This window comes from Pseudomonas sp. MBLB4136 (assembly GCF_051904765.1).
Taxonomy (GTDB): Bacteria; Pseudomonadota; Gammaproteobacteria; order Pseudomonadales; family Pseudomonadaceae; genus Aquipseudomonas.
Genome location: NZ_CP196713.1, coordinates 1,456,626 through 1,512,384 on the forward strand (window position 1 = coordinate 1,456,626; position 55,759 = coordinate 1,512,384).

General features: G+C 66.2%; 52 protein-coding genes (2 of these 52 only partly in view). 30 read left to right on the forward strand and 22 right to left on the reverse strand.

Annotated features, from left to right (window positions below; translation table 11 throughout):
- Positions 1-1,012 carry the 5' portion of an SMP-30/gluconolactonase/LRE family protein gene (locus ACSX1D_RS06635; protein ID WP_439861507.1) on the reverse strand. Its footprint begins 50 nt before the window's first position, so only the first 1,012 of its 1,062 coding nucleotides appear in the window; the start codon lies at positions 1,010-1,012; its stop codon lies off the left edge, out of view.
- A gap of 149 nt (positions 1,013-1,161) precedes the next feature.
- On the opposite strand from ACSX1D_RS06635, the gene rnd reads away from it, so the two are divergent.
- From rnd to ACSX1D_RS06665, 6 genes are all read left to right on the forward strand, one after another.
- Positions 1,162-2,295 (forward strand): ribonuclease D, encoded by a 1,134-nt coding sequence (rnd, locus tag ACSX1D_RS06640; protein ID WP_439861508.1) that lies wholly within the window; start codon positions 1,162-1,164, stop codon positions 2,293-2,295.
- Positions 2,292-2,585 (forward strand): YcgL domain-containing protein, encoded by a 294-nt coding sequence (locus tag ACSX1D_RS06645; RefSeq protein ID WP_439861509.1) that lies wholly within the window; start codon positions 2,292-2,294, stop codon positions 2,583-2,585. Before rnd ends, ACSX1D_RS06645 begins: the two co-directional genes overlap by 4 nt.
- Positions 2,586-2,608: 23 nt before the next feature.
- Positions 2,609-3,541 (forward strand): D-2-hydroxyacid dehydrogenase, encoded by a 933-nt coding sequence (locus ACSX1D_RS06650; RefSeq protein WP_439861510.1) that lies wholly within the window; start codon positions 2,609-2,611, stop codon positions 3,539-3,541.
- Positions 3,542-3,628: 87 nt separating this feature from the next.
- A complete protein-coding gene (locus tag ACSX1D_RS06655) occupies positions 3,629-4,078 on the forward strand; it encodes a YcgN family cysteine cluster protein (protein WP_439861511.1) in 450 nt (149 codons plus the stop codon).
- A gap of 103 nt (positions 4,079-4,181) precedes the next feature.
- Complete coding sequence (locus ACSX1D_RS06660) at positions 4,182-5,408, forward strand: hypothetical protein (RefSeq protein WP_439861512.1); 1,227 nt, start codon at positions 4,182-4,184, stop codon at positions 5,406-5,408.
- A 36-nt stretch (positions 5,409-5,444) separates the two neighbouring features.
- On the forward strand, positions 5,445-6,077 hold the full coding sequence (locus ACSX1D_RS06665) for a LysE family translocator (RefSeq protein WP_439861513.1): 633 nt from the start codon (positions 5,445-5,447) through the stop codon (positions 6,075-6,077).
- Positions 6,078-6,083: 6 nt separating this feature from the next.
- Here the strand turns inward: ACSX1D_RS06665 and ACSX1D_RS06670 are convergent, their stop codons facing one another.
- Both ACSX1D_RS06670 and ACSX1D_RS06675 read right to left on the reverse strand, forming a co-directional pair.
- Positions 6,084-6,551 (reverse strand): RNA methyltransferase, encoded by a 468-nt coding sequence (locus tag ACSX1D_RS06670; RefSeq protein WP_208709093.1) that lies wholly within the window; start codon positions 6,549-6,551, stop codon positions 6,084-6,086.
- A 55-nt stretch (positions 6,552-6,606) separates the two neighbouring features.
- On the reverse strand, positions 6,607-6,981 hold the full coding sequence (locus tag ACSX1D_RS06675) for a YajD family HNH nuclease (RefSeq protein ID WP_255839136.1): 375 nt from the start codon (positions 6,979-6,981) through the stop codon (positions 6,607-6,609).
- 133 nt (positions 6,982-7,114) lie between these two features.
- Between ACSX1D_RS06675 and ACSX1D_RS06680 the strand changes: the two genes are divergently transcribed.
- Positions 7,115-7,417 (forward strand): hypothetical protein, encoded by a 303-nt coding sequence (locus ACSX1D_RS06680; protein WP_439861514.1) that lies wholly within the window; start codon positions 7,115-7,117, stop codon positions 7,415-7,417.
- 6 nt (positions 7,418-7,423) lie between these two features.
- On the opposite strand, the gene ACSX1D_RS06685 is transcribed toward ACSX1D_RS06680, so the two are convergent.
- A complete protein-coding gene (locus ACSX1D_RS06685; RefSeq protein WP_439861515.1) occupies positions 7,424-7,897 on the reverse strand; it encodes a cyclic nucleotide-binding domain-containing protein in 474 nt (157 codons plus the stop codon).
- 109 nt (positions 7,898-8,006) lie between these two features.
- The gene (locus tag ACSX1D_RS06690) at positions 8,007-10,049 is read right to left on the reverse strand and encodes a S9 family peptidase (protein WP_439861516.1); all 2,043 of its coding nucleotides are present in this window, start codon (positions 10,047-10,049) and stop codon (positions 8,007-8,009) included.
- Between the two features lie 111 nt (positions 10,050-10,160).
- Between ACSX1D_RS06690 and ACSX1D_RS06695 the strand changes: the two genes are divergently transcribed.
- The 3 genes from ACSX1D_RS06695 to ACSX1D_RS06705 all read left to right on the forward strand — a co-directional run bounded on the left by ACSX1D_RS06695 (position 10,161) and on the right by ACSX1D_RS06705 (position 12,195).
- Positions 10,161-10,640, forward strand: coding sequence for an MFS transporter (locus ACSX1D_RS06695; protein ID WP_439861517.1), 480 nt, complete (start codon positions 10,161-10,163; stop codon positions 10,638-10,640).
- A 226-nt stretch (positions 10,641-10,866) separates the two neighbouring features.
- Positions 10,867-11,640 carry a class II glutamine amidotransferase gene (locus ACSX1D_RS06700; protein WP_439861518.1) on the forward strand — a complete coding sequence of 258 codons (774 nt, stop codon included), beginning with the start codon at positions 10,867-10,869 and terminating at the stop codon, positions 11,638-11,640.
- 30 nt (positions 11,641-11,670) lie between these two features.
- Complete coding sequence (locus ACSX1D_RS06705; RefSeq protein WP_439861519.1) at positions 11,671-12,195, forward strand: DUF2937 family protein; 525 nt, start codon at positions 11,671-11,673, stop codon at positions 12,193-12,195.
- Positions 12,196-12,213: 18 nt separating this feature from the next.
- Here the strand turns inward: ACSX1D_RS06705 and ACSX1D_RS06710 are convergent, their stop codons facing one another.
- The 5 genes from ACSX1D_RS06710 to ACSX1D_RS06730 form a co-directional block, all read right to left on the reverse strand.
- Positions 12,214-13,545, reverse strand: coding sequence for a TolC family outer membrane protein (locus ACSX1D_RS06710; protein ID WP_439861520.1), 1,332 nt, complete (start codon positions 13,543-13,545; stop codon positions 12,214-12,216).
- A 1-nt stretch (position 13,546) separates the two neighbouring features.
- A complete protein-coding gene (locus ACSX1D_RS06715) occupies positions 13,547-14,860 on the reverse strand; it encodes an HlyD family type I secretion periplasmic adaptor subunit (protein WP_439862275.1) in 1,314 nt (437 codons plus the stop codon).
- Positions 14,861-14,899: 39 nt separating this feature from the next.
- Positions 14,900-16,633 (reverse strand): type I secretion system permease/ATPase, encoded by a 1,734-nt coding sequence (locus ACSX1D_RS06720; RefSeq protein ID WP_439861521.1) that lies wholly within the window; start codon positions 16,631-16,633, stop codon positions 14,900-14,902.
- A 509-nt stretch (positions 16,634-17,142) separates the two neighbouring features.
- On the reverse strand, positions 17,143-18,321 hold the full coding sequence (locus tag ACSX1D_RS06725) for a vWA domain-containing protein (RefSeq protein ID WP_439861522.1): 1,179 nt from the start codon (positions 18,319-18,321) through the stop codon (positions 17,143-17,145).
- 116 nt (positions 18,322-18,437) lie between these two features.
- On the reverse strand, positions 18,438-19,283 hold the full coding sequence (locus ACSX1D_RS06730) for an AAA family ATPase (RefSeq protein WP_439861523.1): 846 nt from the start codon (positions 19,281-19,283) through the stop codon (positions 18,438-18,440).
- 268 nt (positions 19,284-19,551) lie between these two features.
- On the opposite strand from ACSX1D_RS06730, the gene cysK reads away from it, so the two are divergent.
- Complete coding sequence (gene cysK / locus ACSX1D_RS06735; RefSeq protein ID WP_439861524.1) at positions 19,552-20,526, forward strand: cysteine synthase A; 975 nt, start codon at positions 19,552-19,554, stop codon at positions 20,524-20,526.
- Between the two features lie 108 nt (positions 20,527-20,634).
- On the opposite strand, the gene rpoS is transcribed toward cysK, so the two are convergent.
- Entirely contained in the window at positions 20,635-21,600 is a 966-nt protein-coding gene (rpoS, locus tag ACSX1D_RS06740; protein WP_439862276.1) for an RNA polymerase sigma factor RpoS, read from the reverse strand.
- Positions 21,601-21,947: 347 nt separating this feature from the next.
- Between rpoS and ACSX1D_RS06745 the strand changes: the two genes are divergently transcribed.
- Positions 21,948-22,661 carry a response regulator gene (locus tag ACSX1D_RS06745; RefSeq protein WP_439861525.1) on the forward strand — a complete coding sequence of 238 codons (714 nt, stop codon included), beginning with the start codon at positions 21,948-21,950 and terminating at the stop codon, positions 22,659-22,661.
- 9 nt (positions 22,662-22,670) lie between these two features.
- On the opposite strand, the gene ACSX1D_RS06750 is transcribed toward ACSX1D_RS06745, so the two are convergent.
- Entirely contained in the window at positions 22,671-24,173 is a 1,503-nt protein-coding gene (locus tag ACSX1D_RS06750) for a sensor histidine kinase (RefSeq protein ID WP_439861526.1), read from the reverse strand.
- A 282-nt stretch (positions 24,174-24,455) separates the two neighbouring features.
- A complete protein-coding gene (locus ACSX1D_RS06755) occupies positions 24,456-25,364 on the reverse strand; it encodes a DMT family transporter (protein ID WP_439861527.1) in 909 nt (302 codons plus the stop codon).
- A 217-nt stretch (positions 25,365-25,581) separates the two neighbouring features.
- On the opposite strand from ACSX1D_RS06755, the gene aceK reads away from it, so the two are divergent.
- Entirely contained in the window at positions 25,582-27,312 is a 1,731-nt protein-coding gene (aceK, locus tag ACSX1D_RS06760) for a bifunctional isocitrate dehydrogenase kinase/phosphatase (RefSeq protein WP_439861528.1), read from the forward strand.
- A gap of 205 nt (positions 27,313-27,517) precedes the next feature.
- Positions 27,518-27,649 (forward strand): PA1414 family protein, encoded by a 132-nt coding sequence (locus ACSX1D_RS06765; protein ID WP_256625616.1) that lies wholly within the window; start codon positions 27,518-27,520, stop codon positions 27,647-27,649.
- Between the two features lie 70 nt (positions 27,650-27,719).
- On the opposite strand, the gene ACSX1D_RS06770 is transcribed toward ACSX1D_RS06765, so the two are convergent.
- The 4 genes from ACSX1D_RS06770 to speB all read right to left on the reverse strand — a co-directional run bounded on the left by ACSX1D_RS06770 (position 27,720) and on the right by speB (position 32,624).
- On the reverse strand, positions 27,720-28,454 hold the full coding sequence (locus ACSX1D_RS06770; protein WP_439861529.1) for an MBL fold metallo-hydrolase: 735 nt from the start codon (positions 28,452-28,454) through the stop codon (positions 27,720-27,722).
- A gap of 80 nt (positions 28,455-28,534) precedes the next feature.
- Entirely contained in the window at positions 28,535-30,136 is a 1,602-nt protein-coding gene (locus tag ACSX1D_RS06775) for a 5-guanidino-2-oxopentanoate decarboxylase (protein ID WP_439861530.1), read from the reverse strand.
- 58 nt (positions 30,137-30,194) lie between these two features.
- Positions 30,195-31,589, reverse strand: a complete 1,395-nt coding sequence (locus tag ACSX1D_RS06780) for a YjiH family protein (RefSeq protein WP_439861531.1) — start codon at positions 31,587-31,589, stop codon at positions 30,195-30,197.
- A 75-nt stretch (positions 31,590-31,664) separates the two neighbouring features.
- Entirely contained in the window at positions 31,665-32,624 is a 960-nt protein-coding gene (gene speB / locus ACSX1D_RS06785) for an agmatinase (RefSeq protein WP_208709138.1), read from the reverse strand.
- A 288-nt stretch (positions 32,625-32,912) separates the two neighbouring features.
- On the opposite strand from speB, the gene ACSX1D_RS06790 reads away from it, so the two are divergent.
- The 10 genes from ACSX1D_RS06790 to ACSX1D_RS06835 all read left to right on the forward strand — a co-directional run bounded on the left by ACSX1D_RS06790 (position 32,913) and on the right by ACSX1D_RS06835 (position 43,530).
- The gene (locus ACSX1D_RS06790) at positions 32,913-33,806 is read left to right on the forward strand and encodes a LysR family transcriptional regulator (protein ID WP_439861532.1); all 894 of its coding nucleotides are present in this window, start codon (positions 32,913-32,915) and stop codon (positions 33,804-33,806) included.
- A gap of 247 nt (positions 33,807-34,053) precedes the next feature.
- Positions 34,054-34,437 (forward strand): hypothetical protein, encoded by a 384-nt coding sequence (locus ACSX1D_RS06795; RefSeq protein WP_208709142.1) that lies wholly within the window; start codon positions 34,054-34,056, stop codon positions 34,435-34,437.
- Between the two features lie 95 nt (positions 34,438-34,532).
- Complete coding sequence (locus ACSX1D_RS06800) at positions 34,533-35,288, forward strand: hypothetical protein (protein WP_439861533.1); 756 nt, start codon at positions 34,533-34,535, stop codon at positions 35,286-35,288.
- A gap of 600 nt (positions 35,289-35,888) precedes the next feature.
- Complete coding sequence (locus ACSX1D_RS06805) at positions 35,889-36,545, forward strand: OmpA family protein (protein WP_439861534.1); 657 nt, start codon at positions 35,889-35,891, stop codon at positions 36,543-36,545.
- A complete protein-coding gene (locus tag ACSX1D_RS06810; RefSeq protein WP_439861535.1) occupies positions 36,542-38,524 on the forward strand; it encodes a pilus assembly protein N-terminal domain-containing protein in 1,983 nt (660 codons plus the stop codon). Before ACSX1D_RS06805 ends, ACSX1D_RS06810 begins: the two co-directional genes overlap by 4 nt.
- 1 nt (position 38,525) lies before the next feature.
- Positions 38,526-39,263 carry a tetratricopeptide repeat protein gene (locus ACSX1D_RS06815; RefSeq protein ID WP_439861536.1) on the forward strand — a complete coding sequence of 246 codons (738 nt, stop codon included), beginning with the start codon at positions 38,526-38,528 and terminating at the stop codon, positions 39,261-39,263.
- 4 nt (positions 39,264-39,267) lie between these two features.
- Positions 39,268-40,611 (forward strand): CpaF family protein, encoded by a 1,344-nt coding sequence (locus ACSX1D_RS06820; protein ID WP_439861537.1) that lies wholly within the window; start codon positions 39,268-39,270, stop codon positions 40,609-40,611.
- The gene (locus ACSX1D_RS06825) at positions 40,604-41,476 is read left to right on the forward strand and encodes a type II secretion system F family protein (protein ID WP_439861538.1); all 873 of its coding nucleotides are present in this window, start codon (positions 40,604-40,606) and stop codon (positions 41,474-41,476) included. The genes ACSX1D_RS06820 and ACSX1D_RS06825 overlap by 8 nt, the downstream gene beginning before the upstream one ends.
- The gene (locus tag ACSX1D_RS06830) at positions 41,473-42,315 is read left to right on the forward strand and encodes a type II secretion system F family protein (RefSeq protein ID WP_439861539.1); all 843 of its coding nucleotides are present in this window, start codon (positions 41,473-41,475) and stop codon (positions 42,313-42,315) included. Before ACSX1D_RS06825 ends, ACSX1D_RS06830 begins: the two co-directional genes overlap by 4 nt.
- A gap of 42 nt (positions 42,316-42,357) precedes the next feature.
- Positions 42,358-43,530, forward strand: coding sequence for a hypothetical protein (locus tag ACSX1D_RS06835; RefSeq protein ID WP_439861540.1), 1,173 nt, complete (start codon positions 42,358-42,360; stop codon positions 43,528-43,530).
- A gap of 543 nt (positions 43,531-44,073) precedes the next feature.
- Here ACSX1D_RS06835 and ACSX1D_RS06840 read toward each other — a convergent pair.
- Complete coding sequence (locus ACSX1D_RS06840) at positions 44,074-46,182, reverse strand: putative bifunctional diguanylate cyclase/phosphodiesterase (protein ID WP_439861541.1); 2,109 nt, start codon at positions 46,180-46,182, stop codon at positions 44,074-44,076.
- 396 nt (positions 46,183-46,578) lie between these two features.
- Here ACSX1D_RS06840 and ACSX1D_RS06845 point away from each other — a divergent pair, with 396 nt between their 5' ends.
- The 4 genes from ACSX1D_RS06845 (at position 46,579) to ACSX1D_RS06860 (ending at position 51,883) form a co-directional block, all read left to right on the forward strand.
- The gene (locus ACSX1D_RS06845) at positions 46,579-46,941 is read left to right on the forward strand and encodes an Hpt domain-containing protein (protein WP_439861542.1); all 363 of its coding nucleotides are present in this window, start codon (positions 46,579-46,581) and stop codon (positions 46,939-46,941) included.
- Positions 46,942-46,953: 12 nt separating this feature from the next.
- Positions 46,954-48,399: a sigma-54-dependent transcriptional regulator gene (locus ACSX1D_RS06850; protein ID WP_439861543.1), complete on the forward strand. Its 1,446-nt coding sequence runs from the start codon at positions 46,954-46,956 to the stop codon at positions 48,397-48,399.
- Between the two features lie 274 nt (positions 48,400-48,673).
- Positions 48,674-51,172, forward strand: a complete 2,499-nt coding sequence (locus ACSX1D_RS06855) for a response regulator (RefSeq protein WP_439861544.1) — start codon at positions 48,674-48,676, stop codon at positions 51,170-51,172.
- Between the two features lie 108 nt (positions 51,173-51,280).
- On the forward strand, positions 51,281-51,883 hold the full coding sequence (locus ACSX1D_RS06860; RefSeq protein ID WP_439861545.1) for a tRNA-uridine aminocarboxypropyltransferase: 603 nt from the start codon (positions 51,281-51,283) through the stop codon (positions 51,881-51,883).
- A 75-nt stretch (positions 51,884-51,958) separates the two neighbouring features.
- Here ACSX1D_RS06860 and ACSX1D_RS06865 read toward each other — a convergent pair whose 3' ends face one another.
- The 4 genes from ACSX1D_RS06865 to ACSX1D_RS06880 all read right to left on the reverse strand — a co-directional run bounded on the left by ACSX1D_RS06865 (position 51,959) and on the right by ACSX1D_RS06880 (position 53,710).
- The gene (locus tag ACSX1D_RS06865) at positions 51,959-52,582 is read right to left on the reverse strand and encodes a c-type cytochrome domain-containing protein (protein WP_439861546.1); all 624 of its coding nucleotides are present in this window, start codon (positions 52,580-52,582) and stop codon (positions 51,959-51,961) included.
- An 80-nt stretch (positions 52,583-52,662) separates the two neighbouring features.
- Positions 52,663-53,001: a hypothetical protein gene (locus tag ACSX1D_RS06870; protein WP_208709172.1), complete on the reverse strand. Its 339-nt coding sequence runs from the start codon at positions 52,999-53,001 to the stop codon at positions 52,663-52,665.
- On the reverse strand, positions 52,998-53,381 hold the full coding sequence (locus ACSX1D_RS06875) for a phage holin family protein (protein ID WP_439861547.1): 384 nt from the start codon (positions 53,379-53,381) through the stop codon (positions 52,998-53,000). Before ACSX1D_RS06875 ends, ACSX1D_RS06870 begins: the two co-directional genes overlap by 4 nt.
- A gap of 11 nt (positions 53,382-53,392) precedes the next feature.
- Positions 53,393-53,710, reverse strand: a complete 318-nt coding sequence (locus ACSX1D_RS06880; RefSeq protein ID WP_208709176.1) for a DUF883 family protein — start codon at positions 53,708-53,710, stop codon at positions 53,393-53,395.
- Between the two features lie 379 nt (positions 53,711-54,089).
- Between ACSX1D_RS06880 and ACSX1D_RS06885 the strand changes: the two genes are divergently transcribed.
- Together ACSX1D_RS06885 and ACSX1D_RS06890 are read left to right on the forward strand one after the other, a co-directional pair.
- Complete coding sequence (locus tag ACSX1D_RS06885) at positions 54,090-55,298, forward strand: ammonium transporter (protein ID WP_439861548.1); 1,209 nt, start codon at positions 54,090-54,092, stop codon at positions 55,296-55,298.
- A 245-nt stretch (positions 55,299-55,543) separates the two neighbouring features.
- A protein-coding gene (locus tag ACSX1D_RS06890; protein ID WP_439861549.1) for a glutaredoxin family protein crosses the window boundary here: on the forward strand, positions 55,544-55,759 show its 5' portion. 21 nt of this gene lie beyond the right edge of the window; the window shows 216 of its 237 coding nt (coding positions 1-216); the start codon lies at positions 55,544-55,546; its stop codon lies beyond the right edge, outside the window.

Sequence of the window (55,759 nt, forward strand, 5' to 3'; positions counted from 1 at the left end):
ACAGGTAGTCGCCCACCGGCTTGGCCGAGGTGACCATGCGCAGGTGGCTGCCGCTGCTGTCGTGCAGGCTGCGGACGATCTCGCCCTGTTCGTTGAGGGCGATGACCAGGCCGTAGGGGATCGCCTTGGGCCACAGGGCGCGCGGCAGTTTGGCCAGCTGCGCCTTGAGCCAGGGGTGGCGATGGAGGAAGTCGGCATCGGTTTTGCGCGGGGTCGGCATCGCGACCCAGAAGGTGCCGGCGCCATCGCCCTGCAGGTTGTCCGGCAAACCCGGCAGGTTGTCGATGAAGGTATCCGCTGTGCCGGCCTGCTCGCCCTTGAGCCAGTAGCGGGTGATGCGGTAGCGGTAGGTTTCGTTGACCAGGACGAAATCCTCGTCGGCCGACAGCGCCACGCCGTTGGCGAAGTACAGGCCCTCGAGTAGCACACGGGTCTCGCCGCTGGCCGGTTCATAGCTGAGCAGGCGACCGTGGGGACGGGCCTCGAGCAGGTCGAGCAGGTAGTCGGGCTGCTCGAAGCGCGACGAGGCGTCGCTGAAATAGATGGTGCCGTCGGCGGCGATGTCCAGGTCGTCGGTGAAGCGGAACGGGACGCCCGCCGCCTCGCTGGCGAGCACCTCGATCCGTCCCCGAGGGTCGATGGACAGCAGCCCCTTGTAGGCGTCGGCGACGATCAGGTTGCCTGCGGCGTCGAAATCCATGCCCAGGGGGCGTCCACCGGTGTGGGCGAAAGGCTTGATCTGACCGTCGTCTGCAATGCGTACGATGCGCCCGTCGTGCAGGCCGCTGTAGACCCGGCCCTGGGCGTCCACCGCGCTGTCTTCCGGCCCCTGCAGCTGTCCCTTGCCGAGCAGCTCGGCCTTCATCAGGGTGTCGTTGGGTTCCAGTACGCCGGTCATGGCGGGAGCGGGCGGCGCCTGCCAGGCCAGTGGCTCGATGGGGCTGGGGGTGACGGCCAGGTAGAGGGCGCTCGCGGTTAGTGCCAGCGCGAGCAGGCCAAGCAATTTCTTCATGGTGGTCATTCCTTGTACTGAAGTCGGGCGGATGGCGCGTGGGCGTCAGATTACACAGGTCGCGCGGGACGCGCCCCTTTGCCGGTATCGATGCCCGGCGAAGGGCGAGGGCGATATATACTGCGCGGTATTCTTGACGGGAGTGCCGCGTGGCTATCGATATTCACTGGATTCTTGACGACGCCAGCCTGGCTCGGCATTGCGCCGACTGGCGCCGTTTACCCTTCGTGGCCCTGGACACCGAGTTCATGCGGGTCGACACCTTCTATCCGATCGCCGGCCTGTTGCAGGTCAGCGAGGGGGAGCGCGCCTACCTGATCGACCCCCTGCAGATCGGCGACTGGAAACCTTTCGCCGCGTTGCTCGAAGACCCGGCGGTGGTCAAGGTGCTGCACGCCTGCAGCGAGGACCTGGAGGTCTTCCTGCGCCTGACCGGCAGCCTGCCGACGCCGCTGTTCGACACCCAGCTGGCCGCCGGCTACCTCAACCTGGGTTTCTCCATGGGCTATTCGCGTCTGGTCCAGGCGGTGCTCAACATCGAGCTGCCCAAGGGCGAGACCCGCTCCGACTGGTTGCAGCGGCCACTGTCGACGACCCAGGTCAGCTACGCCGCCGAGGATGTGCTGCACCTGGCCGAGGTCTACGACGCCCAGCAGAAGCTGTTGTCGAGCGAGAAGAACGCCTGGGTTCTGGAGGACGGTGCCGAGCTGGTGGCCAACCTGTGTCGCGAAGTCGACCCGCAGGAGGCCTACCGCGAGGCCAAGCTGGCCTGGAAACTGTCGCGCCAGCAACTGGCCGTGTTGCGCGCGCTTTGCGCCTGGCGCGAGCACGAGGCGCGGGCACGCAACCAGCCGCGCAACCGCATCATCCGCGAGCATTCGCTGTGGCCGCTGGCGCGCAGCCAGCCGGACAACCTGGTGGCCCTGGCGCGGATCGACGATATGCACCCCAAGACCGTGCGCCAGGATGGCGAGACCCTGCTGCAGCTGATCAAGGACGCCGCCGCCACGCCGCCGGCCGACTGGCCCGAGGCGCTGCCCGAGCCGCTGCCGGTGGAAGCCTCGGCCCTGCTGAAGAAGCTGCGCGCCATCGGCCAGCGCCAGGCCGAGCGCCTGGACATCGCGCCGGAGCTGATGCTGCGCAAGAAAACCCTGGAAGCCCTGCTGAAAAGCGGCTACCCCGATGGCCCGTATGAACTGCCGGACGCCCTGCGTGGCTGGCGCCGTGAATTGATGGGCCAGGCCCTGCTCGACTGCCTGGCCGCCGAAGGAGACCCCGCGTGAAACGCATCTGCTCGATCTACAAAAGTCCACGCAAGAACGAGATGTACCTCTACGTGCTCAAGAGCGATGCGCTCAAGCGTGTGCCGGAGAACCTGCTGGCCGCCTTCGGGCCGCCCATCCACACCTTCGACATGCTGATGAGCCCCGAGCGCCAGCTGGCCCGCGAGGACATCCACAAGGTGCTCGACAACCTCGAGCAGCAGGGCTTTCACCTGCAGATGCCGCCGCCGGAAGAGGAATATATCGAGCACCTGCCGGACGAGCTGCTGCGTCGCAACGATCCGGTCTGATCACGACCTGCCCAGGACACACCATGCACCTGCTGATCGCCGAAACCGACCACGCCACCTATGCCGAACTGCTGCATCAAGCGGCGCCGGAGCTGCAGCTGCATGCCAGCGCCGATCCCGCCGAGCTGAGCCTGCTGGCCGCCGGTTGCCCGCTGTGGCTGGGCCAGCCGGACCTGCTCGCCGCGTTGCTGGCGCAGGGGCACAAGCCGCAGTGGCTGCAGTCCACCTGGGCCGGCATCACCCCCTTGCTGGCGCCGCAGTTGCCGTGCGACTACCGCCTCAGCCGCGCGGTGGGTATCTTCGGCCAGGTGATGGCCGAGTATGTGCTGGGCCACCTGCTGGCCCACGAGCGCCAGCTGTTCGCGCGTCTGGCCGCGCAGGTCGAGCAGCGCTGGGACATCGGTTTACCGCACAGCCTGGTCGGACGCCGGGTGCTGATCGTCGGCTGCGGCGATATCGGCCAGAGTGTGGCGCACTTCCTCGCGCCCTTCGGTGTCGAACTGCTCGGTGTGGCCAGTCAGGCGCGGGTACAGAAACCCTTCCTCGAGGTGACGGGCATGGACCAGCTGCCGCGCCTGGCGGCCCAGGCCGATTACCTGGTCAACCTGCTGCCGGACACGCCGGCCACCCGCGACATCTACGACGCCGCGTTGCTGGCCCGGCTCCAGCCCAGTGCGCTGCTGATCAACGCCGGACGCGGGGTGGCGGTGGTCGATGCCGATCTGGTCGCGGCCCTGGAGCAGGGGCAGCTGGCCGGCGCGGTGATCGACGTCTGTCGCCAGGAGCCGCTGCCTGCCAGTCATCCGTTCTGGACCGCGCCGCACCTGCTGCTCACCGGTCACACGTCGGCGCCGACCGAGCCACGGCTGATGGCGCAGTTGTTCCTCGACAACCTGACGCGCTTTCGCACCGGCCATGAACTGCGCGGCCAGGTGGATTTCGTGCGCGGCTACTAGCCGGCGCCGTTCGGCGATGCGCCCTTGGCCGGGCGCCGGCGCCACGCTAGACTGCCGGCCCTTTCGCCTGTCCCCGTACCGCTCGTTATGGCCGCCAAAGTCGAACCCTTCTGGAAACGCAAGACCCTCGCCCAGCTCGACCAGGACGAGTGGGAGTCGCTGTGCGACGGCTGCGGCCTGTGCTGCCTGCAGAAGCTCGAGGACGAGGACGACGGCAGCGTCTACTACACGCGCATCGCCTGCAAGCTGCTCGACCTGGACACCTGTCGCTGCACCGACTACGCCAACCGCGCACGCTTCGTCCCCGACTGCATCCAGCTCACCCCGGCCCAGGCCGATCAGTTCCAGTGGCTGCCGCCGACCTGCGCCTATCGCCTGGTCAGCGAAGGCAAGGACCTGCCGCTCTGGCACCATCTGGTCTGCGGCGATCGCGACGCGGTGCATGTCGAGCGCATCTCCCAGGCCGGGCGCATGCTCAGCGAAAACAAGGTGGCCGAGGACGACTGGGAAGAGCACCTGATCTTCCGCGCCGGCTAGGCACCGTTGCAGCCCCGCCGGCTTTGTGCAAGCGTAGCCGGCAGCGCCCGGGAACCGGCCCGGCGCCGTGATCCGCATCTTTGTTGCCAAGGAAATGCCCAGCATGCCGATTCGCCTTAGCTTGTTGTTCGCCATCTCGTTGATGCTCAGTACCCCGCTGTGGGCGGCCGTGAAGGTCGACCTGGACTATCGGGTGCGCTTTCTGCCGGAATCCGATCAGGCCGAGGTCAGCCTGACCCTGGAGAAGGGCGAGCGGGTCCTGGGCCTGGATTTCGACCTGGGTGAGGAGGGCATGTACAGCGATTTCAGCGCCGATGGCCAGTGGACCCAGGACAGTCCCGGGCGCGGCCTGTGGCAGCCGGCCGAGGGCCGGGCCACGCTGAGCTACCGGGTGCGCGTCAATCATCTGCGCAACGACGAGCACTTTGATGCGCGCATGACCGAAGACTGGGCGCTGCTGCGCGGCGACGACCTGGTGCCCAGCGCCAGGCTGCGCCAGGAGGACAAGACCGAGCTGGTCGCGCGCCTGCGATTCGACCTGCCCAAGGGCTGGCGCGGCGTCGAAACCGGCTGGCCGCGCATCGGCAAGAACAAGTTCCGCATCGACAACCCGCTGCGCAAGTTCGACCGGCCGACCGGCTGGATAGTCGCCGGCAAGATCGGCACGCGCCGGGTGCGGCTCGGTGATACCGAGGTGACCGTGGCGGCGCCGGTCGGCGAAGGCATGCGGCGGATGGATATCCTCACCCTGCTGACCTTCGTCTGGCCACAGATGCAGGAGGTCTTCCCGCGCGATCCGGCCAAGCTGCTGATCGTCGGTGCCGGCGACCCGATGTGGCGCGGCGGCCTGTCGGCGACCAACTCCTACTACATGCACACGGACCGTCCGCTGGTCAGCGAGAACGGCACCAGTTCCCTGGTGCACGAACTGGTGCACGTGTTCAGCCGCATCAGCCAGCGCGACCGCAGCGACTGGGTCGTCGAGGGCCTGGCCGAGTACTACGCCATCGAGCTGATGCGCCGCGCCGGCGGCTTGAACGAGGAGCGCTACCAGAAGATTCGCCAGCAGCTGAACAAGTGGAGCAAGCCGGTCAAGAGCCTGCGCGGCAACCGCTCCACGGGGCCGGTGACGGCGCGGGCGGTGCTGCTGCTGCAGGAGCTGGATCGCGAGATCCGCCAGGCCACCAAGGGCAATCACCCGCGTTCGCTGGATGACGTGACCCGTGGCCTGATGCGCTTGAACAAGGTCAGCACCCGGGATCTGGTGGAGATCAGCGAAAGCGTCATGGGCAAGCCGTCCAAGGTGCTGGACTCCCGTCTGCTGCGTTGATCATCCAGGGCTTGAGCGCCCTGACGGAGAAGGACCATGCTCGGCATCGAACATTTCGGCCTGTTTCTCGCCGCTACCCTGGCACTGAACCTGACGCCCGGACCGGACATGCTGTACATCGCCTCGCGCGCCAGTGCCCAGGGCACGCCGGCCGGATTGGTGTCGAGCCTGGGCATAGGCGCCGGCTGCCTGGTGCACGCCCTGGCGGCCGCCTTCGGCCTGTCGGCGTTGCTGATGATGTCGGCGCTGGCCTTCAGCCTGGTGAAGTGGGCCGGGGTGCTCTACCTGATCTGGCTGGGCGTGCAGCTGATCCGCGCAGGCTGGCGCGAGGCGCAGCAGCAGACGCTGGTGCCGGCGCGCTTGCCTCAGGTGTTCTGGCAGGGTGTGCTGGTGAACGTGTTCAACCCCAAGGTGGCGCTGTTCTTTCTGGCCTTCTTGCCGCAGTTCGCCCAACCGGACTCGCCACACTTCGTCTGGCAGATGCTCATGCTCGGGGTGATCTTCAGCCTCTGCGGCACCCTGGTGAATGCCGCGGTCGCCGCGCTGTGTGGCCATTTCGGCGCACGCCTGGGCGACCGGCCTTCCTGGCGCCGCTGGCAGCAGAGCGCTGCCGGCGTGCTGATCATGGCCATGGGCATCGGCCTGGCGCTGACCGAACGGCGCGGCTAGGCCGACCTAGAACAGCGGCCCGGACTTGGTGTTATTGCCCTTGGCGAGGCGGTCGTAGAGCACCACGTTGACCGTCGCCGCGAGGTTCATGCAGCCCTGGGTCGGGATGTACACCACGTCTTCGCACCAGCTGCGGATCTGCTTGTCCAGCGAGCCGTCCTCCGGGCCGAAGATGTAGATGGCCCGATCCGGGTGGGTGTACTCCGGCAAGGGCCGGGCGCCCTCGACCAGTTCCACGGCGACCGGGGTACAGCCCAGGGGGATGATCTTCTGCAGGTCGTCGATGGCGATCAGCGGGATATCCAGGTGCACCTGCTTGGTGTCGGTGACGAAGTCGCGGGCGCGCTCGTAGCGCTTGCCGGTGTAGAACACCGAACTGACGCCGTAGCAGCCGGCGGCGCGCATAACCGCACCGACGTTCTCCGGCGACTTGGGATTGAACAGGCCGATGCAGCTGTATCTCTTGTTCGCCACGAAACGGGCCCCCTGAGCAAAGGGCGCCAGTATACGGGGCGCGCTCCGGACTGGCTTATTCTTTGTTCTTCAGCAGCGCGGCGAGGTCGGCGAAGGCCTTGTGGGTCACCTTGGGGCCCTGGGGCGTGGCCGTGGAGCCCTCGCTGAAATACTGCTGGTCGGTGTAGCGGGAATGCTCGTTGTCGTGGCAGTACAGGCACAGCAGCTCCCAGTTGGAGCCGTCCTGGGGGTTGTTGTCGTGGTTGTGGTCGCGGTGGTGCACGGTCAGCTCGCTCAGGCGCTTGCCGGCGAACTCGCGGCCGCAGCGTCCGCAGACGTGGGGGTACATCTTCAGGGCCTTCTGCCGGTAGCCTTCTTCGCGGCTGCGCTGGGCCTCGGCGAGGATGCGGTCGAGCTTGGCGGTGGGCGAGGGCGATTTGTCGGTGCTCATGGTCGGTTCCGTCGTGCGGTTCGGGGCGTATCCGCAGTGTAATCCTGCCGGCAGTCGGCGAGAACCGCCGGGCGGGCACTAATCGAGCGGGGCGCGGCCCAACGGGGTAGTTCCGCGAGAAAGGAGGACGTCGATGCCGTGGTTGGTTCTGGCCCTGTCCTGCCTGGGCGCGCTATGGGTCGCCGCGCTGCCGGCGCAGGAGGCCCGATGGCCGGCCTCGTATGAGCGTGCGGCGGGCTCGCCGGGCACCGCCACCCCGCAACCCTTCGTCCTGCCTCGGCCCGCCGGGCTTCCCGGCACGGCACCGCAGCATCTGCCGCTGCTCAACGACGGCACGGGCAATCGGGGCGGAGCGCTCAATCCGCGGCCAGACGGGCCGCTGCCGGCCGACGGCAGGCTGCCGCTGCTGGAGCGGCAACCGCAGCGCCAGCGCTGAGACGGATCAGACCTGTTTCTCGATCAGCTGGCCGTCGACCATGCGCAGGCGCTTGGACATGGCCACGGCGATCGAGCGGATGATCTTGGCGGCCGACTTGGGGGCTTCCTGCAGCATCTTCTCCAGGGAGTCCCTGGCCAGCACCAGCAGGGTGCAGTCGGTGACCGCCACGCAACTGGCCGAGCGTCTTTCGCCATCGAGCACGGCCATCTCGCCGAAGGCGCGACCCTTGCGCAGCTTGGCGATCTCGACGATCTCGCCGCTGGAGTTGGTCTTGCGCACCGACACCGCGCCGAAATGAATGATGCACATGAAGGTGCCGGCATCGCCCTCGTCGCAGATGACCGCGTCCGGGTCGAACTTGCTGATGTTGAAATAGCCCGCCGCGTTGAGCAGTTCGGCCGGCAGCAGGTTGTGGAACATGCCGCAGTCGAGCAGCATGTCGCGGATTTCATCGATCAGGTAGGAACTGTCGGGCATGGGAACTCTACGGCTGTCCGGCAAGAAATGGGTGGTTCACAGGTGACGTTAGCTGGCTGAGGCGGGCTTGCCAACGGCCGCCCGCCGGAAGCTGTGACCGCGCGCTCAGTTAGCCCGGGTTCGCGGCCAGCACCTTGAGCAGGAAAGCATACTCCAGGGCCACGTCGCGCAGCGCCTGGTAACGCCCGCTCATGCCGCCATGGCCTGCGTCGAGGTCGGTTTTGAGCAGCAGCAGCCGCTCGTCGGTCTTGTGCGCGCGCAACTTGGCCACCCACTTGGCAGCCTCCCAGTACTGCACGCGGCTGTCGTTGTAGCCGGCCACCGCGAGTATCGCCGGGTAGGCCTGGGCCTTGACGTTTTCGTAGGGGGCGTAGCCCTTGATCCGCTCGAATACCTGCGGCTCGTGGGGATCGCCCCATTCGTCGTACTCGGTGACGGTCAGGGGCAGGTCGGGGTTCTGCATGGTGTTGAGCACATCGACGAACGGCACCTCGGCGATGGCCGCGGCGAACAGTTCCGGGCGCAGGTTGAGCACCGCGCCGATCAGCAGGCCGCCGGCGCTGCCACCGCTGATGGCCAGACGCTCGGCGCGGGTATAGCCGGCGTCGATCAGGTGCTCGGCGCAGGCGATGAAGTCGTCGAAGCTGTTGTGCTTGTGTTCCAGCTTGCCGGCCCGGTACCAGGCCTCGCCCAGTTCGCCGCCGCCGCGCACATGGGCGATGGCGAAGACGAAACCGCGCTCCAGCAGGCTCAGGCGGGCATGGGAGAACCAGGGGTCGAGGCTCTCGCCATAGGCGCCATAGCCGTAGAGATAGAGCGGGGCGGGCTGCCCGGCCTGGAGTACCTCGCGGCGCGCCACCAGGCTGATGGGCACCTGGGTGCCGTCCGCGGCGCGGGCCCACAGGCGCTGGCTGACATAGGCATCGGCATCGAACGGGCCTTCCACCGGGGTTTCCTTGAGCACCTGCTGCGCGCCGTCGGCCAGGCTCAGCTGGCGGATCTGCGCCGGGCGGTTCAGCGCCTCGTAGCGCAGGCGGATGACCGGGCTGTGGAACTCCAGCGAGTCCTGCACGTACAGGCTGTAGGCCGCGTCCGGCAGCTGGACCCGGTAGGCGGCCTGCCCCAGGGGCTGCACCTCGATGATCGGCAGGCCGGCCTCGCGCAGGCTGAGGACCAGGGCGTGCTGGTTCAGGCTGAGACCTTCGAGCATCACCCGCTCGTCGTGGGCGCGCAGCAGGTGCCAGGGCGCGCGGGTCGGAGCCTGTTCGTTGGCGAAATACAGGGCGAAGTTGATGCCGCTCTGGTTGCTGCGAATCAGCCAGCACCAGCGGCCGTCGAGCTTGCCGTGGTCGACGTAGTATTCGTGGTCGTCCTCGCGCGGCGCCAGGCAACGGAAGGCCTCTTCCGGGGCGTCGGCATCCAGCACCCAGGCCTCGCTGGTGGTCTTGCTGCCCAGGGCCAGCACCAGCTGGCGTTCCGAGCTGGTGCGGTAGCAGTGCAGGAAGAAGCGTCCATCGTCTTCATGGAACACCAGCGTGGCGTCGTCGTCGCCGAGGCGGTGGCGATACAGCTTGTGCGGCCGATGGGTGTCGTCCAGTTCGCCGAAGAACAGGGTCTGGCTGTCGTTGGCCCAGGTCATGCTGCCGTCGCAGTCGGCGAACGGCAGCTCGCGGATGCTGCCGTCGGCCAGTTCCTTGACGAACAGCCGGTAGCTCTCATCGCCGCTGGTGTCCAGGCTGTAGGCCAGGCGCTGGTGGTCCGGGCTGATGCTGAACGCGCCGAGGGACAGGTAGCCACCGTTCGCCAGGGCGTTGGGGTCGAGGAGTAGCTGTTCGGCGTGCTCATCGACCTGCAGCGAGTCATCGCTGGGCCGTGGGCAGCGATAGTGGCGCGGGTACTCGTCGCCGGCGGTGGTGCGCTGGTAGTAGAGGTAGGGCCCCCAGGGCGACGGCAGCGACAGGTCGGTCTCGCGGATGCGCCTCTTGATCTCCTCGAACAGGGTCTCGCGCAGCTCGCTCTGCTCGGCCAGCTGCGCCTCCAGGTAGGCGTTTTCGGCCTTGAGATGCTCGAGCACCTCGGCGGCATCTCGCTGTTCCAGCCAGCGGTACGGGTCGGCGCCGGGTTCTGTGCGGGCGATGGGGGCGTGCGGCATGCGGCAACTCCGAAATCAGGTGCGGCCGACGGTGGGGGCGCCGGGCCGTTGAAAAGCCGCTATCATAAGCGCCCCTTTGCAAGCCCCGCCACGTCAGGGACCCGCCGCGTTATGATCGAAAGCGACTATCTACTTGCCTGGAGCGCCTATGCCGTCGCGGCGCTCGGCTGCCTGCTGGTCTGGTTCCGCCTGACCCGCTGGATGTGGCGCTATGTGCGCGAGCCGCTGCGCCTGCTGGTTGCGGTGCTGCTGCTGACCCCGACCGTAGTCGACCCGGCCAAGGAACTGCTCGCCCCGGCGGTCGCCGTCGCCGCCCTGGATCTGCTGTTCAAGGTAGGCAACAACGCCTTGCGGGCGGCGGCGGACCTGGCCATGTACGGCCTGATCGCCTTCGCCCTGTACCTGCTGTTCGTGGCCGTTCGCTGGCCGATCGAGCGCTGGTGGAAGCGCCGGGGCGGACCGGAGCGCGAAGAGCGCGAAGCGGATGCGCCGACCCTGCGCGAGCTGATGGAGCAAGGCGCCGCTGAGCCGGGCGCCAGCCATCGTGACTCCCGTGGCGAGCGTCGCCTGCGCATCGAGCCGCGGCTCTGAGTTTTCCGGCCGGCAGGCCGATCTTCGAACCCCGACCTGTCTGGCCCGCTGGCCAGCGCTTGCAGGCGTGGCGGCGGGCCTTCAGCATAGGCTCAGCTGCGTCAGGAGAGCCTATGGACCCCATGTTCCGTGCGAACGCCAATGATCCAGTGCCGGCGCACCGCGTCGGCCGTGCCTGCCTCCGGTCGGCGCGGCGACGCCTTGCGCTGAGCGGAGGACGCTAGCCATGTGCGAGCTGCTCGGCATGAGCGCCAATGTGCCCACCGATATCGTCTTCAGCTTTACCGGGCTGATGCAGCGCGGCGGCCGCACCGGCCCCCATCGCGATGGCTGGGGCATCGGCTTCTACGAGGGGCGCGGCCTGCGCCTGTTCCAGGACCCGCGGGCCAGCAGCGAGTCGGAGGTGGCGCAACTGGTACAGCGCTATCCGATCAAGAGCGAAGTGGTGATCGGTCACATTCGCCAGGCCAACGTCGGCCGCGTCTGCCTGGCCAACACCCATCCCTTCGTGCGCGAGATGTGGGGGCGCAACTGGTGTTTCGCCCATAACGGCCAGCTGGCCGATTTCCGCCCGCCGGCGGGGTTCTACCAACCCATCGGCGACACCGACAGCGAGGCGGCGTTCTGCGATCTGCTCAACCGCCTGCGCCTGGCGTTCCCCGAACCGGCGCCTTTTGAGCGGTTGCTGCCAAGCCTGGTCGAGGCCTGCGCGGCGTATCGCCAGTTGGGGGTGTTCAACTGCCTGCTCAGCGATGGCGATTGGCTGTTCAGCTTCTGCTCGACCAAGCTGGCGCACATCACCCGGCGCGCGCCCTTCGGCCCGGCGCAGTTGAAGGATGCCGACCTGCGGGTGGATTTTCAGGCGGAAACCACGCCCAACGACGTGGTAACCGTGCTGGTCACCGAGCCGCTCACCGATAACGAGAACTGGAGCCGCTACCAGCCGGGCGAATGGCGCCTGTGGCGTGGCGGCGAATGCCTGGCTCAGGGCAACGCCTGAGCCGGGGACAAGGAACATTGGGGGAAGGCAATGCTGAGAAGTTATCTGCGTCTGGCGCTGTTCGCTCTGGGGTTGTTGGTCGGGGTACAGGTGCCTGGCTTCGTCGATGACTACGGCAAGCGGGTCGAGGCGCACCACCTGGAGTCGGAGCAGAGCCTGAAGGGCTTCCGGGAGACCGCCAGGCTGTTCTTCAAGGCGGATCTGCAGGCCCTGGTGGCCCACTACCGGGTGAGCGACGACCCGGTGATGCGCAGCGATGCGCAGAGCGTCGGCCAGCTGGTCGAGCGGGCACGCTGGCTCGCCGAGGAGCGGCAGGCCATGCAAGGCCCCTGGTACGGTCAGCTGTGGCACCTGGCTACGGCGGCGGACAACGAGCTGCTGGAGGTGACGTTTCAGGCCTATCGCTATCAGGTGCTGCTGGCGCCCGAGGCCATCGCCTGGGGGATCGCCAGCGCATTGCTGCTGGCCAGTTCGCTGGAGTGGCTGTTGCTGATGTTCGCCTGGGTGTTCGGCGCCGGCCAGGATCGTCGCGCGCGCGAGCGCCATTGGCGCTGAGCCGCGCGCCTGTGCGGCTCAGTAGTTGAGGGTCAGCTCCGGACCGAGGTAGGCGTTGGCCTGGCGGATGTCGTCGTCGCCGAGCAGGCCCACGGCGGCGGCCAGTTGCAGGCGTGAAACCAGATAGCGCAACTTGGCCTCCAGCAGGTCGCGGCGGGCGATGAATACCTGCTCCTCGGCGTTGAGGATGTCGACGTTGGTGCTGGAACCGGCCAGGAAACCCTTCTTCGCCGAGTCCTGCGCCCGCTTGCTGGAGGCGACCGCCTGTTCCAGCGCCCTGATCCGCGCAGGGCCGCTCTGCACGCCGCGGAATTCGCGAGTGGTGGCGGAGAACACTTCCTCGCGGGTGGCGTTGAGGTCTTCCCCGGCCTGTTCGCGGCTGGCGGTGGCCTGGCGCACCCGGGCACTGACCGCGCCGCCCGAGTACAGCGGCAGGTTGAACTCCAGGCCGACCGAGGCATAGCGGTTCTTCTGGTCGATGGTGGTGATCGAGTCGCTCTCGCTGTTGGTGTAGCCCAGCACGAAGTCCAGTGTCGGCCAGTGTCCGCCGTTGGCGCGATTGACTTCCTCTTCCGCGATGCGCCGGTTGTAGTGACGGGCGCGCAGCGCCGGGTTGTTCGCCCGCGCCTTGCTCAGCCAGTCCTGCAGGTTGTCCGGATGCAGGCCGGGCGTGGGGAAGTCGCTGCGCAGGGTGGCGACCTGCCGCGGCATCTCGCCGAGCATTTCCTGCAGCAGGCGCAGGGCGATCGCCAGGTTGTCCTGGGCCTCGATCTGCTCGGCCAGGGCCAGGTCGCGGCGGGCGGTGGCCTGGTCGACATCGGTGATGGTGCCGTCGCCCAGGTCGAAGCGCCGCTTGGCGGCGGCCACCTGCTGCTCCAGGGCCTTGAGCTTGGCGTCGGCCAGCTCGATGGTTTCCCGGGTCAGCAGCACGTCGAAATAACGGCTGGCCAGGCGTACCGCGACGTTCTGGGTCTTGGCGTCGAACACCGCCTCGCTGTACCCGGCGCGCTGCTGGCCCTGGCGGTACTCGGCCATCTTCTGCCGATCGAACAGCGGCTGGCGCAGTTGCACGGCGAGGTTCTGCGAGTCGTAATCCAGGTCGCTGTCGGTCGAGTTGCCAAACTCCTGGGTGCCGCTCACCTTGTTCTTGCTGGCGCTGGCGTTGATCTGCGGCAGCAGGCCGGCTCGACCGAGGGCGCGGTTCTCTACCCCGGCGTCGCGCTCGTGAGCCGCCGAGCGGTAGACCGGCCCCTGCAGGCGCAGGGTGTTCCAGGCTTCCTCCAGGTCCAGAGCGGCCGCGGGCAGGCTGGCCGCGGTGGCCAGGCAGACGAAGGCTAAGCGGATCACCATGTCACTGTTCCTTGAAGGCACTGTCGATCCGGTCAAGCATAGGCTTCATCAGGTAACTCATCAGGTTGCGTTCGCCGGTTTTTATCGTCACGGTGGCCGGCATGCCCGGGCGAATGCGGTTGCTGCCGAGCCTGTCCATGCCCTCCGGGGTGACCTCGACCTGCGCCAGGTAGTAGGGCTGCTTGTTGGCTTCGTCGACCAGGCGGTCGGCGGAAATGGTCAGCACCCGCCCCGGAATATTCGGCGTCTGGGCATGGTTGAAGGCCGGAAAGGTGATATCCACCGGCAGGCCAGGAGCCATCTTGTCGATGGCCTGTACCGGCACCATGGCGTCCACCTGCAGCGGTTCGTTGGCCGGTACCACGTCCATGATGGTCGAGCCGGGCTGGATCACCCCGCCGATGGTGGAGACGTTGAGGCCGAGCACCACGCCATCGATCGGCGAGCGGATCACCGTGTTGGCGACCTCGTGGTCCAGCGAACGCAGGCGATCGGCCAGGGCCGAGGCTTCCTTCTGCGCGTCGGTCAGCTGCGATTGCACCTCCTTCTGGAAGTTTTGGGCGAGCTGGAGGATGCGCAACTTGAGTTCGGCGATCTGGTTGCGGACCCGGCCGATCTCGGCGATGTTCTGCGCCAGCGAGGCGTTCAGCTCGGCGGCTTCGCGCTCCAGTTCGAGCATCCGATTGCGGGTGACATAGCCTTCGGCCGCCAGGCTGCGCACGCCGTCGAGCTCCTGGCGCAGGAACTTGATCTGCGCATAGCGCGAGCCCTGCACCTGGCGCAGTCCCTTGAGCTGCTCCTCGGCGCCACGGATGTTTTCCTCGAGGATGCCGGCCTCGCCGGTCAGGGCTGCGCGGCGGGTGGTGAACAGGCGCTGCTGCAGGGCGATCGAGGCGGTCAGGCGCGGGTCGCCGGCGAAGTGTTCGAGCAGCGTCGGATCGAAGGTCACCTCGGGCATGCCGTCGCGTTCGGCTTGCAGACGGTTCTCGACGGACTTCATGACGATGTACTGACCGCTGACCACGCCCTGTTCGGCGATGGCACGGGTGGCGTCGAGCTCGACCAGGATCTGGCCGCGTTCGACCATCTGTCCTTCGCGTACCGCGATGGTCTTGATCGAGCCGCCATCCAGGTGCTGGATGGTCTTGCGGTTGTCGGTGACATTGACCGTGGCGTTGGCCACCACCCCGGCATCCAGCGGTGCCAGGACGGCCCAGAGGACGAAGCCGCCGAAGCCGGCGAGCACCAGCGCCAGGCCCCAGCGGCTGGGGCGCCGGTCATTCACGTCGACGGCTTCCTGGCTGTTGTCAGGCATGAGGTTCTTGCGTTCGAACTCGAGATTCGACATGACGCATCACTCCTTGGTCTTGACCGACGCCAGGGTTGCGCCGCCCATGCTGGTGGGCATGACGGCGGCCTGGCGCAGGGCGTTGAACACTTCGTCACGGCTGCCGAACATGTGCACCGTGCCTTCGCGCAGCACGAGGATCTTGTCGACTATGTTCAGCACCGTCGGCCGATGGGAGATCAGCACCAGGGTCTTGCCACGTTGCTTGAGGTCGGCGAGGGCCTTCACCAGCGCGGCTTCGCCGACGTCGTCGAGGCTGGCATTGGGTTCGTCGAGGACGATCAGCGAGGGATCGCCGTAGAGCGCCCGGGCCAGGCCGATGCGCTGCTTCTGGCCGCCGGACAGCGAGTTGCCGTCGGCGCTCAGGGGCGTGTCGTAGCCTTGCGGCAGGCGCAGGATCATTTCGTGCACGCCGGCCTGCTGGGCCGCCAGGATCACCGCGTCGCCATCGATCTCGCCGAAGCGGGAAATGTTCTCGGCGACAGTGCCCTCGAACAGCTCGACGTCCTGGGGCAGATAGCCCAGCCAGGGCCCCAGCTCTTCCTTGTTCCACTGGAAGACGTCCGCCCCGTCCAGGCGCACCTTGCCGGCGTGGGCCGGCCAGACACCGACCAGCAGGCGCGCCAGGGTCGACTTGCCCGAGGCCGAGGGGCCGATGATGCCCAGGGCTTCTCCCGGTGCGACGTTGAGGCTGATGTTGCGCAGAATGGTCAGGGGCGTGCCGGGGGCGTTGGCGAATGCGCCCTCCACACTGATCTGACCCGCCGGCTTGGGCAGTGGCATGGAGGGCTTGCGCGCCGGGAAGTCGGCCAGCAAGCCGGACAGTCGTCCCCAGGCCGCGCGGCTGGTGAGCAGCTGCTTCCAGGTGGAAATCGCCAGTTCGACCGGGGCGAGGGCACGGCCGGCGAGGATCGAGCAGGCGATCATCATCCCGGGGGTGATCTTGCCTTCGATCGCCAGCAAGGCACCGGTGCCGAGAATCAGGGATTGCAGGGTGACGCGCAGGAAGCGCGTGGTGCCGTTGATGTAGGCCGCGCGGTCGGAGGCCAGGGTCTGCTTCTCGAGAATCTGCTGATGGTTGCCGAACCAGCGCTCGCGGATGGCCGGAAACATGCCCATGGCCTGGATGACCTCGGCATTGCGCAGGTTGTTGTTGGCGTACGTGCCGGAGGCCACCGAGGCCTGGTTGGCTTCGGCCAGCGGCTTGCGGGTGCTGACTTCGGTCAGATAGGCCAGGCAGATCAGCAGCAGTGAACCGATCAGGGTGATCAGGCCGAGCAGCGGGTGCACCAGGTAGATGACGAACAGGTAGATCGGCGTCCAGGGCGAGTCGAAGAAGGCGAACAGGCCGTTGCCGGTGAGGAACTGGCGCACCTGGGCCATGTCCTGCAGCGCCTGGGCCGGGTTGCCACCGGCGCGATTCAGGTTGCGCTCGAAGGCGGCGGTGAACACGCGCTTGTTGAGCATCATGTCCAGGCGGTTGCCGACCCTGATCAGCACGGTGGAACGGACCATCTCCAGCAGTCCCATCAGCACATAGAGACCGACGACCAGCAGGGTCAGCATCAGCAGGGTGGTGACATTGCTGCTGACCAGCGCCCGGTCGTACACCTGCAACATGTAAACCGCCGGTGTCAGCATCAGCAGGTTGATCACGCCGCTGAAACAGGCCAGGGAAATGAAGGTGCGGCGCAAGCGAAATAGCACTTCTGCCAACTCGGAGCGGGGGGACTGCGGCATGCCCATGACGTTCCTCCAATACTGCTGCTGGCTGATTGCTCAGCTGTGGCTGGTGCCCGTTTACCGCCCGTCCCTGGCGGTGAAATTCCTGTGCAAAACAATCCTCGCCACACGCAAAAGGGGCCCTTGCCATCTAGGTATAGGTACGGTGCCGGGCTTCACGCAAGGCGCGAGTTGGCGGTCATGGGGCCGGCGCTGTGCGTAACAATTCTCTTTTGAAGCAGGGACTTATGATTTTTAAGGATTTTCCAGGAAGCAGCGGTGGTTTATTGACATGAGCAAATCGTGAGACTTAAGTCGGAGCCGGCGTACTGGCCAACTGGCCATGCCGTGACGGGGGGCGGCGCGCGGGCCAGGTGCACCACGCGACAGGGGACAGGAAGGGAACCGGGAGGGGAGGGGGCGGCGTCAGGGCTGAAGCAGGGCGCCGCGGCGATCCGCCAGGAAGGCGCTGTCGTGCGTTGGCCCGGGTTCCGGCGCCGGATCGCCGGATCGCCGGGTCTGCTGCGTTACTTAGACAGGAACCGCATGCCATCTTCCAGCCCCTGCAGGGTCAGGGGGTACATCTGGTCTTCCACCAGCTCGCGGATGAGGCTGGTGGAGGCGGTATAGCCCCAGGTGTCCTTGGGGTAGGGGTTGATCCAGATGAGCTTCTTGTACTTCTCCATGAAGCGCTTGATCCACACGTAGCCCGGTTCCTCGTTCCAGTGCTCGACGCTGCCGCCGGCCTGGGTGATCTCGTAGGGCGCCATGGCCGCGTCGCCGACGAACACCACCTTGTAGTCGGCGCCGTACTTGTGCAGCAGGTCATGGGTGGAAAAGCGCTCGGAGGTGCGGCGCAGGTTGTTCTTCCATACCGACTCGTACACGCAGTTGTGGAAGTAGTAGTACTCCAGGTGCTTGAACTCGGTCTTGCAGGCGCTGAACAGTTCCTCGCAGACCTTGACGTGGGCGTCCATGGAGCCGCCGATGTCGAACAGGATCAGCAGCTTGACCGTATTGCGCCGCTCCGGGCGCATCTGGATATTGAGCAGGCCGCCATCCTTGGCCGTATGGTCGATGGTGCCGTCCAGGTCCAGCTCGTCCTGGGCGCCCTGGCGGGCGAACTTGCGCAGGCGGCGCAGGGCGATCTTGATGTTGCGCGTGCCCAGTTCGACCTGGTCGTCGAGGTTCTTGTACTCGCGCTGGTCCCACACCTTGACCGCGCGGCCCTGGCGTTTGCCGGCGTCGCCCACGCGAATGCCTTCCGGATTGAAGCCGCCGGAGCCGAACGGGCTGGTGCCGCCGGTGCCGATCCACCTGTTGCCGCCGGCGTGGCGTTCCTTCTGCTCCTCCAGGCGCTTCTTGAACTCCTCGATCAGCTTGTCCAGGCCGCCCAAGGATTCGATCCTGGCGCGCTCCTCGTCGGTCAGCGAGCGCTCGAACTCCTTGCGTAGCCACTCGTCGGGGATCAAGGCCTCGATGTGCTGGTTGAGGTTCTCCAGGCCCTTGAAGTAGGCGCCGAAGGCCCGGTCGAACTTGTCGAAGTGGCGCTCGTCCTTGACCAGGATGGCTCGGGCGAGGAAGTAGAACTCGTCCATGTCGGCGAACACCACGTTGTGCTGCAGCGCGTTGATCAGGTCGAGCAGCTCGCGCACCGACACCGGCACCTTGGCCGCGCGCATTTCGTTGAATAGGTTAAGCAGCATGCAGGCGATCTCCCGATTACCCGTAGGGTGGATAACGCTCTTTTTATCCACCGTGCCCTTGGGGTGGTGGAAAACGCTTCGCGGTTTTCCACCCTACGGCAATGTAGCCGGCTGATTTATCGAGACGCGCGGCGGCTCATGAAGGCCAGGCGCTCGAGCAGTTGCACGTCCTGCTCGTTCTTCACCAGGGCACCGGCCAGGGGCGGGATGGCCTTGGTCGGATCGCGTTCGCGCAGCACTGCTTCGCCGATGTTGTCGGCCATCAGCAGCTTGAGCCAGTCGACCAGCTCGCTGGTCGAGGGCTTCTTCTTCAGGCCCGGCACCTTGCGCACGTCGAAGAACACGTCGAGCGCCTCGGCCACCAGGTCCTTCTTGATGGTTGGGTAGTGCACATCGACGATCTTCTGCAGGGTGTCGCGGTCGGGAAAGGCGATGTAGTGGAAGAAGCAGCGGCGCAGGAAGGCGTCCGGCAGTTCCTTCTCGTTGTTCGAGGTGATGATGATGATCGGCCGCTGCTTGGCCTTGATGGTCTCGTTGGTCTCGTAGACGTAGAACTCCATCTTGTCGAGTTCCTGCAGCAGGTCGTTGGGGAACTCGATGTCGGCCTTGTCGATCTCGTCGATCAGCAGGATCACCCGCTCCTCGGACTCGAAGGCCTCCCACAGCTTGCCCTTCTTGATGTAGTTGCGCACGTCGTGGACCTTGTCCGAGTCCAGCTGCGAGTCGCGCAGGCGGCTGACCGCGTCGTACTCGTACAGGCCCTGGTGGGCCTTGGTGGTGGACTTGATGTGCCAGGTGATCAGCTTGGCGCCGAAGGACTCGGCCAGCTGCTCGGCGAGCATGGTCTTGCCGGTGCCCGGTTCGCCCTTGACCAGCAGTGGACGCTGCAGGGTGATGGCGGCATTGACCGCGAGCTTGAGGTCGTCGGTGGCGACATACGACTGAGTGCCTTCGAACTTCATCGGAATATCCTCGAACGGTAACGGCCCGGGCAGTACCCGCGGGTTCAGTAATTGAAAGGGCGACTATAACGCGCGGGCCGGCCGACTGTGAACGCGGACGCACCATTTAGTCACTGAATGGCGGGTCACGCCCGGGCTGTACGGGGCGCCGCTCGTCGGTCAGCACGGGCGCAGCGGTTCCGGCTGGCCTAAGCGCAATGCTGGACGCTCGGCCACCTGGGTCTTAGGCTGGCAGCCCTTTCGACTAAACATGCACAAGGAGCCCGCCATGAGTCGTATCTTTGCCGACAACGCCCAAGCCATCGGCAACACCCCGCTGGTGATGATCAATCGCCTGGGCCCGGCCGGGGTGACCATCCTGGCCAAGATCGAAGGACGCAACCCGGCCTATTCGGTCAAGTGCCGGATCGGCGCCAGCATGGTCTGGGATGCGGAGGAGCGCGGGGTGCTCAAGCCCGGCATGACCCTGGTCGAGCCGACCTCCGGCAATACCGGCATCGGCCTGGCGTTCGTCGCCGCCGCGCGTGGCTACAAGCTGCTGCTGACCATGCCGGCGTCGATGAGCCTGGAGCGGCGCAAGGTGCTCAAGGCGTTGGGCGCCGAGCTGGTGCTGACCGAGCCGGCCAAGGGCATGAAGGGGGCCATCGAGAAGGCCGCGGAGATCGCCGCTTCCGACCCGGCAACCTATTTCATGCCGCAGCAGTTCGAGAACCCGGCCAATCCGGCGATCCACGAGAAGACCACCGGTCCGGAAATCTGGAACGACACCGACGGCGCCATCGACGTGCTGGTTTCCGGGGTCGGCACCGGCGGCACCATCACCGGCGTGTCGCGTTACATCAAGCGGACCCAGGGCAAGCCGATCATCTCGGTGGCGGTCGAGCCGGTCGGCTCGCCGGTGATCAGCCAGACGGTGGCTGGCGAAGAGGTCAAGCCCAGCCCGCACAAGATCCAGGGTATCGGCGCCGGCTTCGTGCCGAAGAACCTTGACCTGGAGATGGTCGACCGTATCGAGCAGGTCAGTGACGAGGAAGCCAAGGCCATGGCTCTGCGTCTGATGCGCGAGGAAGGGATTCTGGCCGGCATATCCTGCGGGGCGGCCATGGCCGTGGCCGTGCGCATTGCCCAGGAGCCTTCGATGCAGGGCAAGACCCTGGTGGTGATCCTGCCGGATTCCGGTGAACGCTACCTGTCGAGCATGCTGTTCAGCGACCTGTTCAGCGAGCAGGAGCTGGTGCAGTAAGGGGCGGCCGGAGGAAATGGCCGCGCCGCTTGCGCGGCGGGTCGAAGATGGAAAAGATGCCCGGCGCAGGCGCGAATGCGCCCTTCGCCCATGCCGGGTCCTGCTGCGCTACTCGAGCAGGGTCTCGCTGGAGAGGCCGTTGCGCTCGAGGATACGGCGCAGGCGTCTGAGGGCCTCGGCCTGGATCTGTCTGACCCGTTCGCGGGTCAGACCGATGGACTGGCCCATTTCTTCCAGGGTGCAGCCCTCGTCGCCGCGCAGGCCGAAGCGGCGGATCACCACTTCACATTGGCGCTCGGTGAGCTGCGAGAGCCATTCCTTGATGCACTGCGCCATCTCGCTGTCCTGCAGCAGTTCGCAGGGATCGTTCGGCAGGTCGCCGGTCACGGTGTCGAGCAGGCTGCGGTTGTCGGACTCCTCGCCGAAGCTGCTGTCCAGCGAGGTAACCCTGACGTTCAGGTCGCGCAGGCGCTCCACCTCGCCGACGTCTTTCTCCAGCAAGGCGGCGATCTCCTCGCTCGAGGGGTCGTGGTCGAGCTTGCGGGTCAGTTCGCGAGCGGCGGTCAGGTAGCTGTTGAGCTTCTTCACCACATGGATGGGCAGGCGGATGGTCCGGGTCTGGTTCATCAGCGCCCGTTCCACGGTTTCGCGAATCCACCAGGTGCCGTAGGTGGAGAAGCGATAGCCGAGCTCGGGGTCGAACTTGTCCACGGCGCGGATCAGGCCGAGATTGCCTTCTTCGACCAGGTCCAGCAGCGACAGGCCACGGTTCAGGTAGCCGCGGGCGATCTTCACCACCAGGCGCAGATTGCTTTCGATCATGCGCTTGCGCGCCAGCGGGTCGCCCTGGACGGTCAGGCGAGCGAAATGCAGCTCTTCCTCGCGGCTCAGCAGTGGCGAGAAGCCGATCTCGTTCAGGTACATCCGAGTGGCATCCAGTGCCTGGCCGTAGTCCGTGGACTTGTGTGTCTTCGTGGTGCTGGTGGGTGTGGGCGTGACCTTCGCAGATGCCTTCGCGGCCTTCTCTTCCGATTCCGGCACAACGGACTGGGCAACCTTCAGGACCTGTTGAATAGCGGACTCAACGGTCTGGTCAACTTCTTGGCGCTTGTCGGAGTCTGGATTGGTTCTGAATGCGTAAGTCATAGTCACAACTCAAAAAGTCCTATGAGGCTTACAGGATTGATTGGTTCTCCGTGAAGCCAAAGATGCATAGGTCCAGCTAAATCAAGCCACTATGGTCCTAATTTCGTTTGCGACTATGGTCTGAAACTTGCCCGGTCCTGTCGTTATGACGCGCGCGCGAAAAAAGGACGCGCGGTCAGTGGTTATTCCTAGCTTTACTACAATGAAGTGAGTTTCGAGCGCTTGGTCAAGGCGTTCGCGCCGCTTGGGCGCTTGTAGTAGGGGAGGGACCGGGCATGGGTGGCAGGATCAGGATCGGTATAGTCGACGATCACCCTCTGCTGAGGCAGGGGGTGGCCGCCGCGCTTAAGCGCATCGCCGACTTCGAGGTGGTTGAACAAGGGGGGACGGCCGAAGAAGCTGAAGTGATCGCGAAGAAGTACAAGCCGGATGTGATGCTCATGGATGTGCACATGCCGGGCGACAGTTTTGCCGCGGTGCGCGCCATCGTGTCCGGCAACTCAGCGACCAAGGTGTTGATGCTGACGGTGTCCGAGTCCGAAGACGACGCCTACGCAGCACTGGAGGCGGGCGCCAAGGGCTATGTGCTCAAGGGCGTGAGCGGACCGGAGCTGGCGCAGGCGATCAGGAACGTGGCAATGGGGCAGACGTTCATCACACCCGGCTTTGCCGGCAAGTTGATCAGCAACCTGCAGAAGCAGAACGGTGATGAGAAGTCTGTCAATGAGCTTACCCATCGCGAGGAGCAGATCATCCGTGAGGTGGCCAACGGGATGACCAACCGTGAAGTCGCCGACAAGCTGTCGCTCAGCGAGAAGACCGTCAAGCACTACATGACCAGCATCATGCAGAAGCTGCAGGTGCGTAACCGGGTGGAGGCGGTCACCGCGGTGATGGAGTACTGGAAGAACCGCCAAGCTGCGCGGATCAGAAGCCAGTTCACGGCGCACCGGGAAGTGGAGACCGCTGTCAACGGGGACAGTGACTGAGCGCTGGCCTTACAGCCGGAACCGCGCGCTCACCGTGGTGCCGTCGTCCGGATTGGACTGGATGTGAAACTGGCCGCCAAGCGATTCCACCCGGTAGCGCATGCCGGCCAGTCCCAGGCGGGCCCTCTGTTGATGGTTCGCCGCCGCCAGATGCTCGGTATCGAAGCCATCGCCACCATCGCTGATCTTGATTTCCAGTACGCCCTGGTCGAACGAGGCACTGACTTCCTGACCCCTGCCGTCGGCATGCCGGTAGGCGTTGTTCAGCGCCTCCTGGATGAAGCGGTAGATGCAGGTCTTGTGCGCCAGCGGCACGTTCTCCGGTAGCTCGTTGCAGCTGAGCCTGACGTGGGTCTCGGTACGCAGCTCGTGGCGTTTCACCACCAGTTCCAGTTCCTGACGCAGGGGCATGCCGTTGATTTCCGGCAGCGCCAAGCCGCGGGAAATGTCGCGGATTTCGCCCAGCGCATCCCTGGCCGCGTGCCTAAGCGATTCCAGCGCTTCGAGATCGAAGTCGCCGCCATTTTCCTTGTAGCGCTCCTGCAGCACTGCCAGTTCATCGAGGCGAACCAGGATCAGGGTCAGCAGCTGTGCGGGGCCGTCGTGCAGGTCGGCGCCGAGACGACGCAGGATCAGTTCGTTGACCCGGGAGAAGGACTGGTTGGCACTGGTGATCTTGCGCTGCAGGCTGATGTTCTGGTTGTTCAGTCGCGCCTGTTCCTGCATCTGCCGGCTGAGCGCCAGCTGCTGCTGCAGGATGATGCGCTCACCGCGGCGGACGGTCGCGAACAGCAGCAGCAGCATGGACAGGGTCGCCGTGCCGACGATGATCCACACTTCCTGGCGGATACGGGCGATCTCGTCATGCAGCATCTCGGCCTTTTCGTAGAACTCGCCGACCGCGAGGATCCGGTCCGTGCCGAATTCGCGTAGCGGCGCGTAGATCTCATAGAGCGGGATGCCCAGGCTACGCTCGTAGGCATTCTCTTCCGCCGTCAACGGGCCCCATTCGGTAATTGTCTGGCCCTTCAACGCCTGGGTCAGGTCGTCTGCTGTAAACGTCTTGCCGACGATATCCTTGTTGGTGCTGTAGATAATGGTGCCGTCGGGGCGCCAGATCTTCACCGAAACCACGTGCTCGTTGAGGGTCGGGCTGGTCATCAGCCGGTCGATCGCTGAAGCGGTCTTGACCGACAGGCGATCGGCGCTGGTCAGTTCCTGGACATAAGGCTCGAGGAAGGTGGTCATGTACAGGCCGCCGGCATTCGCCGCGGCCTGTACGGCCGAACGCTCGATGGTCTTGCTGACCAGGTTGCCGACGAAGGCCATGGTCAGGCCGAGGATGACCGTGGCGGCAATGACGAACTGGGTCGAGCGGCTCAGTCGGTATAGCGTCAGCGTCGCCCGGCGCCACCAGCCAGCGCGCGGATGGGGCATGGCCTCGCCATTCGAGCCCGGCAGGTGCAGGCCGGGACTCTGGCTGGGGTCGTGGACATTGGCCTTTGTGCTCATCCGGGCTGCTCCTGGCGCTCACCCTTGCTCGACACAGCGAGTGCATGCGGCTAGTGGCTCCGTCGGGGAAGTTCGGGGCAGGTGGCAGTTGCCAGTCGGCATCATCGAGGAGGCCGCCTGTGTTACCGAGCGTCTCGCCACCCCCCGATTACCCGCTTAGCCCTCAAGTCTAGTCCAGATACGCGCGCCGCCCCCTGCCGATACGTCGGCCGACAGACGGCGGCAGGGTATTCCTGCGGGGGATCTGACGCGTTCGGGCGAACGCTTGTGGCCACACCCGCGTCAGGCCGCGACCTTCGGCTGCACGGCCGGCGCGGTGGGGCGGACCACCAGCCAGAGCGCCACGGCGATCAGCGCGCCGCCATACAGATAGGCGGTGGACAGCGGCTCGTCCAGCAGCAACGCGCCCCACAGCACGCCGAAGGGGGGAATCAGGAAGGTGGTGGTGGAGGCCTTGATCGGACCGATATCGGCCAGCAGGCGGAAGTACAACACGTAGGCGAAGGCCGTGCACAGCAGGCCCAGACCGGCCAGCGACAGCCAGACCTCCAGGCCGCCCCAGCTGGCCGGCGGCTGCAGCACCAGCGCGCCGGCGAACCAGGGCAGCAGGAACAGGCTGGCACCGCATAGGCTGCTGAACGCGGTCAGGCGGTTGTCCAGGCCGCCCCGCTCGGCGATCCAACGCCGGGCGAGGAAGCCGGCGAAGCCGTAGCAGGCGGTGGCGACCAGGCAGGCGCCGGCACCGAGCAACAGCTCCAGGTCGAATTCGACCGGCCCGGTGCGGGTCAGCACCGCCACACCGAACAGCCCGAGCGCCACGCCGGCGGCCTTGCTCGCGGTCAGCGCTTCGGCGAAGAACAGCATGCCGATCAGCACACCCATCATCGGCGTGGTGGCATTGAGGATCGCCGAATAGCCGGCCGGCAGCACCAGGGCCGCCAGGCAGTACATGGCCGACGGCAAGCCGGCGTTGATCACCCCGAGCAGCAGGCACTGCCTGAGTTTGCCGCGAAAGTCCCAGCGCACCCGCATCAGCAGCAGGATCGCCAGCAGGCCGAGGGCGCCGAGGCTGGCGCGAAAAAAGGCAGTCGGCATGCTGCCGAGCACCGGGGCGATGATCCGCATGAACAGGAAGCTGGCGCCCCAGATGGCGGCGAGCAACAGCAGGCGGAGCAGGTCGGCGAGGCGCATGGGGTCGGCTCTCGTGGGGTGGAAGCGAGCCAGCTTACGCCGCCGCGGCGCAGGCGCAATCCACAACTGGCTTTCAAATTGCCGGCACAGTTGGCAGCCGTTCGCCTGGCGCAGGCCGGCGATCACCCGGGCGAGGCGCGGCACAAGGCTTTCCCGGGTGGCAGCCACTGGCTAAGCTCGGCATTCCATCCCGATACTTCCAGCAGAGGACTGCCCCATGGCGCAGCAATGGCCGGCCGCCGATATCGCCCGTCGGATTCTCGATGGCTTCGACGACTATCGCGAGCATTTCCGCCAGATCACCCAGGGCGCCCGCGAGCGCTTCGAGCAGGCGCTCTGGCAGGAAGCGCAGCAGGCCTCGGCCGCGCGGATCAACCTGTACGAGGAGAAGGTCGACGAGGTGGTGGTGGGCCTGCGCGAGCGCTTCGGTGAGGCGTTGGTCGAGGTCTGCCAGTGGCCGCTGGTGAAGAGCGCCTATATCGCCCTGATCGACCTGCGCTTCGACGATGAGCTGGCCGAGACCTGGTTCAATTCGATCTTCTGCGGCCTGTTCAGCCACGACCAGATCAGCGATGGCTGCATGTTCATCCATACCACCCGGCCGTCGCTGCACAGCCGCCAGCGCGCCGCGCAAACCCGCAGCTACCGGCCCGACGGCGGCTTGTCGGGCATGCTCGAGGCGATCTTCCGGGACTATCGCTTCAGCGTGGCCTTCGAGGACCTGCCCCGCGACCTCAAGCGCCTCGAGGCGCAACTGCGCGACAGCCTGCCGGACTGGGTGTGCAAGGACCCGGAGCTGTGCATCGAACTGTTTTCCTCGGTGCTCTATCGCAACAAGGGCGCCTACCTGGTCGGGCGCATCTATACCCGCGACGAACAGTGGCCGCTGGTGATCCCGCTGCTGCACCGCGAGGGGCAGGGCATCCAGATCGATGCGCTGATCACCGACGAGGCCGAGGTGTCGATCATCTTCTCCTTCACCCGCTCCTACTTCATGGTGCGGGTGGATATTCCGGCGGAGTTCATCGGCTTCCTGCGGCGCATCCTGCCGGGCAAGCACATCGCCGAGCTGTACACCTCGATCGGCTTCTACAAGCACGGCAAGTCGGAGTTCTACCGCGCGCTGATCAACCACCTGGCGAGCACCGACGACCAGTTCATCATGGCCCCCGGGGTGCGCGGCATGGTCATGAGCGTGTTCACCCTGCCGGGCTTCAACACCGTGTTCAAGATCATCAAGGACCGCTTCTCGCCGGTGAAGAGCGTCGACCGCTCCACGGTGATCCAGAAGTACCGCCTGGTGAAGAGCGTCGACCGGGTCGGGCGCATGGCCGACACCCAGGAGTTCGCCGACTTCCGCTTCCCCAAGGCCAAGTTCGCCCCCGAGTGCCTGGCCGAACTGCTGGAGGTGGCGCCGTCCACCGTGGTGCTGGAGGGCGACACCGTGCTGGTGCGCCACTGCTGGACCGAGCGGCGCATGACCCCGCTCAATCTCTATGTGGAGAATGCCAGCGAGGCCCAGGTGCGCGAGGCGCTGTACGACTACGGCCTGGCAATCAAGCAGCTGGCGGCGGCGAACATCTTCCCGGGCGACATGCTGCTGAAGAACTTCGGCGTCACCCGCCATGGCCGCGTGGTGTTCTACGACTACGACGAGATCTGCTTCCTCACCGAGGTGAATTTCCGCCACATCCCGCCGCCGCGCTATCCGGAGGACGAGATGGCCTCCGAGCCCTGGTATTCGGTGGCGCCCATGGATGTGTTTCCCGAGGAGTTTCCGCCCTTCCTGTTCGCCGATATCAAGCAGCGCCGGCTGTTCAGCCAGTTGCACGGCGAGCTGTACGACGCCGACTACTGGAAGGGGCTGCAGGAGGCGATCCGCGCCGGCAAGGTGATCGACGTCTTCCCTTACCGGCGATCGCCCGATCCGGTCGAGGGTGCTCGCTGAGCGCTCCCGCGACAAACGGTGCACCTGGCCTGCAGGCCTTGCCTGCCGGGCATCAGGGCGTCGCGCCTCGGTGTGTCGAGCGCCTGCCGGTCAGGCCACAGGGGGCTCAAGCTGGGGTATGGGGCAGCAATGGCGGCGCGTCTCATCTACGCTGAAATCAGGTGCCAGTCGCGCCTTGTCGTAACCCTTGGCAGGAGGAAGTCCCATGATCGCCAAGTTGCTGAATGCCCTCGAGGACCTGTTGATCGCCTGGGGGCTGCTCGAGCGGCCACAGCCCGTTCCGGTCCCCAGCAATCCGCCGCGCCGCCCACAGGCGCCCCGCAAGCGCCGTCAGTAAGGCCTGACTGGACTGGCGGTCGAAGCAGCCTGGGACGCGGGGGAGCAAGGGCGGGTCAAGGCCCTGAACCTCAGGCAAGCGCCGGGTGGTCCTTGAACCACTGCTTGATCAGTTCGCGCATGCGCGCGCCGGAAAAGCTCGGAAAATGTCCGCCATGGACGCTGCGCACCGGCAGCTCGCGCAGGCGCAGCAGGCTGCCTGCGTAATCCTGCAGGTTGGAGTGGTAGGCGTTCTCCACCAGCGGACCGTCGTAGAGGATGTCGCCGCTGAACAGCGTCTGCGTCTGTGCCTCCCACAGGCTGATGCCGCCCGGTGAGTGACCGGGCGTGTGCAGCACCTGCAGGACCCGGTCACCCAGATCCAGCACATCGCCTTCCTCGATCAAACGCGTGGCCGGCGCCACCCTGACCCGGTATTCGGCGTAGCACAGCGGGCAGTCCGGGTGCGCCTCGAACATGGCGTCGCCGACGCAGTCAGACGCCAGGGTGTTGGCGCCGGTCGGCGCGGCGAGGATGTCCGCCTCGGCGGGGTGCACCAGGCGCTCGGGGAATTCATGGTGACCGGCGATATGGTCGAAATGGGTATGGCTGGCCACCGCCAATAAAGGTTTTTCCGTCAGCCAGGGCAGCTGCTCGCGCAGGCTGACCAGGCCGGAGCCGGTGTCGATCAGCAGATCGCGCTCGCGGCCCCGCACATGCCACAGGTTGCAGCGGTAGAAGGGGCGGATATAGGGCTCATGGATCAGGCTGACGCCATCGTCGCGGGGCTGCACCTCGAACCAGCGCTCACGACTGACGATTCTCATGGTGGCGGCCCTCATCGGTGGCGTAGCTTGAGTCTAGGCTCGCGGGGCCCATTGCCAAGCTACGCCACTCGCGGCGACGGTCAGGGATGGAAGGGCGGCGCCTCGGCGATCTCGATCAGCAGCGGGCGATCGTCCGGCGCCTCGCGCAGCAGTTGCTGCAGGTGCGCGTGGTCGCGGGCGCGCTCGGCGGCGCAGCCGAAGCCGCGGGCCAGGGCGAGGAAGTCCGGGGTGTAGATGTCCACGCCGAGCGGGGTGATGTCGCGCTTTTCCATATAGCGCTTGATCTCGCCGTAGCCGCTGTTGTTCCACAACAGCACGATGATGCCGACGCCGGCCTCCACCGCGCTGGCCAGCTCGGGCAGGGTGAACTGCAGGCCGCCGTCGCCGATCAGGCACAGCACCGGGCGCTGCGGCTCGGCCAGCTTGGCGCCGATGGCCGCCGGCAGGCCGTAGCCCAGGGTGCCGTAGCCGGTGGAGGAGTTGAACCAGCGCCGCGCGCCGTCCAGTTCGACCAGGTGGTTGCCGCTGTACACGGTCTGGGTCGAGTCGCCGACGAAGCGCGCCTGGGGCAGGGCCTGCAGCACGCTGTCGAACAGCTGGCGGTAGTGCGCCCAGCCGCTGAAATCCTCGGCCAGTTGTGCCTGCACGGCCGCGGTGCGCCGGGCGCCAGGGCTGTCCGGGTCGACTGGACGTGCCGGCAGCTCGGCCAGCAGCTGCTGCATGGCCAGGCGCGCATCGCCCTGGATCGCCAGGCTCGGGGCGTGGTTGCGCTGCAGCTGCTGGGCGTCGATGTCGATGCGGATCAGCTCGCCAGCGAGCTTGAAGTTGCCGTCGAACACCACGTCGTAATCGGTTTCGCCCAGTTCGGTGCCGATGGCCAGGACCACGTCGGCCTCCAGGGCCAGCTGGCGCACCGGCACCAGCGACTGGTTGCTGCCCAGCAGCAGCGGGTGGCCGGGCGGCAGCAGGCCCTTGGCGTTGATGGTCAGGGCGGTGGGCGCGTCCAGGGCCACGGCCAGGGCGCGGGCCTCGGCCTGGGCATCGGTGCAGCCGCCGCCGAGCAGCAGCAGCGGGCGCTGGGCGTCTTTCAGCAGGGCCGCCGCTTCGCGGATCAGCGCGCGGCTGGGCGAGGGGCGTTGGATGCTCGGCCTGGGCGCCAGGCGCATAGACGAGGCATCGGCGGTAATGATGTCCAGCGGCAGCTCGATATGCACCGGCCGTGGTCGCTCGCCCTCGAATACGGCGAAGGCGCGGGCCAGCACGCCGGGCAGCTCCTCGACGCTCATCAGGGTGTGGCTGAAGGCGCTGACGCCGGCCACCAGCGCGCGCTGGTTCGGCAGCTCGTGCAGGTAGCCCTTGCCCAGGCCGAGGCGCTCGCGCTCGTTGACGCTGGAGATCACCAGCATCGGGATCGAGTCGGCATAGGCCTGGGCCATGGCGGTGAGGATATTGGTCATGCCCGGGCCGGTGATGATGAAACACACCCCGGGCTTGCCGCTCACGCGCGCATAGCCGTCGGCCATGAAGCCGGCGCCCTGCTCGTGGCGCGGGGTGACGTGGTGGATGCCGCTGTGCGGCAGGCCGCGGTACAGCTCGACGGTGTGCACGCCGGGGATGCCGAACACGGTGTCGACGCCCCAGGCTTCAAGTTGCTTGACGAGAAATTCGCCGCAGGTGGTCATGGGCTTTCCTTCAATTCGTACAGCGAAGCCCCCTCCCGCGCGGGGAGAGGGCAGGGTGTCAGCCGACTATCCAGTGTGCCATCAGGGCGATGATCGGCAGGGTGATCAGGGTGCGGATGATGAAGATCACGAACAGTTCCAGCAGGTTCAGCGGCAGCTTGGCCTTGATGATCAGCACGCCGACCTCCGACATGTAGATCAACTGGGTCAGCGACACGCAGGCCACCACGAAGCGGGTCAGCTCGCTCTCGATGCCCTTGCCCAGTACCGCCGGCAGGAACATGTCGGCGAAGCCCACCAGCATGGCCGGCGCCGCCTTGGCCGCTTCCGGCAGCTGCAGCAGTTCCAGCAACGGCACGATGGGGGCGGACAGCCAGTTGAAGATCGGCGTGTATTCGGCGATCGCCAGGGACAGGGTGCCGATGGCCATGACCAGGGGCAGCAGGCCCAGCCAGATGTCCACCACGTTGTGCACGCCGACCTTGACCATCTGCGCCGGCGACGGGTTGCTGTTGGCGCGCTTGACCGCCTGGGTGATGCCCCAGCGCAGCAGCGAGGTGCCGGTGGGGACGTCTTCCTTGATCTGCTTGCCGACGCCCGGGAGGTACACGTCCTTCTTCCACGACAGCGGCGGGATGCGCGGGGTGATGATCGCTGCGGCCAGGCCGGCCACCACCACGGTCAGGTAGAAGGGTACGAACAGGTGATCGAGCTTCATGAAGCTGGTGATCAGCAGGCTGAAGGCGATCGAGGCGATGGAGAAGTTGGTGGCGATCACCGCCGCTTCCCGGGCGCTGTAGAAGCCTTTCTGATACTGCTGGGCGGTGATCAGCACGCCCACGGTACCCGAGCCGAGCCAGGAGGCGATGGCGTCGATGGCCGAGCGACCGGGCAGGCCGAACACCTTGCGGAAGACGTTGCGCACCAGGGTGCCGCAGAACTCCATCAGGCCGTAGTCGGTGAGCAGCGGCAGGATCAGACCGGCGACCAGGAAGAAGGTGATCAGCACCGGCGCCAGGTCTTTCAGCACCACACCGCCGGTGTAGGCGCTCCAGATCCACTCCGGGCCGAATTCCCAGAAGGTCATGGCGGCGAACAGCGCGCCGACGACCCGCAGCGCCAGCCAGAACGGATGCAGGTTGAACAGCTCGTTGAGCGCGTGGCGCTCGGTGATCCAGCGCGGCTTGAACAGGCTGGCGAACAGGCCGATCACGGCCGAGAAGCCCAGCAGGGCGACGGCGATGGCCGGCAGCGAAGCGGCGAAGGCTGTCTTCAGTGCATCGGCCATGACCCCCAGGCCGATGGTGACCTTGCCGTCGTAGACGATGGGGGTGAGGAACAGCAGCACGCCGAGCAGCGAGGGGATCAGGAAGATCAGCAACTGGCGCATTGTGAAGGCGTGGGCGGTGGGTTGCGGCGCATCGCCGGCGATCAGGGTTTCTTCGTTATTCATCGCAGCACCTTAATTGTTGTTGTGCAGTGCCTGGGCGCCGCTCGGCGCCCAGTGTCGGATAAAAGGCCCGGTCGGTCAGCGACGCTGCACGCCGGGCAACACGCAGAGCATTTCGTACAGGAGGTTGGCGCCCAGCAACGAGGTGTTGCCGGTGGTGTCGTAGGGTGGGGAGACCTCCACCAGGTCGCCGCCGACCAGGTCCAGGCCCTGGCAGCCACGGATGATTTCCATCGCCTGGATGGTGGTCAGGCCGCCGATCTCCGGAGTGCCGGTGCCCGGCGCCCAGGCCGGATCGATGCCGTCGATGTCGAAGGACAGGTACACCGGGCCGCCGTCGACCTTGGCGCGCACCTCCTCCATCAGCGGGGCCAGCGACTGGTGCCAGCACTCCTCGGCCTGGACCACGCGGAAGCCCTGCTTGCGGCTCCAGTTGAAGTCCTCGGCGGTGTAGCCCTGGGCGCGCAGGCCGATCTGCACCACGCGCTGGCAATCGAGCAGGTCTTCCTCCACGGCGCGGCGGAAGGTGGTGCCGTGGGCGATCTTCTCGCCGAACATGTGGTCGTTGACGTCGGCGTGGGCGTCGATGTGTACCAGGCCGACCTTGCCGTGCTTCTTCTTGATCGCCCGCAGGATCGGCAGGGTGATGGTGTGGTCGCCGCCCAGGGTCAGGGGAATGATGCCGTGCTCGAGGATCTCGTCGTAGGCCTGCTCGATGATGCGGATGGCCTCGGCCATGTTGAAGGTGTTGATCGCCACGTCGCCGATGTCGGCGATGTTCAGAGAGTCGAAGGGCGCGGCGCCGGTGGCCATGTTGTAGGGGCGGATCATCACCGACTGGGCACGGATCTCGCGCGGGCCGAAACGGGTGCCCGAGCGCAGCGAGGTACCGATGTCCAGGGGCACGCCGACGAAGGCGACGTCCAGCTGGCGCTTGTCCGCGGCGCTCTGGATATGCGGCAGGCGCATCATGGTGGCGATGCCGCCGAAACGGGGCATTTCGTTGCCGCCCAGGGGCTGGTGCAGGGTCTTGTCCATGGGAGGGCCTCAGGATCGTTGGGGGTGTCAGGAAGCGTTGGCCTGGATTCTTGGCCAGCGTGGCGACGGGAAAAATCGCTGAGGACAAAAACTTAGTTGTGAGATTTCTAAACTAAAGGCCGCCATCTGTAGGATGGGCTGCGCGCAGCGATTCCATGCGGGCAACGCGATGGATCACCGTGCTGCGTTGCTGTCCAATCCGACGAATCGGTGCGCGCGGCGCACCCTACGGTGGTGTAGGGTGCGCCGCGCGCACCATTGATGAATGCCCGAGCCGACGAGCACGCCATGAACAGCCCACTGCCCGATCTCAAACTGTTGCGCATCTTCGTCGCCGTGGTGCGCCACCAGGGCTTCGCCGCCGCGCAACAGGAACTGAACCTGTCGACCTCGGCCATCAGTACCTATATGAGCCAGTTGGAGGCGCACCTGGGCATCACGCTGTGCCATCGCGGTCGCGGTGGCTTCAGCCTGACCAGCAAGGGCGAGCTGTTCTACCAGGAAACCCTGCGCCTGTTCGGCGAGCTGGAAGGCTTCGAGCGCTACGCTGCCGCGCTCAAGGGCGAGCTGCGCGGTACCCTCAACCTCGGCGTGCTGGACACCACCGTCAGCGACCCGGCGCTGCCGCTGGCCGAAGTGATCGGTGCCTACAGCCAGGAACACCCGGCCGTGCACCTGCACCTGTCGGTGATGAGTCCCTACGAGCTGCAGCTGGCGGTGCTGGAGAATCGCCTGGACCTGGCCATCAGTGCCTGCCCGTCGCGGATGAACGGCCTGCTCTACCAGCCGCTGTACCGCGAGCAGCACTGGCTGTATTGCAGCGAGCGGCATTCCCTGTTCGGCGAGCGGCGCATTCCGGCGGAGCTGGTCGCCCAGCAACGCATGGTCGGCCGTGGCTACTGGAGCCAGTCGGAGCTGGCGCGGCACGGCTTCAAGCACAGCGCCGCGACCGTCGAGTCGATGGAGGCGCAGCTGATCCTGATCCTCTCCGGTGCCTATATCGGCTACCTGCCCGAACACTACGCACAGCCCTGGGTCGAGCAGGGGCGCCTGCGGGTGTTGCTGCCGGCGACCTTCGGCTACCAGGCGCCGTTTTCCCTGATCCTGCGTCGCGGGCGCTCCCGCGAGGCGCTGATCCAGGCCTTCCGTGACTTGCTCAAGGCCCAGCTGATTAGCCAATAGGCGCCGCCCCAAGCCTGCAGATTGCGCCGGTCCCCGGCCGGATGGACTTGCCGAGTTGCTTCGCAATCTGCAACGCAGATCGGCAAGTTGGCCTGGCCGGCATCGCCCGTATTTCCGTGTTGTTTATATAAATATCTGATTTATATATAAAAAATAAGTTGGCACGGCACTTGAAAGAGCTCAGCTCAAGTGAGAACGGGATCTCGCTTGATGAAGACACAACATTCTGACCTTTGAGGTGTGCACCATGAAAACAATGAAAAAAGCGCTCGCTAACAAGAAGCAAGGCGGTTTCGTGATGACCAGCGAACTGGTGCTGATCACCACGACCATGGTCATCGGCCTGGTGGCCGGGATGGTCACCATGCGCGATGCGATCACCGCCGAGATGGAGGATGTCGCCGAGGCGATCGGCCAGCTCGATCAATCCTACGAGTTCAACGGCATCACCAACTTCGAGGAGACCGCGGCGGTATCCGGCTCGGTGTTCGGTGACAACGTCGATACGGCCGCCGGCGACGGTGATGTCTTCACCTTCGTTGCGGCGGCGCCGATCGAGGGCGGCGGAGTGATCGTCAATTCCAACGGCGGGCAATCCGCGCAAGCGGTCGGCACCGTCTCCGCGCCTTGACGCGACCGGTTGACGCCAGCGCAGGCCCGGCGATTCGTGCCGGGTTCGCGCCAGCGTTCGGCGAGTCCAGACCTCGATGAGCAAGGGGGCAGCGCATGAAACGTAAATATTCCGGAAGCACCACGGCGGCCATGGCCATGTTCCTGGTCTCGGGGGTATTGGTCAGCGTGCTCGGCGCGCGCCAGGTCGAGCGGCACAACACCCAGGAAGTCTGGGGTATCAATGGCGACTGGCCGGTCGGCACCCAGCTTCGTGCCGAACTGCTGCGCAAGGTGCGGATCGACAAGGACCAGCCGGGGATCGAGGACCCGCGCCTGCTGATCGGCAGGCGCTTGGCCAAGGACAAGCAGGATGGCCAGGCCATCCGTCCCTCGGAACTGCATCAGCCGGAAAGGTCCTGGCTGGCCCAGCAGATACCCGAGAGCAAGGTGCTCTATACCTTCACCCCGCGCAAAGGCTCGATACCCCACACGCAGCTGCGCAATGGCGATCGCTTCGATGTGCTGGTCACCGGGCGTAACGGTGTGCGCACGGTGGCCCGCGATGCACGGCTGATCGGCGCCCTGGCGCAAAGGACGTCGAGCCCCGGTGTGGCGACCGGGCTGAGCGCCTTGGCCCTGCCTGCGCTGGCGCAGGACAAGCCGGCAAGCGGCACGCCGCTGGTGATTGCCGTCGGGCCCGAGGAGGTCTATCCCCTGGCCAGCATCAGCCCGCGGGAGAAGGTCACCATCGTCCTGCACAGTGCCGGCGATGCCGACCCGGATCGCCAGCGTATCGAGCCGCAGCCCACCCATCGTCAGGTCGAACTGCTGTCCGGCCTCAAGCGGCGCAGGGTAACCGTAGAGTTGTGAGCTCCACGACTGCCCGCGGGGCAGTCATCTGGCCCGGCTGCGGCGACGTCCGCTGCCGGTGCTCGGCGTCTTGCCGGCCCGTGCTGCGGGTCCGGCCTCCAGTGGCGATCTCCCGGTTCTGACCCGCCAGCCCTTCGGCGCGAGCCGGATCGTCCCTCGTACCCTTCCTATCCCCTTCCCGCCGTTCTCCGGTCGTCGCCGGCAGTTTCAATGCGCGAGCCACAGCTGCCAGGCCCGTCCCGGTCTGTAGCGGCCGACCGGTACTCCTCATTCCCCGCAACCGCCCGATCGTCGCCCTGGCGGCGTCGTCGTGCTGCCGCGCGCCGCGACCTGGCCCTTTGCCAAAGCATTCCGGTATTGCTTTGCATTTTGCGAATACACCGAAGCCATTTGCTTATGGATTTGATTCGGCTGAGTTTTAAGTTCTGTAAGTAATTGAAATAGATAGTAAAAAACAGAACTTAAAGGACTTGGTACGGGCTGTGCTTCAACCCCTCTGAGGCCGTCGCGTTTGCCCCCTTTGCAGTAGTCGAGGGCGTCGACGGGTAGGGCAGGCGATATCGACATCGCCGAGCCGTCACCAAACAGAGAGGTCCTGCAATGAGAACCGCCAGTCTGCTATTAGGCGTCTTCCTCGCCGGGTGTGCCGGGCAGGAACCGGCATCGCCGATAACCGAGCCCATGCATGGGTCGGCATGGCTCGGCCATGCCCCGGCAACCCTGGGCGCCTATGCCCATGACCGCGACCCACGGCAACTGGGGCAACCCCGGCACTGGCCCTACAACCGTCCGCTGGACCGGGCCGCCATGGCGTTGCGTACCTGTACCGGGGGCACCGGCCACTATCAGTTGATCGCCCGGCTCAGCCCTTTCGACCACGATATCGGCGAGTTGCCCGCTGCCGAGCAGGGCGAGCTGGCGCTTCTCGCGCGGTCGCTTCTGCGTCAGCCCATGATCCCCAGCGTGCTGGTGGCCGGGCACACCGACTCCGCGGGGAGCGAGCGCTACAACCAGCAACTGTCCGAGCTCCGCGCGCATGCCGTGGCCAACGCCCTGGTGCGACACGGCCTGCCCCGGGCGCACCTGCAGGTGGTGGGCTTCGGTGAGCACGCGCCCTTGCACCCGCTGCTGGTCAGCGACGTGGCGCCCCTGAACCGGCGGGTGGAGCTGTTCACCTACCTGCCGCTCGAATCCACCGGCGCGCATGCCGCGCCTTGCCTGCAGGCCGTGCCCACTACCGCCGAGGTGACGAAATGAAAAGCACGCGAAGCTGTTTGCTGGTGGCTTGCGCCACGGCACTGATCGGACTGGTCATGCCCACGCCGGCCCAGGCCGGCCTGACCTTCGTCGAGGATGCCAGCGGGCGTCGTTCCGCCTCGTTCCGCGACCTTATCCAGTGGACCCACTCGCGCCTGCTGTTCGACAAGGAGCTCAAGCGCGTGGCGATCGGCCAGGAGAAGACCCTGGAAGTCGAGATCCTCGGCGGTCGTGAGCTGCTGGTGCTGGCCAAGAGTGTCGGACGCACCACGCTGATCGTGTGGTACGCCGACGGCACCAGCGAAACCTACCTGTTCAGCGTCACCGAGGACCTGTCGGTGCTGCGCAGTGCTCTGCGCGACATCCATTCGGGCATCCGCCTGGAACCGGCGCCGGATCGCCCGGCCTTGGTGCTGCGTGGCAAGGTGCCGACGGTCGAGTACAAGATCGCCGCGGAAGCGGCCGCCCGCCACTACCTGGGGGTGCGCCAGCAGAGCGGTGCCGCGGCGACGGCGCCAGACCCGGCGCAGAACCTCTCCGATGCCCTGCAGATGGTGGTGGCCGCGCAGGACACCAGCCGGGCCGGCCGCAACGCTTTCCGCCTCGGTGCGCAAAGCCTCAATGCCGACAGCCGGGTGGCGGTGATCAACCTGATCCAGGTGCAGACCCTGCCCAAGAGCATGGAGGTGAAGATCCGCGATGCCATCGCCAGCCTCGGCGGCGGTGACGTGCGCATCCGCCGGGTGATGCAGGGCGATATCGCCAACGACTTCGCCGACACCCTGATCCTCGAAGGCGAGGTGCGCGACCAGGTGACGCTGACGCGGATACTCAACGTGGCCTCGCGCCTGTTCCTCGGCGATCAGGGGCTCGCCGGCGGACTGTCGCAGGTGTCGGTGGTCACCGACGAGTCCGGCGGTCTGCTCGACCAGCGTGGCTCGACCAAGGCGGCCGCCTCGCTGGTCAGTGGCCTGGACGGCGGCGCTGGCATCCACGACAACGACCTGCGGGCCAACGTCGGCCGGGCCAAGCTGCTGTCGCTGGCCAACGGCCGCCTGCTGTCGATGATCGAGGTGCGCGACCTGCCGCAGGTGCGGGTGTCGGTGCAGATCCATGAGGTCAACCGCAATCGCCTGCACAGCTGGCGTCCGGACCTGAGCCTGGTCACCCAGGGCTACAACAGCGAGGGCCTGTTCGGCCTCGGCGGCCTGGGCCAGATCCAGCCGGACAGCTCCACCGTGGAAAATGCCCTGCAGATCATCGGCGGTTCGCTGACCAACAACCTGCAGATCGGCAGCAGCCGCCTGGCCTTCGATCTGCTGTTCTCGCTGATGGAACAGGAAGGCATCGCCAAGACCCTGTCGCGACCGACGCTGATGGTGCTGGCCGGCGAGTCGGCGGTGTTCAGCGTCGGCGGCGAGGTGCCGGTGCCCACGGCATTCGCTCCGACCGGGCTGAAGAGCGGCGATGAAGTCGGCAACAACACCCCGGGGGTGTTCAGCGGCACCAGCTTCAAGTCCTTCGGCGTGCAGCTGAAGGTGCGCGCCATGGTCGACGAGAACGACCGCATCACCCTGGACGTCAATCCGACCGTGTCAGCGCCCGACACCCTGCTGACCCGGCAGATATCCGGCAGCACCGGCAGCAACCTCAACAGCACGGCCTTCAATACCCGCAGCATCAGCACCACCACCCGCCTGCAGGATGGCCAGCCGCTGATCCTCGGCGGCCTGGTCTCCAGCGAACAGTCGACCCAGGAGGACTTCACCCCCGGGATCAACGAGATTCCGCTGCTCGGCCGCCTGGCCGAGTCCTCCAGCGACAGCGGCCAGGACCGCGAACTGATCATCGTGGTGACCCCCACCCTGGTCCGCGAAACCCAGAGCGACGTGCACCTGTGGGCCTTTCCTTCCCCCCTCGACCTGGCGCAGCGGGCCTTGCAGCCCGCCCTGCCGCGGGCTCGCCAAGAGGAGCAATAAGATGAATATCCAACTCGCATTGCCTATCGCCTTCGCCCTGGTTGTGCTCGGCGGCTGCGGCTCTCTCGGCCAGCAGCGCACCGAGGCGAACGAAGACCCGCATATCCAGGTCGATCGGGTCCTGGCCCATTACCGCGCCACCCTGGCCAGCGGCGTGGCCTGCCAGAGCGCCACCCGGGGGTGGAGCGAGCCGGTCGACTGCGAAGGCCTGTTGCGCGAAACCATGCAGCTGTACGCGAATTTTCCGCACAACGAACGGGTGATCATGCTGGCGGCCCTGATGGCCTATCAGTCCGGACGCGCGCCCCAGGCCGCCTACCTGCTGGACCAGCTGCTGGGCGGCCACAAGCCGCGCCCCGAGGCCGCCGTGTTGCGCAGCCGGATCGCTCTGGAGGAGGGCAACCTGGCCCTGGCGCGGACCCTGCTCAAGCAGCAGATCCGCCTCAACCCGCGGCATCCGCAGCTGTACGAGATCCTGGCGGCGGTGCAGTACCTCGACCGCCAGTACGCCGGCGCCCTGCACAGCCTGAGCATGTCCGAGCGGGTCGGCGCGCCTGGCTGGCGGGCGGCCTATCACCGCGGGCTGATCTACGAGCAGCAGAATCGACGCGACGCGGCCTGCCAGCAGTACCGCCTGGCAGCCGCCGGCAATCCGCAGTTTCTGGCCCCGGAGAGCCGCCTGGTCAGCCTGTCTGGCGGCGCCGCCTGCGGCTCGCCGTCCGCGACGCTGGGAGGCTAGCGCCATGGAGATCAATGACCGCGAAGTGGCGGATGTCGATCTGCGCCGTCTGCGCCAACTGCTCCATCAGCGCCTGATCGATTCGCTGGAAATGGGCGAGAACGAGCTGTTCGCCGACAGCGCTGCCCTGCGCGGGCGGATCGATGGCCTGATCGAGCGCCTGGAGGGCGACCTCGGCAAGCCCATCGAGGCGAGCAGCCGCCTGGTGCTCGGCGAGGAGGTGTTGCACGAGGTGCTCGGGCTGGGGCCGCTGGCGCCGCTGATGATCGACCCCGGGGTCTCCGACATCCTGATCAACGGTCCGCACGAGGTTTGGGTCGACCGCCGCGGCCAGCTCAGCAGGACCGCCCTGGAGTTCGACAACGAGGCCCATCTGCGGCGCTTCCTCGATCGCCTGGTCGCCGCCCAGGGCAAGCACCTGGACAGCAACTGCCCGGCGGTGGACGCGCGGCTGCCCGACGGCAGTCGCTTGCACGCGATGATTCCGCCGCTCTGCGCCAAGGGTCCGGTAGTGTCGATCCGCCGCTTTATCGAGGCCCAGGACGGCGCCGAGGCCCTGGTCGACAATGCCATGCTCAACCAGCCGATGCTCGAGCTGCTGGGGCTTGCGGTCGGTGCCGGGCTGAACATCCTGATCGCCGGTGGCGCCGCGGCGGGCAAGACCACCCTGCTCAACGGCATCTCGCAGTTCATCCCGGCCGGCGAGCGGGTGATCACCATCGAGGAGTCGGCCGAGCTGCAGCTGCGCCATCCCCATGTGGTGACCCTGGAGGCGCGCCAGGGCAACAGCGAGGGGCGCGGCCAGGTGGACCTGCGCATGCTGCTGCGCAATGCCCTGCGCATGCGCGCCGACCGCATCATCGTCGGCGAGGTGCGCGGCCACGAGGTGTTCGAGATGCTCCAGGCGATGACCGTGGGCCACGACGGCAGCCTCTCCACCGTGCACGCCAACAGTCCCAATGATGCCCTCAAGCGCCTGGAGTCGCTGGCGTTGCTGGCCGATATCGGCCTGCCGCGGGAAGCGATCCGCGAGATCATCGGCTCGGCCGTGCAGCTGATCGTCCAGGTGGCGCGCTTTCGCGATGGCAGCCGCTGCGTCACCAGCATCGGCGAGGTACTCAGTGACCAGGGCCGTCTGCGGGTCCGTGAAGTCTTTCGCTTCCAGCCCGCGCCGCTGCTGGCGCAGGACGACGCGGCGCCCGGGGCGGCCTTGAATCGCCGTGGACGCCATCTGCCGGGCGCGCAGCCGCCGACTTTCCTGGCGTCCCTGGGCCAGCGCGGCTATGCCGTGCCGGCCAGCCTGATGGCGCTGTACCCGGCGACGGGCGAGGAGGTCGGGCATGGCTGAGCTCTTTCTCTGGCTGCTGGCCGGGGGCGGCCTGCTGCTCTCCGCGGGCATGCTGCTGCGGCGCCTGGCCGGCGCCGCGCCAGCCCGGGAGCTGGCGCTGCTGACGCCGCCGAACGAGGGCTTCGCTGCCCTGCAGGTCCAGCTGCGGATCCTCGATATCCAGCTGCGGCCACTGCTGTTCGTCGCCGGCCTGCTGCTGAGCAGCGTGGCGGTGTGGGTCATCTTCCTCAGCCTGTTTCCCGCGCAACTGGGTTTGTCGGTGGTCGCCGGCCTGGCCTTCCTGCCGGTCAGCCTGCTGCTGATGAATGACCTGGTGGCCTGGCGTTCACGGCTGTTCGAGACGGCTCTGGTCGATGTGGTGGACCTCATGCATGCCGCGGCAGCAGGCGGCACGCCGCCCCTGCCGGCGCTGCAGGTGGCCGCCGAGGCCTCGCAGGGCTTCGTGCGCAAGGCGCTGGAAGACATCGTGCGGCGCATCCGCCTCGGCGCCTCGGTCGATGAAGCCTGCAAGCCGCTGCTGAGCCTGTACACCAGCGAGGGGGTCAGGCTGTTTGCCAACACGCTGTCCTCGCGCTGGCACGCCGGCGGCGACTTCGAGGGTTTGCTACGGGCTTTGGGCAGCATCCTGCGCGAGCGCAGCTTCTACCGCCAACGCCTCCAGGGGCAACTCTCGGGCGCCCGCTATGCGCTGCTGTTTGCCGCGTTCTTTCCCTACATCCTGATTCCCTTCTTCATGTGGAAGGAGCCCGGCTGGCTGCTGCCGCTCACCGAGCACCCACGGGGGCCGGCATTGGTGCTGGGCGCGCTGCTGTGCCAGATCCTCGGTTTCCTGTGGATGCGACGAATTCTGAGGAGTGACGAATGATGAGCGGACTCTGGTTCGATACGGCCCTGCTGGTCGCCCTGATGCTCTGCCTGGGGCTGGTATTCGTACTGCAGCGTCAGGAACTGAGCCTGACCGAGGAGGCTCTGCTGCACGATGCCGAGCGCCAGCCGGGGCGTCTGGCGCGATGGCTGTTTCCGGCGCGGCTGATTCGCCAGGCCGGGATCATGCCCGGTCGGCTGCGGCTGCTGTATTGGCCATGCAAGTTGGCGCTGGCGGTGCTGCTGCCCCTGGCCCTGCTGGAGTGGCGCGGCCCCTGGAACCATTGGCCGGTCCTGCTCGTGGCGGCCATCGTCGGCTGTTTCGCCTTCGACCTGTGGCTGTACCGCCGCCGCCAGCGCCGGCGCCTGCGTATCCAGCAGACCCTGAGCTTCTTCGTCGACCTGCTGTGCGCCTACCTGTCTTCCGGCTCTGCCTTGGCCCAGGCCTTCGAGCATGCAGCGCGCTTCGGTTTCAAGGCCGATCACCCGTTGGCCCGTGAGGCGATGCTGGTGTGCGCCGAGCTGAATGCCGGGCAGTCGCTGCGCAAGGCCCTGCAGGGCATGGGCCAGCGCACCGGGGTGCAGGAGCTGCGCCGCCTGTCCGCGGTGTTCGAGGTGGGTGCCCAGGTCGGCGCGCCGATCCTGCAGACCCTGGAGAAGCAGTCGCAGATTCTGCTGGAAAAGCAGCGCGCGCAGGCCGCCCAGGTGCTCAACCGGAAAAGCATGGAGATGCTCTTTCCGCTGGGCCTGGTGTGCCTGCCGATGTTCCTGGTGCTGGTGATATTTCCGGCCGGCGTGCAGCTGTACGACACCGTGCAGATTCTCAAGCACCTGCTGTGAGTGGCGTGCGGCCGAATCCGACAACTGCAGAGGAGAACGATCATGCAGAGCCCGAACGCTGCGCACCATCGGCAAGACGCCGGCATGGCCTGTGGGCCGCGCAAGACCCAGGGCGGTTTCGTCATCACCGTCGAGCTGCTGTTGCTGATCACTATCCTGGTGCTGGGCACCCTGGTCGGCATCGTGGCGATTCGCGATGCCCTGGTTAAACGCTATGTCAGCCAGCAATCGCAGAAGGCGATCGTGGTCGATGCCCAGGGCAAGGTGCTGGGCGAGGCGGCCGACTTCGACGAGCACGATGCGCCCCGGCTGTTCTATATCGACCGCAGCCAGTCGAACAACTACCGCACCCTGATCGGCATCCGCGATGATCGCTTCACCAGCCGCGAGCCGCTCTACTATGCCGGCAACAGCTGTGAGGGCGATCCCTGCATCAAGACCGTCAGCGACGAATTGAGCGACAACAGCGGCGTCGACGGCGTGTCCGGCTCGGGCAGCGTCAGCTATTTCAACGCCCTGCAGGGGCAGCCCAACTATGCGGTAGGCCAGGGCGCCAGCGGGTTGCCCGGGGCGCTGTACCGCGAGACGGCGCAGAGCTGCCCGATCGCCGCCGCCGACATCGGTTCGCGCTGGGTTTCGCAGAAGGTGGTGGCGGGTTCGCCCTGCGAGGCGGTCAGCTTGGATGACAGCAGCACCGAGCCAGCCTACAACGCCTGCCTGGTCACGACCCTGGAACCCTGTGACTGCCCGCTCGGCTACGAAGACGAGGGCGACCTGCTGGCCACCTATCTACCGGCGATCAACACCCGTATGGACAGCATCCGCACCAGCATCAACCTGCTGCTGCCGCCGGGTCAGCGTCTCGACCCCGTGGAGGTGGGCAGCCTGTGTTGCCCCCAGGCAATGTCCCTGCAAGCCGAGGAGCTGGTCGATGCAGCGGTCTTCGTGGCGATCAACCAGGTGCTGGCGGAGTCGAACATCAACGACGGATTCAAGCCGCTGATCAATGAAATCCTCGCGCCGCTGCAAAGTGAGATTCTCTGCGAATCCTTCGTCCAACTAAAGGCCACCGAGCCGGTCGCCGATCCCAAGGACCCCACCCGCAACGCCTTCGAGGCCTTCACCGCGCCCTTCCGGGTCAACCTGCCGAGCGCTGCCAGCGACAGCGCCTGGCGCAGCGTGCCGCCGACCGGCGAGGGTACCTTCAACCCCTGAGTTCGGCCGTGACGACAGTGCGTGCCCAGACCTGGGCGCGCACTGTCGTGTTCGACCGCGAGGGTCGGCCGGTGCTGCTCGCCTGCGCCGCCTGGTCCCCGGTGTCCGGTCCCGTCCGTAATCCCATCCATTCCTCGCCCGAGGCTGCTGCCCTGCCGGTTGTCGCAGCAGCCGGCGGTTAGTCGCGTGGAGCCATCGGCGCCGGCTTTCGCCGGCCTGGCTGCGGCATCGGCATTCGCGTTCCACTGCGCGGCTGGCGCTTGGTCGCCGATGCGGACGCCGCTTCCGGGCGGGATCAGCTTCTGCTGCCTGCCTTGGGGGCGCAGCGTGGGCGCGGATCGAACCGGTGCCGGCGCAATGGTGCGGGCGCCGCAAGGCGGGGCGGAGTGAGCGTCGAATGATCGGCTACGGCCGGCGCTGGGGAAGGGCGAGTGGGGCTTGGGGTGGCCGGCGCCGCAGAAGGCGCAAAGCGGCAGGGCCGCGCCAGGGGCATGGCCGGATGCGGCGGGGGGGCGGACGGCCCCGATGGATGCCACCGGGGGGTTACAGGGCCAGTTGCGGCTCGAGGAAGCGCTGCTCGACAGCGCTGGCGCTCATCGGCCGGCCGGTCAGGTAGCCCTGGATCAGCTGGCAGTTGCGGGCTCGCAGGTAGCGCAACTGGGCTTCGGTCTCGACGCCTTCGGCCACCAGCGTCAGGTCGAGGGAGTGACCCAGGGCGATGATGGCATCGACGATGCTGTGTGCCTGGGTGTCATCGCTGATGTCCATGACGAAGGCCCGGTCGATCTTCAGGATGTCGATGGGGAAGGTCTTGAGCATGCTCAGGGACGAGTAGCCCGTGCCGAAGTCGTCGATGGCGATGCGCACGCCCCGCCCGCGCATGCGCTCCAGGGTCGTGAGCACATGCTGCTGTTCGACCAGCACGCTCTCGGTGATCTCCAACTCGATCGCGCAGGGCGAGACCTGCATGCGCTCCAGCAGGCGAAAGAGTCGCTGCTCGAAATTGTGTTGGTTGAACTGGTGCGCCGATACGTTCACGGCGATGGGCGCACAGGCGTGACCCTTGACCTGCCAGAGGCGGCTCTGCAGGCAGGCCTTTTCCAGTATCAGCTCGCCCAGGGGCAGGATCAGCCCGGTTTCCTCGGCCAGCGGGATGAACTCGCCGGGGGATATGCTGCCGAGCTCCGGATCGTTCCAGCGGGCCAGTGCCTCCACGCCCTTGAGTTTTCCGCTCGCCGCGCACACCTTGGGCTGATAGACCAGCTCCAGCTCGCCATGGCTGATGGCCCTGCGCAGGGCCGCTTCCAGATACAGGGCCCGTTCGCTCTGCTGCTCGAATTCCGGGGTGTACAGCACGGTTTCCGGGCTGCGCTGGCGGCTGGCCTTGTGCGCGGCCAGCCCGCTCATCTTGAACAGCTGCTCGATGTTGCCTTGACCGGCGGTCTGGATGGCGGCACCGGAGTACACCGGCAGGCAGAACTCGTAAGTGTCGACCTGGATCGGTTGCTCGAACGAGCTGTTGATCCGGCGTATCAGGTGCTTGAGTTGCAGGTTCTCGGCGGAGTCCCTGAGCAGCACATGAAACTCGGAGTCGCTGGTGCGGGCAATGAACGGCAGGCTCTTGGGCCGGTGCTCCTCGTACTGCTGATTGGCGTCCAGCGCGGCGAGCAGTTTGTCCGCCGCCACCTTCATGAGCTTGTCGGCCAGCTTGGCACCGACATTGTTTCTGATGCTCGAATAGCTGTCGAAGCGCAGCTGCAGCACACACAGGCTGTTATCCAGGGTCGCGTCGAGGTGGCGTTGGGCGGCCTGCAGGAAGCAGGCCTGGTTGGGCAGGCCGGTCAGGCCGTCGATCAGCGACAGCCGTTCGATGTGGCGTTGCTGGCGGGCCTGGTTGGTGGTGTCGCGCAGCATGCAGATCACCTCGTCAGGGCCGCAGGCCACCAGGCGTATTTCGAACACGTTGTCGTCCATGCCGCCGAGCTGCAGCGGCAGGGTGTCGCCCTGCAGCGCCTGGCCCAAGGCCTGCGCGGGGTCGAACTGGGCGATGCCGGCGAATACCTGATGAATCGGATCGCCGATACGCAGGCGTGCCTTGAGCAGCGCCGGCATGCGCTCGGGGACCTTCGCCGCCTGCAACAGGCCCTCGGCGTCGAAGCGCAGTATGCAGTCCGGAATGGCATGCAGCAGCGCGGCCTGGCTGGCACGCTCCTGCTCCAGCGCCACGTGGTTGCGCTGCGCCTGGACGATGTGGCGCAGGCGCTTGGCCAGTACCTTGGCGCTCAAGGGCTTGGTCACGTAGTCGGTGGCGCCGACCTCGGATGCCCGGTTGATCGAGTCCAGGTCTTCCATGCCGGTGAGCATCACCACCGGCGTCTGTGCCCGCCCTGGCAACTGCTTGAATTTTTCGCAGGCGGTGAAGCCGTCCATGCCGGGCATGCGCACGTCCATCAGGACGATGTCGAAGTTCCGCTCCCGGGCCAGCGCCAGGGCCTGGCCGCCGTCGCCGGCTTCGCTGATCTCGAGCCCCTCGTGGGTCAAGGACAGCTGCATGTGCATGCGGATCAGTTCGTCGTCGTCGACGACCAGGACCGACAGGCGCTCCTCGGCTTGCGACTCGAGTAGCGCTGCAAGCTCGTTTGATTCGTCCATGATCATCTCCCGTGGTTGGGTCTATTGCCCAGGTAATCAGCCAGAAGCATGCCAAGTACTCGGCTAACCCAGGATAGGCGGCCGTTCAAGCCGAAATGCGCGGCCGAGTGGCTGAGCTGACGCTGGCTCAATTGCAAAATGGGTCTGCAGCGCCGAGTTTCTTTGCAAAATGCGAAGCGTCATGCGAAAAAACCTGGGCCCAAGCACTCAAATCGCCCCGGTGGCGCCTGATTTCCAATCTGGTCCCTATATTGCTTTCTCCTATTCGCAAGACAGCGTTCCTTGCGTAATGACAGTGCTGGATGACGCATCGAGCCCTGCAGCCGCTGTTCAAGGTGTCAGGCCGTAGGTGCCGGTCCGGCAGCGGTACACCCTTCCCCCATGGAGGCAGAGGTCATGACGCTTTTGAAATTAATGGACGAGGCGATCCTCGCTCGCCTGGCCGCAGAAACTTCCGATGCCATGCTCGAGCGCATGATCGGCATGTTTGTCAGCGAGGCGCAACGGCGCATGGACGCCATCAACGCAAACCTGGCCAGCATGGACTGTCATGGCGTCGAGGATCAGGCCCATGCCCTCAAGAGCAATGCGGCGACCTTCGGCGCCGCGCAGCTGTCGGCATTGGCGCGGGAGATCGAGTCGGCCTGCAAGCGCATGGACAAGGACCTGGTCGTGCAGCTCATGCCGCAGATCAACGATATAGTGCGTGACACCCTGGCGGCCTATCGCCAGCGCTTCAACATTCCCCAGCCGGTGTAGTGGAGAACGCACATGCGCGAGCGTGTAGGAAACACCTCAATTCTGCTGGTGGAGGACAGCCTGCCGCTGGCCACCCTCTATCACGAGTACCTGAGCGCGCAGGGCCATCAGGTGGTGCATGCGGCCGACGGCGAGCAGGCATTGCAGGCTTTGGGTAGCCAGCGCTTCCATCTGCTCCTGCTGGACCTCAGCCTGCCGGACATGCACGGCTTCGAGGTGCTGCGTTTCGTCAACGAGCAGCGCATCGATGTGTCGGTGGTGGTGGTGACGGCCAATGACTCGGCCGAGGTGGCCATGGATGCGGTGCACCTGGGGGCGGTGGACTTCCTGACCAAGCCGATCGACGCCAGCCGCCTGCTGGTGACGGTCAACAATGTGCTCAAGCAGCATCACCTGGCGGACCTGCTCGACAGCTATCAGCAGCGCTACGAGCGCGACAGCTTCGAGGGCTTGGTGGGCGCCTCCCCGGTGATGCAGGGCGTCTACCGGGTGATCGAGAATGCCGCGTCGAGCCGCGCCAGTATCTTCATCACCGGCGAGAGCGGTACCGGCAAGGAACTCTGTGCCGAGGCCATCCACCGGCGCAGTGATCGCAGCGGCAAGCCGCTGATCACCATCAACTGCGCGGCCATTCCCCGGGACCTGATGGAGAGCGAGATATTCGGCCATATGAAGGGCGCGTTCACCGGCGCCCATGCCGAGCGAGACGGCGCGGCGACGCTGGCCGACGGCGGTACGCTGTTTCTGGACGAACTGTGCGAAATGGACCTCGAACTGCAGAGCAAGCTGCTGCGCTTCATTCAGTCCGGCACCTTCCAGAAGGTCGGTTCCAGCGTCAGCCAGCAGGTCGATATCCGCTTCGTCTGCGCCACCAACCGTGACCCGTTGGACGAGGTGCGCGCCGGGCGCTTTCGCGAGGATCTGTACTATCGCCTGCACGTCATCCCGCTGCGCCTGCCGCCTCTGCGCGAGCGCGGCAATGACTGTCTGCTTATCGCGCGCAAGCTGCTGCGCGATATCTGCGAGCGTGAGGGCAAGGCCTTCGCCGGCTTCTCCCGGGAGCTGGAGGCGATCATGCAGGCCTACCCGTGGCCGGGCAATGTGCGCGAACTGGAAAACGTCATCATGAACATGGTGGTGCTGGGCGAGGGCACGGAGCTGACCGCCGCCATGCTGCCCGAATCGCTCGATACCCGCCTGCAGGTTGGCGCGGTGAGGGCCTCGGGCGTCGCGCCGGAGCCCGTCGGTCCGGCAGCCACCGGCGCGTTCGATCGCAGGAAAGGGGACGACGAGATCCGCCCGCTATGGCTCGAGGAAAAGCGCATTATCGAGCGCGCCATCGACATCTGCGGCGGCAACCTGCCCAAGGCCGCTGCCTTGCTGGAAGTCAGCGCCTCGACCTTGTATCGCAAGCGCCAGGTCTGGGAGAAGTCGGCGACCGAGCCAGTGCCCGGCTAGGTTCCTGGCAAAGTGCATTGCAAATTGCAAAGCACTTTGCGATGCCGTGGGGCTTGGTGAGGGCCGGAGGGCCCTTGGGTTTGAACCGTCCGGCTTTCTCCGCTAGTCGGGCATCCTGATAAACCTTTTACATTTCAATGACTTGAGCTTGCAGCGAGTCTCTCGGCGAGGTCCTGTGGGCGCTTGCCGCAGTTCAGCGGCCGGGCGCGGGGCGCAGATTGCAAGCTGGCCTGCATCTTGCGATGTCTCTTCCAGGAATCAGGAGACCTGTCCCATGACCCAGAATGGCAACCCTGCGGCAAATAGTTCGCCAGCGCTTGGCCCGAGTCGCCGCTGGTGGCAGAAGTGGGTGGCGGCCGCCTTGCTGGCGGCCCTGTTTGCAGGCAGCGCGCTGGTCGCTCTGCGCACCCACTACCAGGACGACTTCCTGGCCAGTCATCTGGCCCAGGAGCAGGTGGTCCTGCAGGAGTTGTCGATCGTGCGCGCGCAGCTCGAGTCCTACCTCAATGGCGACCTCTATCAGGTCAAAGGCCTGATCGGCCTGCCGATCGCCAACCGGCAAATCAACGAGAAGCAGTTCGCGCGTATCGCCGCAGAACTGGCCGGCAATGATAAGCAGATCATGAGCCTGCAGTTGGCGCCGAACGGCATCGTCACCCATGTCTGGCCCTATGAGCAGAACAAGGGCGCCATTGGCCACGATCTGCTCGCCGACCCGCAGCGCCGCCTTGCCGCGAATCGGGCGATCGAGAGCCGTCAGCTCTGGGTGGCCGGGCCGGTCCAATTGATCCAGGGCGGTGTCGCGATCATTGGCCGTTATCCGATCTTCGTCGACGACATCGAGTCGGCAGGGGAGCGTTTCTGGGGATTTGCCACGGTACTGATCGACTGGAATTCGGTGGTGGCCCGGGCCCGTCAGGCAACCGGTACTACCAGTGAGATCGAGATTGCCATTCGCGGCAAAGACGGGCTCGGTGCCGCGGGCGAGCAGCTCTATGGCCAGCCGGAAGTATTCGCCAACTCGCCGATCACCATGGACGTGGTCCTGCCAGGCGGTGTCTGGCAGTTGGCTGGGGTGCCGGCGCAGGGCTGGATCACCTTTGCCGATCATAAGGTGGAGCAACGGTGGCTGCTGCACGTGCTGGTGGTCCTGCTGGCGCTCGGCTTCTACGCCCTGCTGCGCCTGCCGGTGCGCCTGCGGCGCATGGTCGAGGAGGCCACCTACAACCTGCGCCAGAGCGAGAACCGTCTGGTCGATGCCATCGAAGCGATCCCCGATGCCTTCGCCATCTTCGATGCGAGCGATCGACTGGTGCTGTGCAATGCCAACTTCCGCCGTGTCTACCAGCGCAGCGAGGCCGCCATCGAGCCCGGAGCGACGGCGCGCAGCCTGATCGAATTCGGCATCGCCCACGGCCAGTACGCCGCCGGCGAGGGCGATCAGGCCCTTTCCGAGCTGCTCAAGTCCAAGCTGGAGCTGCACGGCAAGGCCGAATCCCACTACGAGGAGCACCTGAGCGACGGCCGGGTACTGCGGGTCATCCAGCGGCGCATGCGCGACGGCGGTCTGGCGGGCATCCGGGTCGACATCAGCGATCTCAAGAGCAAGGAACACGAGCTCGTTGAAGCCAAGCGCCAGGCGGACGCTTCCAATGAGGCGAAGAATACCTTCCTGGCCACCGTCAGCCACGAGTTGCGCACCCCCTTGAACGTGGTGATCGGTGTACTGACGGCCTTGCAGTCGTCCGCCAGGCTGGGGGAGGTGGAGCAGGAGCGGGTCAAGGTCGCCAATCGATCCGGCAAGCACCTGCTGGCCCTGGTAAACGAGATTCTCGACCTGTCACGCGTCGAGTCGGGCAAGCTGGAGCTGCAGCACAGTGCCTTCGACTTCGCCGGGCTGATCAACCCGGCGCTGGACTTCGCCCGCAGCGGCTGCGAGCAGAAGGACCTGCTGTTCCTCTACGAGGAAGGGGCCGGGGTGCCGAGACATTTCCGGGGTGACAGCGTGCGGGTGCGCCAGGTGCTGTTCAATCTGCTGTCCAATGCCATCAAGTTCACGCCATCCGGCACCGTCCGTTTGACGGTCGAAGCCAGCGCAGTGGCGGAGGGTCGAACAGCCCTGACGTTCTGCGTGGACGACTCCGGACCGGGGGTCGCCGAAAGCATGAAGCCCCTGCTGTACAAGGCCTTCGCTCAGGGTGACGCCTCTCTGGTGCGCCAGCATGGCGGCGCCGGGCTTGGCCTGGCTCTGTCGAAGCGCCTGGCGCAACTCATGGGCGGCGACATCGAGGCCGGCGATTCCCCCCTGGGCGGGGCGCGATTCACCCTGAGCCTGACCCTGGAGCGTGTTTCTGGCGAGAGCGACGCCATGGCGGAACAGCACTTGAACCGGGAGCCTGTGAGTCACAGCTCGCGACGCGTGCTGACGGTGGATGATTCGCCGACCAATCAGCTGGTCATCGAGTGCCTGCTGGATGGCACGGGGTATGAGTTGCACTGCGCCGATGGCGGTGCAGCGGCCATAGAACGGGTCCAGGAGCAGGCCTTCGACCTGATCCTGATGGATATTTCGATGCCCGAGATGGATGGCGTCGAGGCGACGCGGCGGATTCGCGAGCTGCTGGGTGAGGCCTGTCCGGTGGTGGTGGCGGTGACGGCGCACTCCATGGCCGGCGACCGGGAGTACTACCTGACGCGGGGCATGGACGGCTTCATCACCAAGCCGATCGACAAGCAGGAGCTGATCCGCACCATCGAGGCGGCGGGCACCTGAGGGCGCCGCAGCGGATCGGCGTGGGATTTCCTGATGGCCCCGTCCGCCGCAGAGGAGGGCGGCCAGTGGGGCGGCCTTGTGGCACACTGCGAGGCCGAGGAGATACCGATGCCACGCCCCTATTGCCCCCGCTGCAGCCGCCCGCTCGAGCGCTGCCTATGTGCCTTGATTCCGCAGCTCGACAGCCGCACCCGCGTGCTGATTCTGCAGCACCCCAGCGAGGTCCGGCATGCGCTCAACACCGCGCGTCTGGCGGCCTTGGGCCTGGGCAATGCCGAGCTGCGCGTGGGCGAAGTGTTCGACGACTTGCCGGCGCTGCTAGGACTGGCGGGTTATCGGCCGTGCCTGCTGTTCCCGGGGGAATCCGCCGCGCCCCTGGCGCAATTCGCTGCGGCGGTGCAGGGGCTGCCGCTGTTGCTGGTGGTGCCGGATGGCACCTGGCGCAAGGCGCGCAAGCTGCTGCACCTCAATCCGTCGTTGGCGGCCCTGCCCAGGGTGACCCTGCCGGCGGGCCTGCATTCGCGCTACCGCCTGCGCAAGGCGCCGATGCCTGGCGCGCTGTCCACCATCGAGGCGATAGTCGAGGCGCTGGAAATCCTCGAGGCGCCGGACCGCTTCGACGCGCTGCTCAAGCCGTTCGAGGCGCTGATCGAGGGGCAGATCGCCGCCATGGGGGAGGAGACCTTCAGGCGTAATCATCAGCGCGACTGAGCTGTCGCCCGCCGCCAGTTGATTCGCCATCCGCATGCCTTCAGATGTGGCCCGCCCACTCCGGCGGCCCGGGCATCACCTTGGGAGTGGCCTTATCCGTTCGACCAGCAGGCTGCCGTCTTTCAGCAGGCGCCCGCGTACCTGCACGTAATCCCCAGGCTTGGGCGAGCGCTGCAGCCGGGTTGCCGCATTGAGCCTGAGTGCCAGGTCGTCGAGGCGCCAGCCAGCCTGCAGTGTGCCGTGCAAACGTACCCTGGCGCCGCTGGGCATGGGCGCGCGCCTGCCCTCGGCGTCGCGGGCGCCCTGGTTGATCCAGTCGACGATCAGGGCGACCTCCTGAGAATCGAGATAGGGCGGGCCGTCGTAGGGCATGCGAGGGCGCGACTGGCCACGAATACGCCGCACCAGTTCGCTGGCCTCGGCCACGCCCGGCACCACGCGGGCGCGCTCGTCGTGGGCCAGCGTCTCCGAGTAGGAGGTCAGCCGATAGCCCTCGGGCGCCGCACCCATCAGCCCTTGTGCGGCGTGGCACTTGGCGCAGCGGCCGATGAGAATCGCCTGCACCTGGCGGTAGTCCACGGTGCTCTTGGGCTCGGGCGCAGGCGTGCCGGCCCCCTCGGTCGCGGCCAGCGACGGGGAGGCGCCGAGCAGCGACAGCAGCAGGCCGAGCGCGAGCAGGCTGCCGGGTTGCTTGGGCATGGCTGGCGGCCTCGCGACGGCATTGGCGGTACCTTGAAGACTAGCCGCAATGGCTACAAGGCCGGGTCGCGGGGGCGATGCTATTCCGCGCCAGCCTGTGCGCTGCCCGCTTGCCGCGGTGGCTTGCGGCGCAGCAGCGGGAAGGCGACCAGGGCAAGCCGCAGCCAGCGCCGCCAGTTGCCGCGACGCACCCCCAGGGTCGCCAGCAGCAGGGCGCCGCCGGCCACCCAGAGCGGCGCGTTGCTGTCGCGCAATTCTTCGCGCCAGTGCTGGCTGAAGTATCGCGCCTGGCGCACCGGTTGCAGCAGTACCAGGGTTTCGTGGCGCAGCTCCTGGCGATGCATTTCCAGGCGCAGGCGCAGCATGGCCTTGCGCAGTTCGCTGCGCGAGGCCTTGGCAGGCAGTTCGGTCAGGCTCATGGCAGCAATTGCTCGCGGTCGCGGGCCAGCTCTTCGAGGCTGGCGCTGAAGGGCGCAGGGGCCGTGCGCAGGCGGTGCAACAAACCGAGCAGGCAGGCCAGCAGGCCGACGCCGTAGAAGGCGCACAGGGCGATGATCACAGTCAGGCGGTGGCTGTCCCAGAAACCGATCACCAGCGCGGCCGACAGGCCGATCAGCAGCAGCAAGCCGAACACCAGGCCCAGGCCCGTCAGCACCAGCAACTGCAGGCTGAGGCTGCGTTGTTCTTTGAGTTCTTCGCCGAACAGCGCCAGGTGGCCATGCAGCAAACCGAGCAGGGCGCCGCCAAAGCGCCGCGGCGAGGGACCGCGGCCGGGCGCGGAGGGTGACGCGTCGTCCATCTCGTCTCTCATCAGCGACGGGAAATCAGCATGCCCAGCAGCAGGCCGATGGCGGCGGCTATGCCCAGCGTCTGCCAGGGGTGGGTCTGCACATAGCCTTCGGTCGCCTCGACGGCCGCCTTGCCGCGTTCACGCAGGGAGTCTTCGGCATCGTTCAGGGTGCTGCGGGCACGCCCCAGGCTGGTGCGGATCTGTTCGCGCAGCTCCTCGGCCTGCTCGCCGGCCAGACTGGCGGAGTGTTGCAGCAGTTTTTCCGTGTCGCGAACCAAGGCCTGGAACTCGTCGAGCAGCTCGTCTTGGCTGGATGAATTGGCACTCTTGCGGGGCATGGGTCTCTCCTTGGACGGGTGAGTGTAAGGGCTTCGAGTCCCCAGGCGGGGCCAGGTTCCCCCGGATAGGGCAGGCGTAATACCTGGTACTGCGGTTTCAATTGCTGGTACAGCCTTTGCAAAGTCTTGGTGCGCGCCCTCTGCCGGTTGCTCCCTTATGGAGCCTTCAAGGACTTGGCCTGGATGCCGGGGTGCATGGGTAAGTTATTAATAAATAAAGAATTAGTACCTTGACTGGGTTCGTCCGCGCGCCATTTTGGCGCCGTTCGATATCGCTGAGGCTGGATTTGGTCGGCAGTCGTGCTCCTCGATGGTGCACCCTGCGTCGGGTCTGGTCCAGTTTGGTGCTTTTTCCCTGACTTCGGAGTGTCCTTCGCTGATGGAAGACATCAATAGCGCCGTAGAAACCCTGATTCACGGCTCCAATACCCTGTTCATCCTGCTCGGCGCGGTGATGGTGCTGGCCATGCATGCCGGCTTCGCCTTCCTCGAAGTGGGCACCGTGCGGCAGAAGAACCAGGTCAACGCCTTGTCGAAGATCATCTCCGACTTCGCGGTCTCGGCCCTGGCCTACTTCTTTATCGGCTACTGGGTCGCCTACGGGGTGACCTTCCTCGAGCCGGCCAGTGTGCTGACCCAGGAGAACGGCTATGCCCTGGTCAAGTTCTTCTTCCTGCTGACCTTTGCCGCGGCGATTCCGGCGATCATCTCCGGTGGCATCGCCGAGCGCGCCAAGTTCGGTCCGCAACTGTGCGCCACCGTATTGATCGTAGCCTTCGTTTATCCATTCTTCGAGGGCATGATCTGGAACGGTAACTACGGCGTACAGGCCTGGTTGGAGGCGAACTACGGCGCCAGCTTCCATGACTTCGCCGGCTCGGTGGTGGTGCATGCCGTGGGTGGCTGGCTGGCCTTCGGCGCGGTGCTGCTGCTGGGGCGCCGCGATGGACGCTATCGGGATGGGCGACTGGTGGCGTTCGCGCCGTCCAACATTCCATTCCTGGCCCTCGGCTCGTGGATCCTGATCATTGGCTGGTTCGGCTTCAACGTGATGAGCGCGCAGACCCTGGGCAGCGTCAGCGGCCTGGTGGCGGTCAACACCCTGATGGCGATGGTCGGCGGCACCGTGGCCGCGCTGCTGGTTGGCCGCAACGACCCGGGCTTCCTGCACAACGGCCCGCTGGCCGGCCTGGTGGCGGTGTGCGCCGGCTCCGACCTGATGCACCCGGTCGGCGCCCTGGTGACCGGCGCGATTGCCGGTGCGCTGTTCGTCTGGGCGTTTACCGCGACTCAGGTGAAGTGGAAGATCGACGACGTGCTCGGCGTCTGGCCCCTGCACGGTCTGTGCGGCGCATGGGGCGGCGTTGCTTGCGGTATCTTCGGTAAGGAAGCGCTGGGCGGCCTGGGCGGCGTGAGCCTGGCCAGCCAGCTGATCGGCACGGCGCTGGGCGTACTGGTGGCGCTGGTTGGTGGCTTCCTGGTCTATGGCGTGCTCAAGGCTCTGCTGGGTATTCGCCTGAGCCAGGAGGAGGAGTACTACGGCGCCGACCTTTCGATACACAAGATCGGTGCCGTCAGCCAGGACTGATAGCTTTTCCCTGCAGCCAAAAAGCCCGGACAGCGTCCGGGCTTTTTTGTGTCGCCTAGCAGCCGGCCGGATGCAACTGCCCGGGCAATTGCTGGTCGGCGCCGACGTTCGAGAGACGCGGAAGCTGGCGCTGTCTCGTTCGCCAGCTTTGCCCGGCGCAAGCCCAGGCTGAGACGAGCGCAAGGGCAGCGACGTGCGCAGGCTGATGCTAGACTGCTTTTCTCGTGATTTTTGGACGCCAGCGCATGCTTCCTGAATGCCAACTGTTCGGCACCCTTGGCTGCCATCTGTGTGAAGTGGCCGAGGCGCTGCTGATGCCGTTCGTCGAACACGGCTTGCTGGTGGAGTTGGTGGATATTGCCGATCAGGAGGAGTGGGTCGAGCAGTATGGCTTGCGTATACCGGTACTGCGCCGTTGCGATACCGGTGCCGAGCTGAATTGGCCGTTCGATGGCGAACAG

Coding starts and splice junctions, on each gene's coding strand:
- ACSX1D_RS06850 (WP_439861543.1), top strand. CDS start 46,954: ATGCGCGAGCGTGTAGGAAACACCTCAATTCTGCTGGTGGAGGACAGC.
- ACSX1D_RS06815 (WP_439861536.1), top strand. CDS start 38,526: ATGAATATCCAACTCGCATTGCCTATCGCCTTCGCCCTGGTTGTGCTC.
- ACSX1D_RS06730 (WP_439861523.1), bottom strand. CDS start 19,283: ATGAAGTTCGAAGGCACTCAGTCGTATGTCGCCACCGACGACCTCAAG.
- ACSX1D_RS06830 (WP_439861539.1), top strand. CDS start 41,473: ATGATGAGCGGACTCTGGTTCGATACGGCCCTGCTGGTCGCCCTGATG.
- ACSX1D_RS06675 (WP_255839136.1), bottom strand. CDS start 6,981: ATGAGCACCGACAAATCGCCCTCGCCCACCGCCAAGCTCGACCGCATC.
- ACSX1D_RS06845 (WP_439861542.1), top strand. CDS start 46,579: ATGACGCTTTTGAAATTAATGGACGAGGCGATCCTCGCTCGCCTGGCC.
- ACSX1D_RS06650 (WP_439861510.1), top strand. CDS start 2,609: ATGCACCTGCTGATCGCCGAAACCGACCACGCCACCTATGCCGAACTG.
- ACSX1D_RS06875 (WP_439861547.1), bottom strand. CDS start 53,381: ATGGACGACGCGTCACCCTCCGCGCCCGGCCGCGGTCCCTCGCCGCGG.
- ACSX1D_RS06795 (WP_208709142.1), top strand. CDS start 34,054: ATGAAAACAATGAAAAAAGCGCTCGCTAACAAGAAGCAAGGCGGTTTC.
- ACSX1D_RS06700 (WP_439861518.1), top strand. CDS start 10,867: ATGTGCGAGCTGCTCGGCATGAGCGCCAATGTGCCCACCGATATCGTC.
- ACSX1D_RS06715 (WP_439862275.1), bottom strand. CDS start 14,860: ATGCCTGACAACAGCCAGGAAGCCGTCGACGTGAATGACCGGCGCCCC.
- ACSX1D_RS06710 (WP_439861520.1), bottom strand. CDS start 13,545: ATGGTGATCCGCTTAGCCTTCGTCTGCCTGGCCACCGCGGCCAGCCTG.
- ACSX1D_RS06885 (WP_439861548.1), top strand. CDS start 54,090: ATGGAAGACATCAATAGCGCCGTAGAAACCCTGATTCACGGCTCCAAT.
- ACSX1D_RS06685 (WP_439861515.1), bottom strand. CDS start 7,897: ATGCCCGACAGTTCCTACCTGATCGATGAAATCCGCGACATGCTGCTC.
- ACSX1D_RS06680 (WP_439861514.1), top strand. CDS start 7,115: ATGCCGTGGTTGGTTCTGGCCCTGTCCTGCCTGGGCGCGCTATGGGTC.
- ACSX1D_RS06780 (WP_439861531.1), bottom strand. CDS start 31,589: ATGAATAACGAAGAAACCCTGATCGCCGGCGATGCGCCGCAACCCACC.
- ACSX1D_RS06800 (WP_439861533.1), top strand. CDS start 34,533: ATGAAACGTAAATATTCCGGAAGCACCACGGCGGCCATGGCCATGTTC.
- ACSX1D_RS06880 (WP_208709176.1), bottom strand. CDS start 53,710: ATGCCCCGCAAGAGTGCCAATTCATCCAGCCAAGACGAGCTGCTCGAC.
- ACSX1D_RS06720 (WP_439861521.1), bottom strand. CDS start 16,633: ATGCCGCAGTCCCCCCGCTCCGAGTTGGCAGAAGTGCTATTTCGCTTG.
- ACSX1D_RS06725 (WP_439861522.1), bottom strand. CDS start 18,321: ATGCTGCTTAACCTATTCAACGAAATGCGCGCGGCCAAGGTGCCGGTG.
- ACSX1D_RS06820 (WP_439861537.1), top strand. CDS start 39,268: ATGGAGATCAATGACCGCGAAGTGGCGGATGTCGATCTGCGCCGTCTG.
- ACSX1D_RS06870 (WP_208709172.1), bottom strand. CDS start 53,001: ATGAGCCTGACCGAACTGCCTGCCAAGGCCTCGCGCAGCGAACTGCGC.
- ACSX1D_RS06750 (WP_439861526.1), bottom strand. CDS start 24,173: ATGAGCACAAAGGCCAATGTCCACGACCCCAGCCAGAGTCCCGGCCTG.
- ACSX1D_RS06665 (WP_439861513.1), top strand. CDS start 5,445: ATGCTCGGCATCGAACATTTCGGCCTGTTTCTCGCCGCTACCCTGGCA.
- aceK (WP_439861528.1), top strand. CDS start 25,582: ATGGCGCAGCAATGGCCGGCCGCCGATATCGCCCGTCGGATTCTCGAT.
- ACSX1D_RS06755 (WP_439861527.1), bottom strand. CDS start 25,364: ATGCGCCTCGCCGACCTGCTCCGCCTGCTGTTGCTCGCCGCCATCTGG.
- ACSX1D_RS06705 (WP_439861519.1), top strand. CDS start 11,671: ATGCTGAGAAGTTATCTGCGTCTGGCGCTGTTCGCTCTGGGGTTGTTG.
- ACSX1D_RS06660 (WP_439861512.1), top strand. CDS start 4,182: ATGCCGATTCGCCTTAGCTTGTTGTTCGCCATCTCGTTGATGCTCAGT.
- ACSX1D_RS06805 (WP_439861534.1), top strand. CDS start 35,889: ATGAGAACCGCCAGTCTGCTATTAGGCGTCTTCCTCGCCGGGTGTGCC.
- ACSX1D_RS06775 (WP_439861530.1), bottom strand. CDS start 30,136: ATGACCACCTGCGGCGAATTTCTCGTCAAGCAACTTGAAGCCTGGGGC.
- speB (WP_208709138.1), bottom strand. CDS start 32,624: ATGGACAAGACCCTGCACCAGCCCCTGGGCGGCAACGAAATGCCCCGT.
- cysK (WP_439861524.1), top strand. CDS start 19,552: ATGAGTCGTATCTTTGCCGACAACGCCCAAGCCATCGGCAACACCCCG.
- ACSX1D_RS06810 (WP_439861535.1), top strand. CDS start 36,542: ATGAAAAGCACGCGAAGCTGTTTGCTGGTGGCTTGCGCCACGGCACTG.
- ACSX1D_RS06855 (WP_439861544.1), top strand. CDS start 48,674: ATGACCCAGAATGGCAACCCTGCGGCAAATAGTTCGCCAGCGCTTGGC.
- ACSX1D_RS06655 (WP_439861511.1), top strand. CDS start 3,629: ATGGCCGCCAAAGTCGAACCCTTCTGGAAACGCAAGACCCTCGCCCAG.
- ACSX1D_RS06860 (WP_439861545.1), top strand. CDS start 51,281: ATGCCACGCCCCTATTGCCCCCGCTGCAGCCGCCCGCTCGAGCGCTGC.
- ACSX1D_RS06840 (WP_439861541.1), bottom strand. CDS start 46,182: ATGGACGAATCAAACGAGCTTGCAGCGCTACTCGAGTCGCAAGCCGAG.
- ACSX1D_RS06865 (WP_439861546.1), bottom strand. CDS start 52,582: ATGCCCAAGCAACCCGGCAGCCTGCTCGCGCTCGGCCTGCTGCTGTCG.
- ACSX1D_RS06825 (WP_439861538.1), top strand. CDS start 40,604: ATGGCTGAGCTCTTTCTCTGGCTGCTGGCCGGGGGCGGCCTGCTGCTC.
- ACSX1D_RS06835 (WP_439861540.1), top strand. CDS start 42,358: ATGCAGAGCCCGAACGCTGCGCACCATCGGCAAGACGCCGGCATGGCC.
- ACSX1D_RS06765 (WP_256625616.1), top strand. CDS start 27,518: ATGATCGCCAAGTTGCTGAATGCCCTCGAGGACCTGTTGATCGCCTGG.
- ACSX1D_RS06690 (WP_439861516.1), bottom strand. CDS start 10,049: ATGCCGCACGCCCCCATCGCCCGCACAGAACCCGGCGCCGACCCGTAC.
- ACSX1D_RS06770 (WP_439861529.1), bottom strand. CDS start 28,454: ATGAGAATCGTCAGTCGTGAGCGCTGGTTCGAGGTGCAGCCCCGCGAC.
- ACSX1D_RS06745 (WP_439861525.1), top strand. CDS start 21,948: ATGGGTGGCAGGATCAGGATCGGTATAGTCGACGATCACCCTCTGCTG.
- ACSX1D_RS06790 (WP_439861532.1), top strand. CDS start 32,913: ATGAACAGCCCACTGCCCGATCTCAAACTGTTGCGCATCTTCGTCGCC.
- ACSX1D_RS06695 (WP_439861517.1), top strand. CDS start 10,161: ATGATCGAAAGCGACTATCTACTTGCCTGGAGCGCCTATGCCGTCGCG.